The 56,038-nt window shown below is 63.8% G+C and carries 56 protein-coding genes and 1 tRNA gene (2 of these 57 running past the window's edge); 36 read left to right on the forward strand and 21 right to left on the reverse strand.

Annotated elements, in window-relative coordinates:
* The 6 genes from OVY29_RS18715 to OVY29_RS18740 all read right to left on the reverse strand — a co-directional run.
* Positions 1-1,238, reverse strand: the 5' portion of a protein-coding gene (locus tag OVY29_RS18715) for a serine hydrolase domain-containing protein (RefSeq protein WP_037553774.1). 43 nt of this gene lie to the left of the window's left edge; the window shows 1,238 of its 1,281 coding nt (coding positions 1-1,238); it begins with the start codon at positions 1,236-1,238; the stop codon falls past the left edge of the window.
* A 76-nt stretch (positions 1,239-1,314) separates the two neighbouring features.
* Complete coding sequence (locus OVY29_RS18720; RefSeq protein WP_037553773.1) at positions 1,315-1,764, reverse strand: hypothetical protein; 450 nt, start codon at positions 1,762-1,764, stop codon at positions 1,315-1,317.
* The gene (locus OVY29_RS18725) at positions 1,757-2,392 is read right to left on the reverse strand and encodes a CoA transferase subunit B (protein WP_037553772.1); all 636 of its coding nucleotides are present in this window, start codon (positions 2,390-2,392) and stop codon (positions 1,757-1,759) included. Before OVY29_RS18725 ends, OVY29_RS18720 begins: the two co-directional genes overlap by 8 nt.
* Complete coding sequence (locus tag OVY29_RS18730; protein WP_313911897.1) at positions 2,392-3,258, reverse strand: HAD family acid phosphatase; 867 nt, start codon at positions 3,256-3,258, stop codon at positions 2,392-2,394. Before OVY29_RS18730 ends, OVY29_RS18725 begins: the two co-directional genes overlap by 1 nt.
* Positions 3,258-3,587, reverse strand: coding sequence for a DUF5076 domain-containing protein (locus OVY29_RS18735; protein WP_235211432.1), 330 nt, complete (start codon positions 3,585-3,587; stop codon positions 3,258-3,260). Before OVY29_RS18735 ends, OVY29_RS18730 begins: the two co-directional genes overlap by 1 nt.
* On the reverse strand, positions 3,584-4,294 hold the full coding sequence (locus OVY29_RS18740; protein ID WP_037553770.1) for a CoA transferase subunit A: 711 nt from the start codon (positions 4,292-4,294) through the stop codon (positions 3,584-3,586). Before OVY29_RS18740 ends, OVY29_RS18735 begins: the two co-directional genes overlap by 4 nt.
* Before the next feature lie 91 nt (positions 4,295-4,385).
* Here OVY29_RS18740 and OVY29_RS18745 point away from each other — a divergent pair, with 91 nt between their 5' ends.
* Entirely contained in the window at positions 4,386-5,279 is an 894-nt protein-coding gene (locus OVY29_RS18745) for a LysR family transcriptional regulator (protein ID WP_037553769.1), read from the forward strand.
* On the opposite strand, the gene OVY29_RS18750 is transcribed toward OVY29_RS18745, so the two are convergent.
* Genes OVY29_RS18750 through OVY29_RS18760 form a run of 3 tightly spaced genes read right to left on the reverse strand, consistent with a single transcriptional unit; the run spans position 5,271 to position 7,514 of the window.
* A complete protein-coding gene (locus OVY29_RS18750) occupies positions 5,271-5,921 on the reverse strand; it encodes an HAD-IA family hydrolase (protein WP_037553768.1) in 651 nt (216 codons plus the stop codon). The two genes, OVY29_RS18745 and OVY29_RS18750, sit on opposite strands and share 9 nt — an antisense overlap.
* 48 nt (positions 5,922-5,969) lie before the next feature.
* Positions 5,970-6,359, reverse strand: coding sequence for a hypothetical protein (locus tag OVY29_RS18755; protein ID WP_037553767.1), 390 nt, complete (start codon positions 6,357-6,359; stop codon positions 5,970-5,972).
* 48 nt (positions 6,360-6,407) lie between these two features.
* Positions 6,408-7,514, reverse strand: coding sequence for a DUF2855 family protein (locus tag OVY29_RS18760; RefSeq protein WP_037553766.1), 1,107 nt, complete (start codon positions 7,512-7,514; stop codon positions 6,408-6,410).
* Positions 7,515-7,571: 57 nt separating this feature from the next.
* Between OVY29_RS18760 and OVY29_RS18765 the strand changes: the two genes are divergently transcribed.
* Positions 7,572-7,955 carry a DUF488 domain-containing protein gene (locus OVY29_RS18765; protein WP_037553764.1) on the forward strand — a complete coding sequence of 128 codons (384 nt, stop codon included), beginning with the start codon at positions 7,572-7,574 and terminating at the stop codon, positions 7,953-7,955.
* Here the strand turns inward: OVY29_RS18765 and OVY29_RS18770 are convergent.
* Together OVY29_RS18770 and OVY29_RS18775 are read right to left on the reverse strand one after the other, a co-directional pair.
* On the reverse strand, positions 7,952-8,641 hold the full coding sequence (locus tag OVY29_RS18770; protein ID WP_037553762.1) for a VIT family protein: 690 nt from the start codon (positions 8,639-8,641) through the stop codon (positions 7,952-7,954). The two genes, OVY29_RS18765 and OVY29_RS18770, sit on opposite strands and share 4 nt — an antisense overlap.
* Positions 8,642-8,650: 9 nt before the next feature.
* Positions 8,651-9,571 (reverse strand): SMP-30/gluconolactonase/LRE family protein, encoded by a 921-nt coding sequence (locus OVY29_RS18775; RefSeq protein ID WP_313911898.1) that lies wholly within the window; start codon positions 9,569-9,571, stop codon positions 8,651-8,653.
* A 123-nt stretch (positions 9,572-9,694) separates the two neighbouring features.
* Between OVY29_RS18775 and OVY29_RS18780 the strand changes: the two genes are divergently transcribed.
* A complete protein-coding gene (locus tag OVY29_RS18780) occupies positions 9,695-10,294 on the forward strand; it encodes a TIGR02466 family protein (RefSeq protein WP_037553757.1) in 600 nt (199 codons plus the stop codon).
* Between the two features lie 48 nt (positions 10,295-10,342).
* The gene (locus tag OVY29_RS18785) at positions 10,343-11,776 is read left to right on the forward strand and encodes an NAD-dependent succinate-semialdehyde dehydrogenase (protein WP_037553755.1); all 1,434 of its coding nucleotides are present in this window, start codon (positions 10,343-10,345) and stop codon (positions 11,774-11,776) included.
* 142 nt (positions 11,777-11,918) lie between these two features.
* On the opposite strand, the gene OVY29_RS18790 is transcribed toward OVY29_RS18785, so the two are convergent.
* Together OVY29_RS18790 and OVY29_RS18795 are read right to left on the reverse strand one after the other, a co-directional pair.
* Positions 11,919-12,680 (reverse strand): SDR family oxidoreductase, encoded by a 762-nt coding sequence (locus tag OVY29_RS18790; RefSeq protein WP_037553753.1) that lies wholly within the window; start codon positions 12,678-12,680, stop codon positions 11,919-11,921.
* The gene (locus tag OVY29_RS18795) at positions 12,677-13,048 is read right to left on the reverse strand and encodes a dihydroneopterin aldolase (protein ID WP_037553752.1); all 372 of its coding nucleotides are present in this window, start codon (positions 13,046-13,048) and stop codon (positions 12,677-12,679) included. The genes OVY29_RS18790 and OVY29_RS18795 overlap by 4 nt, the downstream gene beginning before the upstream one ends.
* A gap of 90 nt (positions 13,049-13,138) precedes the next feature.
* Between OVY29_RS18795 and OVY29_RS18800 the strand changes: the two genes are divergently transcribed.
* The 4 genes from OVY29_RS18800 (at position 13,139) to OVY29_RS18815 (ending at position 16,352) form a co-directional block, all read left to right on the forward strand.
* The gene (locus tag OVY29_RS18800; RefSeq protein WP_037553750.1) at positions 13,139-13,642 is read left to right on the forward strand and encodes a GNAT family N-acetyltransferase; all 504 of its coding nucleotides are present in this window, start codon (positions 13,139-13,141) and stop codon (positions 13,640-13,642) included.
* A 348-nt stretch (positions 13,643-13,990) separates the two neighbouring features.
* Positions 13,991-14,575: a DUF1285 domain-containing protein gene (locus OVY29_RS18805; protein WP_037553748.1), complete on the forward strand. Its 585-nt coding sequence runs from the start codon at positions 13,991-13,993 to the stop codon at positions 14,573-14,575.
* Positions 14,575-15,159 (forward strand): CoA pyrophosphatase, encoded by a 585-nt coding sequence (locus OVY29_RS18810; RefSeq protein WP_152567556.1) that lies wholly within the window; start codon positions 14,575-14,577, stop codon positions 15,157-15,159. The genes OVY29_RS18805 and OVY29_RS18810 overlap by 1 nt, the downstream gene beginning before the upstream one ends.
* Positions 15,147-16,352, forward strand: a complete 1,206-nt coding sequence (locus tag OVY29_RS18815; protein WP_409581470.1) for a CCA tRNA nucleotidyltransferase — start codon at positions 15,147-15,149, stop codon at positions 16,350-16,352. Before OVY29_RS18810 ends, OVY29_RS18815 begins: the two co-directional genes overlap by 13 nt.
* Here the strand turns inward: OVY29_RS18815 and OVY29_RS18820 are convergent.
* The 5 genes from OVY29_RS18820 to OVY29_RS18840 form a co-directional block, all read right to left on the reverse strand.
* Positions 16,325-18,004, reverse strand: a complete 1,680-nt coding sequence (locus OVY29_RS18820) for a putative bifunctional diguanylate cyclase/phosphodiesterase (protein ID WP_235211431.1) — start codon at positions 18,002-18,004, stop codon at positions 16,325-16,327. The two genes, OVY29_RS18815 and OVY29_RS18820, sit on opposite strands and share 28 nt — an antisense overlap.
* 89 nt (positions 18,005-18,093) lie before the next feature.
* Positions 18,094-20,394, reverse strand: a complete 2,301-nt coding sequence (gene parC, locus OVY29_RS18825; RefSeq protein ID WP_037553746.1) for a DNA topoisomerase IV subunit A — start codon at positions 20,392-20,394, stop codon at positions 18,094-18,096.
* Positions 20,395-20,567: 173 nt separating this feature from the next.
* Positions 20,568-20,969: a DUF2497 domain-containing protein gene (locus tag OVY29_RS18830; RefSeq protein ID WP_235211430.1), complete on the reverse strand. Its 402-nt coding sequence runs from the start codon at positions 20,967-20,969 to the stop codon at positions 20,568-20,570.
* A gap of 104 nt (positions 20,970-21,073) precedes the next feature.
* The gene (locus OVY29_RS18835; protein ID WP_313911899.1) at positions 21,074-22,570 is read right to left on the reverse strand and encodes a TolC family outer membrane protein; all 1,497 of its coding nucleotides are present in this window, start codon (positions 22,568-22,570) and stop codon (positions 21,074-21,076) included.
* Between the two features lie 40 nt (positions 22,571-22,610).
* A complete protein-coding gene (locus tag OVY29_RS18840) occupies positions 22,611-23,273 on the reverse strand; it encodes a protein-L-isoaspartate O-methyltransferase family protein (RefSeq protein ID WP_037553742.1) in 663 nt (220 codons plus the stop codon).
* A gap of 247 nt (positions 23,274-23,520) precedes the next feature.
* Here OVY29_RS18840 and OVY29_RS18845 point away from each other — a divergent pair.
* From OVY29_RS18845 to OVY29_RS18910, 14 genes are all read left to right on the forward strand, one after another.
* Positions 23,521-23,594 (forward strand) — tRNA-Cys (locus OVY29_RS18845).
* A 164-nt stretch (positions 23,595-23,758) separates the two neighbouring features.
* On the forward strand, positions 23,759-25,075 hold the full coding sequence (locus OVY29_RS18850) for a tyrosine-type recombinase/integrase (protein ID WP_313911900.1): 1,317 nt from the start codon (positions 23,759-23,761) through the stop codon (positions 25,073-25,075).
* A gap of 89 nt (positions 25,076-25,164) precedes the next feature.
* Entirely contained in the window at positions 25,165-26,064 is a 900-nt protein-coding gene (locus OVY29_RS18855) for a hypothetical protein (protein WP_313911901.1), read from the forward strand.
* A 175-nt stretch (positions 26,065-26,239) separates the two neighbouring features.
* The gene (locus OVY29_RS18860; protein WP_313911902.1) at positions 26,240-26,413 is read left to right on the forward strand and encodes a helix-turn-helix domain-containing protein; all 174 of its coding nucleotides are present in this window, start codon (positions 26,240-26,242) and stop codon (positions 26,411-26,413) included.
* A gap of 78 nt (positions 26,414-26,491) precedes the next feature.
* A complete protein-coding gene (locus OVY29_RS18865; RefSeq protein ID WP_313911903.1) occupies positions 26,492-27,136 on the forward strand; it encodes a hypothetical protein in 645 nt (214 codons plus the stop codon).
* A gap of 207 nt (positions 27,137-27,343) precedes the next feature.
* Positions 27,344-27,715, forward strand: a complete 372-nt coding sequence (locus OVY29_RS18870; RefSeq protein ID WP_313911904.1) for a hypothetical protein — start codon at positions 27,344-27,346, stop codon at positions 27,713-27,715.
* Positions 27,712-29,550 carry a type IV secretion system DNA-binding domain-containing protein gene (locus OVY29_RS18875; protein ID WP_313911905.1) on the forward strand — a complete coding sequence of 613 codons (1,839 nt, stop codon included), beginning with the start codon at positions 27,712-27,714 and terminating at the stop codon, positions 29,548-29,550. Before OVY29_RS18870 ends, OVY29_RS18875 begins: the two co-directional genes overlap by 4 nt.
* Entirely contained in the window at positions 29,550-32,336 is a 2,787-nt protein-coding gene (mobF, locus tag OVY29_RS18880; RefSeq protein ID WP_313911906.1) for a MobF family relaxase, read from the forward strand. Before OVY29_RS18875 ends, mobF begins: the two co-directional genes overlap by 1 nt.
* 87 nt (positions 32,337-32,423) lie before the next feature.
* Positions 32,424-33,077, forward strand: a complete 654-nt coding sequence (locus OVY29_RS18885; protein ID WP_313911907.1) for an N-6 DNA methylase — start codon at positions 32,424-32,426, stop codon at positions 33,075-33,077.
* Positions 33,074-34,654 (forward strand): Eco57I restriction-modification methylase domain-containing protein, encoded by a 1,581-nt coding sequence (locus OVY29_RS18890; protein ID WP_313911908.1) that lies wholly within the window; start codon positions 33,074-33,076, stop codon positions 34,652-34,654. Before OVY29_RS18885 ends, OVY29_RS18890 begins: the two co-directional genes overlap by 4 nt.
* Positions 34,644-37,193, forward strand: a complete 2,550-nt coding sequence (locus OVY29_RS18895) for a restriction endonuclease (protein ID WP_313911909.1) — start codon at positions 34,644-34,646, stop codon at positions 37,191-37,193. The genes OVY29_RS18890 and OVY29_RS18895 overlap by 11 nt, the downstream gene beginning before the upstream one ends.
* Positions 37,194-37,206: 13 nt before the next feature.
* Entirely contained in the window at positions 37,207-37,419 is a 213-nt protein-coding gene (locus OVY29_RS18900) for a hypothetical protein (RefSeq protein ID WP_313911910.1), read from the forward strand.
* Entirely contained in the window at positions 37,416-39,911 is a 2,496-nt protein-coding gene (locus OVY29_RS18905) for an AAA family ATPase (RefSeq protein ID WP_313911911.1), read from the forward strand. The genes OVY29_RS18900 and OVY29_RS18905 overlap by 4 nt, the downstream gene beginning before the upstream one ends.
* 292 nt (positions 39,912-40,203) lie before the next feature.
* Complete coding sequence (locus tag OVY29_RS18910; RefSeq protein ID WP_313911912.1) at positions 40,204-40,455, forward strand: hypothetical protein; 252 nt, start codon at positions 40,204-40,206, stop codon at positions 40,453-40,455.
* A gap of 21 nt (positions 40,456-40,476) precedes the next feature.
* Here OVY29_RS18910 and OVY29_RS18915 read toward each other — a convergent pair whose 3' ends face one another.
* From OVY29_RS18915 to OVY29_RS18925, 3 genes are read right to left on the reverse strand one after another with little or no spacing between them, the layout of a single operon-like run.
* Positions 40,477-40,911 carry a DUF6527 family protein gene (locus OVY29_RS18915; RefSeq protein ID WP_313911913.1) on the reverse strand — a complete coding sequence of 145 codons (435 nt, stop codon included), beginning with the start codon at positions 40,909-40,911 and terminating at the stop codon, positions 40,477-40,479.
* Positions 40,908-42,104, reverse strand: a complete 1,197-nt coding sequence (locus tag OVY29_RS18920) for a ThiF family adenylyltransferase (protein ID WP_313911914.1) — start codon at positions 42,102-42,104, stop codon at positions 40,908-40,910. The genes OVY29_RS18915 and OVY29_RS18920 overlap by 4 nt, the downstream gene beginning before the upstream one ends.
* The gene (locus tag OVY29_RS18925) at positions 42,079-42,405 is read right to left on the reverse strand and encodes a multiubiquitin domain-containing protein (protein WP_313911915.1); all 327 of its coding nucleotides are present in this window, start codon (positions 42,403-42,405) and stop codon (positions 42,079-42,081) included. Before OVY29_RS18925 ends, OVY29_RS18920 begins: the two co-directional genes overlap by 26 nt.
* A 125-nt stretch (positions 42,406-42,530) precedes the next feature.
* On the opposite strand from OVY29_RS18925, the gene OVY29_RS18930 reads away from it, so the two are divergent.
* The 14 genes from OVY29_RS18930 to OVY29_RS18995 form a co-directional block, all read left to right on the forward strand.
* Complete coding sequence (locus OVY29_RS18930) at positions 42,531-42,854, forward strand: helix-turn-helix transcriptional regulator (protein WP_313911916.1); 324 nt, start codon at positions 42,531-42,533, stop codon at positions 42,852-42,854.
* Complete coding sequence (locus tag OVY29_RS18935) at positions 42,851-43,762, forward strand: ImmA/IrrE family metallo-endopeptidase (RefSeq protein WP_313911917.1); 912 nt, start codon at positions 42,851-42,853, stop codon at positions 43,760-43,762. Before OVY29_RS18930 ends, OVY29_RS18935 begins: the two co-directional genes overlap by 4 nt.
* 162 nt (positions 43,763-43,924) lie before the next feature.
* The gene (locus tag OVY29_RS18940) at positions 43,925-44,713 is read left to right on the forward strand and encodes a type IV toxin-antitoxin system AbiEi family antitoxin domain-containing protein (RefSeq protein ID WP_313911918.1); all 789 of its coding nucleotides are present in this window, start codon (positions 43,925-43,927) and stop codon (positions 44,711-44,713) included.
* Between the two features lie 5 nt (positions 44,714-44,718).
* A complete protein-coding gene (locus OVY29_RS18945; RefSeq protein ID WP_313911919.1) occupies positions 44,719-45,651 on the forward strand; it encodes a nucleotidyl transferase AbiEii/AbiGii toxin family protein in 933 nt (310 codons plus the stop codon).
* Positions 45,648-46,151, forward strand: coding sequence for a hypothetical protein (locus tag OVY29_RS18950; protein WP_313911920.1), 504 nt, complete (start codon positions 45,648-45,650; stop codon positions 46,149-46,151). The genes OVY29_RS18945 and OVY29_RS18950 overlap by 4 nt, the downstream gene beginning before the upstream one ends.
* Before the next feature lie 363 nt (positions 46,152-46,514).
* Positions 46,515-47,417 carry a zincin-like metallopeptidase domain-containing protein gene (locus tag OVY29_RS18955; RefSeq protein WP_313911921.1) on the forward strand — a complete coding sequence of 301 codons (903 nt, stop codon included), beginning with the start codon at positions 46,515-46,517 and terminating at the stop codon, positions 47,415-47,417.
* A 266-nt stretch (positions 47,418-47,683) separates the two neighbouring features.
* Complete coding sequence (locus OVY29_RS18960; protein WP_313911922.1) at positions 47,684-48,607, forward strand: HEPN domain-containing protein; 924 nt, start codon at positions 47,684-47,686, stop codon at positions 48,605-48,607.
* Positions 48,608-48,815: 208 nt separating this feature from the next.
* Positions 48,816-49,310: a hypothetical protein gene (locus OVY29_RS18965; RefSeq protein WP_313911923.1), complete on the forward strand. Its 495-nt coding sequence runs from the start codon at positions 48,816-48,818 to the stop codon at positions 49,308-49,310.
* The gene (locus OVY29_RS18970) at positions 49,307-49,816 is read left to right on the forward strand and encodes a sigma-70 family RNA polymerase sigma factor (protein WP_313911924.1); all 510 of its coding nucleotides are present in this window, start codon (positions 49,307-49,309) and stop codon (positions 49,814-49,816) included. The genes OVY29_RS18965 and OVY29_RS18970 overlap by 4 nt, the downstream gene beginning before the upstream one ends.
* Entirely contained in the window at positions 49,810-50,385 is a 576-nt protein-coding gene (locus OVY29_RS18975; protein ID WP_313911925.1) for an RNA polymerase sigma factor, read from the forward strand. The genes OVY29_RS18970 and OVY29_RS18975 overlap by 7 nt, the downstream gene beginning before the upstream one ends.
* A 548-nt stretch (positions 50,386-50,933) precedes the next feature.
* Entirely contained in the window at positions 50,934-51,314 is a 381-nt protein-coding gene (locus OVY29_RS18980; protein WP_037553740.1) for an OsmC family protein, read from the forward strand.
* 64 nt (positions 51,315-51,378) lie between these two features.
* Positions 51,379-51,999, forward strand: a complete 621-nt coding sequence (locus tag OVY29_RS18985; RefSeq protein WP_052182017.1) for a TetR/AcrR family transcriptional regulator — start codon at positions 51,379-51,381, stop codon at positions 51,997-51,999.
* Positions 52,000-52,458: 459 nt separating this feature from the next.
* Positions 52,459-53,730, forward strand: a complete 1,272-nt coding sequence (locus OVY29_RS18990; RefSeq protein ID WP_037553738.1) for an efflux RND transporter periplasmic adaptor subunit — start codon at positions 52,459-52,461, stop codon at positions 53,728-53,730.
* Positions 53,731-53,882: 152 nt separating this feature from the next.
* Positions 53,883-56,038, forward strand: the 5' portion of a protein-coding gene (locus OVY29_RS18995) for a multidrug efflux RND transporter permease subunit (RefSeq protein ID WP_313911926.1). It continues 1,033 nt past the right edge of the window; only the first 2,156 of its 3,189 coding nucleotides appear in the window; the start codon lies at positions 53,883-53,885; the stop codon falls past the right edge of the window.

Raw genomic sequence — 56,038 nt, forward strand, 5'->3', positions numbered from 1 at the left:
GCGCTCGTCACCGGGGGCAGTTCTCCAAGGTCGAGCCAGCCCGCGTCTTCGCGCTGGTGATAGCTGTCGATCGCCGCGAAGGGGATGCGGAAGGGAAAACCCCAATCGCTGTTCCACAGCACGACGACGCCCGTGCGCGTCGCCGGTTCGAAAATCATCGTCGCGCGATAGCCCTCGACCGCTCCCGAATGGCCTTCGAGCCGGCTCCCGCCATAGGTGAAGCTCCGCCAGCCGAGGCCATAGGACGCCTCGCTTGTGGCCTGGCGCAGCGCGCCGCCATAGAGCCGGCCGGTGCCGACACGCGGCCGATGGGCAAGCTGCAACGCGGGCGCCGACAGCACGTCGGGACGGCTGCCCATCATCGCCTGCATCCATGTCGCGAAATCGACGATATCGCTTTCGACGCCCGCGGCGGCGGGGACGCGCCAATAGGCCTCCTTGATCGGATGGACATGCGCGCCGCGGTGCGGTTTCGCCCAATCCTTGGCGTCCGTCAGCCGCGCCATCCCGTATCCTGCGCTGACCATGCCGAGCGGACGGAAAAATCGCGCCTCGACGACGTCGGCGAAAGGCTCGTTCGCGGCCGCACCCAATATCTCGCTTGCGGCGTCGAACGCGACATTCTGATAGGTGTAGCAGGTGCCGGGGTCGCATTGCAGCGGTGCGGCGCCAAGGCTCGCGCGCAGCAGGGCGGGATCGCGCCCTTCCTCCAGCTTCTCGTCATAGGCATGTCGGGTCAGGCCGGTGCGCTGGGCCAGCAGGTCGTCCAGCGTAACGCGCGCTTCGGCGCCCCCCGGCAACCGCAGCGAGGTATTCCAGGCGGCAATCGGGCGGTCGAGATCGACGGTGCCGTCGGCGGCGAGCGCGCCCGCCAGCGCGCCCGCCGCGGTTTTGGAAACCGAGGCCCAGCGGAACAGCGTATGCGGTGTCACCGGCGCGCCGGTCGCGGCGTCGGCGACGCCATAGGTGCGCACGAAGCTGAGTTTGCCGTCTTCGACCACCGCCACCGCCAGTCCCGCCATTTCGGGACGCTGCGACAGGTCGGCGAGTTGCCGGTCGAGCGCGGGATAGTCGATCCGGCCGCGCCATTCGGCAGGCGTGTCGGGCAGATTTTCGGCGGCCTTGATAGGAATCGGGACGCTGGCAAGGGGGTCGCTGCCGCCCAGGGCATGGATACCGAACCAGCCGGCCGATCCCAGCGCGGCAACAGCGATCAAAATGGTAAAAACGCGCTTCATGGACTCGACTGGATTGCGACCTTTTATCTGGCCCTGTCATAGCCGCGACTTGCACCGCCGTCACCCCCGGCGCGGTTCAGGGGGCCAGATGGGGCCAAGCCTTGAATATCCCGACCGCATAAACCGCGCCATAGGCAAGGACGATCAGCGACGACCAGATCGCGAAACTGTCGCTATGCTGCGGCCGCCAGAAATGAAGCGGCACGAACAGGAACGCGCGCAGCAGATAGATCGCGGTGATGACGATCAGCCCTGTTCGCAGCAGCGGCAGGCGCGGAAGCGAACCGGCCCCCGAAAAGGCATAGGCGGCCCAGACCAGCAGGACCGCGCCGATCGCGAGCGTGATCAGCGTCGGCCACAACTCGCCGCGCGCCGCGGCGCGCGCCATGGCTTCGCCCGCTCCGAAGAATCTATACCAGTCGGGTCCTCCGAAGATGCAGGCGATATGAAGCAGCGCGGCCAGAACCGACAACCACCCGCCGACGATCAGCCAGGTGGAGCCGGGGTTGGCCGCGACATCAGGCAACGTAATGCGCCGTCGTCTTTTCGGCGACTTCTTCGGCCGTTACCCCCGGAGCGAGCTCGATCAGCCGGAACGGGCTGTTATGATCGTCGCGCTTGAATACGGCTAGGTCGGTGACGATCATGTCGACGACGTTCTTGCCGGTCAGCGGCAGCGTGCATGCGGGGATGAATTTGGGGCTGCCGTCCTTGGCCACATGCTCCATCACGACGATGATTTTCTTGACCCCGGCGACGAGGTCCATCGCGCCGCCCATGCCTTTGATCATCTTGCCCGGGATCATCCAGTTCGCGATGTCGCCATTCTCGGCGATCTCCATCGCGCCCAAGACGGTGAGGTCGATATGCCCGCCGCGAATCATCGCAAAGCTGTCAGCCGAGCTGAAATAGGCCGATTGCGGCAGCTCGCTGATCGTCTGCTTGCCCGCGTTGATCAGGTCGGGATCCTCTTCGCCCTCATAGGGAAAGGGCCCGATGCCGAGCATGCCGTTCTCGCTCTGGAGCGTCACCGTCATTCCCGCGGGGATATGGTTCGCGACGAGCGTCGGGATGCCGATGCCGAGATTGACGTAATAGCCGTCCTGCAGTTCCTTCGCGGCGCGCGCCGCCATGTCATCACGCGTCCATGCCATTACTTGGGCTCCCATTGCTTGTCGGAGGGGAAGGCATCGTCCCAGCCCAGCTTTTCCCACGGGCCATAGACGGGGTTGGGGAAAAGGAACCAGCCCTTGTCCCAGAGTGCGGTGGCGCCGGCGCTGGTGGCAAGCGCCATGCGCTGCGCGGCGGGCAAGTCCTTGACGTTGAACTGCTGGCTGAAATCGCCGAGCTGGTCGCCGGCGAGGATGATCACGCAGTAACGCGACACGATCGTCGCGCGGCGCCCGTCCTTGCTCGACCCGCCGCCATCGTCGCCCATCAGGAACAAAGTCTCGCCGTGCTTGAACGCGCCGAGCCCCGCGGCGCGCAACGTATCCTCGCTGCCCTTGGCATTGGCGGCGCTGCGGTTGGTGTTGGCGATCACGGTGATCCCCGCGGCGCGGAGCTTGTTCACCATCTCGACGCTGCCGGGCATCGCGACCGCCTTGCCCGCGCCGGTCTTTTCCCACTGGTCCCAGATTTTGGGATCGAACGCGGTGCCCTTCTCGGCGAAGTAACGCATCGGGCCGAGGTTCCAGATCAAGGTCTCGTCGGCGTCGAATACCGCAGCAAAGGGCTTGTCGCCGCACGGCTCGAAGGCCGGAGCGTCCATCGTGGCCCCCGCCGCTAGGACAACGCTGTCCTTTGGACGCTCCTTGATTCGCCACACGCCATAGTCGGCGATCCGCGTATTGGTCGCACGAACCGCTACGGCCGCTTCGGGCGAGCCATAAAGATATTGCAGCTGGGCCGGGGGCCTGGCGGTTTCGGCCGGCGCGGCGGGGAGGGCCACAACCTCAGCCGGCGCGCTGGCGCAGCCTGCCAAAAGCAGCGCGGACGCCGAGATCAGCATCTTTCTCATCAGTGCGTTCCTTCCGGGCCGAGCGGTCGCGGCGTGTCGGTGGGGTTGGCCAGCTCGGCGTTTACGCCTTCCATGATCCGCTCAAAGGCATGTTCCTCATCGACATTGACGGCCTGTGCGTAAGCCTTGGCGCCATGCCGGATGGCATCGACGATCGCGAGGCCGAAGAGCATCGGATCGGCACCCAACGCGGCGGGATCGATGACGCACAGGACATTGCCGTTCGATTGTTTCCACATACGCAGAAACTCTTCGCCGCCCGCCAGCGCCGGAATGCCGCTGACGTCGATCGAGCCTTTATGCCCGATGCCTTTACGACCGAAGCTCACGCCGCCTCGCGCGGGCGCACGGTGCGGAATTCGATCTTCTTGTCGTAAGGCGCGCCGAGGACGAGGCGTTTCACATAGATGCCGGGGAGGTGGATCGCGTCGGGGTCTAGGCTGCCCACCGGCACGATTTCCTCGACCTCGGCGACGCAGATCTTCGCCGCGGTAGCCATCGGCTGGTTGAAGTTGCGCGCGGTCTTGCGGAAGATGAGGTTGCCGCTCTCGTCGGCCTTCCACCCCTTGATGATCGCGAGATCGGCGAAGATGCCGCGTTCGAGGATATAATCCTGCCCGTCGAAATTCTTCACTTCCTTGCCCTCGGCGACGAGCGTGCCGACGCCGGTCTTGGTATAGAAGCCGGGGATGCCCGCGCCGCCGGCGCGGCAGCGTTCGGCGAGCGTGCCCTGCGGACAGAATTCGACCTCGAGCTCGCCCGCGAGATATTGCCGTTCGAACTCCTTGTTCTCGCCGACGTAGGACGAGATCATCTTCCTGACCTGCTTGGTGCGGAGCAGCTTGCCGAGCCCTTCACCGTCGATCCCGGCGTTGTTGCTCGCGATGATGAGGTCTTTCGTGCCCGCGTCGCGGATCGCGTCGATCAGCCGCTCGGGGATGCCGCACAGGCCGAAGCCGCCCGCGCAAATCTGCATGCCGTCGAAAAGGAGGCCGTCGAGCGCGGCTGCTGCATCGGAATATTGCTTGTTCGCCATGAAGGGGCCTCCTTGCCGGTATGTCGGGCGCGACCTTGGCGCATTTGATCCATCAATTCTAATTGTTCGATTTTTGGATTATAGATAGATAATGTCTATCAATCGCGTCGCGCTCTACCATCTCGAAACCCTGCTCTGGATCGACCGGCTCGGCACCTTTTCGGCCGCGGCGGAGCGGCTCAACACGACGCAACCGACGGTGTCGGCGCGAATGCGCGAGCTTGAGCAACGGCTGGGTACCACGCTCTTCCGCCGCGAAGGCCGCACGATGTCGCTCACCGCGGCGGGGCGCAAGCTGGTGCGCGACTGCGATCCCTTGCTCCGCGACATGCAATATGCGCTGCTCGGCAGCGGCGGCTATGGCGAGGCGAGCGGCGTCGTGCGCATCGGCGCGGGCGAGATCGCGGCGGCGAGCTGCCTTCCCGCCTTCGTCGCGGGATTGAAGGCCGACATGCCGAATGTCGGGCTCGAGATCGAAATCGACCTCACCGCGAACCTGATCCAGCAGCTGCTGACCGGGCGCACCGACATGGCCTTCGCCGCGGGGCCGATCGCGCATCCCGCCCTCAAGACCAGCTCGATCGGCGAAGTCGAGCTGGTGTGGCTCGCCAGCCCCGCGGTCGCGGCAGCTTTTGCGGACGGCGAGGCGATGCTTCCCGTCTGGTCGCTCGCCAGCCATTCGCCGATCCACGGCCGGATGCGCGAGGCGATCGCGGCGTCGCGCATCGCGCAGAAATCGCTCAACCTCTGCAACAATGCGCGCACGATGATCGACATCGCGAAAGCGGGCGGTGGCATCGGCATCTTTCCGCGGCCGATGGTGCGCGGCGAGGTGGCAAGCGGCGCGCTTGTGCTGATCGAGGCCATGCCCGCGCTCGCCCCGGTCGAGTTTCATGTCGCGATGCGCGTCGCCGACACCGAGCCGGTGCTGACGCAAATCTTCGAGCGCGCGGCAAGGCTCAACCTCGCCGAGGCGTCAGGGTAAATCCATCTCCAGCGCCGCCGACAGGTCGGCGAGCGCCTGTTCACCGCTCGTCACCTTGATCGCGTGCATGCCGAGCTGGCTCGCGGGTTTGCAGTTGATCCCGAGGTCGTCGAGGTAGATGCAGTTCGCGGGCCGGGCGCCGAGCTTTTCGCACATCATCTCGTAAATCCGCGGGTCGGGCTTACGCACGCCGACCTTGCTCGATTCGATCACATGGTCGAAGCGCGCCATGATCGCCGCGACCTCGGCGGCGAGCCCTTCGCTCCGCGCCATCCCCGCGCCTTTGCCGCTGGGGACATTATTGGTGATGCAAGCGATCCCGAAGCCCTCGGCCTTCAGCGTATCGAGCGCCGCGACCATCGCAGGGCGCACTGCCCCCGCCAGCACCGCGAGCACCGCTTCGCCCTCCAGATCATGGCCCAGCGCCTTCGCCTCGGCCGCGAACAGCGCATCGAACGCCGCGGCGTCGATTTCGGCGCGCTCGAACTTAGCCCAAGCGTTGGTGTCGGGATCGGCGGCGTTGACGCGGCGGACAAAGTCGCGCGGCAGCCCGCGCTCTTCCTCGAGCCGGTTGAACGCTTCGAATGGCGAGGCGGTGATGACGCCGCCGAAGTCGAAGATGATGTGGGTGTATTTGGGCATGGCGCGGCTAGAGCGCAGATTGACGTTAACGTCAACCGCGCCGCGGCGCTATTTCGCGCGCGTGCCCGACCAGCTCGCATCGTCGATCGTCAGGTCGAGCCGGTCGGGCGAACGCACCGTGTCGAGCAGGAACACCGACGGCCCGCTCGCGGCGAGAATCGCGTCCATCGCCTTTTCGAGCGGGATCGTCACCGTCGGTATGCGCGGATAGTCCGACTTGACCTCGACCTTGTTCGGGCCGGTGCGCGTCACGGTGATCGTGACATTGTCGCGCGACGATCCGCGCGCGTCGGACACGACCGCTCCCTTGTAAGTGCCCGCGACACGGTCGGCGAGGTCGGCCTTGCGCGCGGGCGCGGCCTTGGGTGTTTCGGCGAGCGCCGCGCCTGCCGGCAGCAGGAGCGCGAGCGAGGCGATGAAAGCAATCGTGCGAAGCATAAGCTTTCCTTTCGTGCGGCTAGGAAAGGAACTGCTCCCACGCGACCCTCATGGGACGACGACGATCCCCTTTCTGGGGTCGGCCTGTCCCGAGAGCATCTCCCGATAGGCGGCAAGCGCCGCGTCGCCGCCGCTGCGCTTATCGACCGAAGTCAGCCGCGGCGCAACGTCCATGAAGGCGAGCCAGGCCTCGGCGATCTTCTGCCCGAACGCCGCGCCGCCCCAGTCGGCGATGCGTTTCTGACTGCGGCCGGGCGCGAAAAAGCCTTGCCGTTCGGGACCGGGGAGTGCGGCCCCGCCGGCATCGGCGTCCCAGTGCGACTTGCCGACGATGATGGAGGCTTTCAGATTGTTTCCGAAATGGCTGTGCACGACGCGTGTGACCGCGCCATTGCCCGCCATATCGACGAACGCCGACGGCGTACCGGGATTGAGCGTCAATATGTCCTCATAGGCGATGACGCGGTCGTAGATGCGCTGCGCATCGAGGTCGGCGACATTGGCCTTGCTGGTCAGGCCGACCGTTTCGGGACGATGGTCGCCGCGCCGCGCGAGCGAAAAGCCAAGACCGATCGCGGTCTTGCTCGACGCGCTCGCGATCAGGATCTGGCTCGCGCCATAATCGCCCTCGTCCTCGAACTGGTCGGCGATCAGCCAGCCGGTGAGGAAAAGCGGGCGAAAGACCGGCCAATAATCATGGTCGGCCGCGCGATAGCCTTCGAGCGCCTCGACCCGCTGGTAATGGTTGTAGATCGGGGGCAGCGTGGTGCGGCGCAGGGTGACGTCGGTAAAGCCACCCGATCCAGCGTTTCCGACGGTCAATACCGCGCCCTCCGCCATCGGATAATAGCCGTAGAAGCGGTCGCCGGCCGCGACGCCGTCGGCGTTGCTTTCGGTCACCGTCGCAAAACCCCAGACGGGCAGGCGGCCGGGCGCATCACGCTCGGCGAAGAAATCCCAATAGCCCTGGTCGTTGCCGAACAGCCCCACGGGCTTGCCGAACACTGCGTAAGTGATGTTGTTCGCGGTCATCGCATAGCTGTCGAGATGAACGCGCACCTGTCCGGGCGCGAGCGGCGCGGCGGTTTCGGCGACCAATTTTGCTTGCGTGATATCATCGCGATCGATGTCGATCGCCCAGCCAGCTCTGCTCATGTTCGGACCCCTCCGATTGGCTTGCCCGCGAGTGCGGGATGGCCGATAGTCATACAGATGGCGCCGCCCCTGACAATCGCGGTCAAACGCATCCACGAACCGGCTGGTCCCGGGGACGGCACGCGCTTCCTCGTCGACCGGCTGTGGCCGCGCGGGGTGTCGAAGGAGAAGGCGGCGCTCGCGGCGTGGCTAAAGCCGCTGTCGCCGAGCGATGCCTTACGCAAGCGCTTCCATGGCGAGACCGCCACATCGGATGAAGCTTGGGACGCCTTCCGCCACGACTATTTCGCCGAACTCGACGCGGGCGGCGATGAAGTGCAGGCGGCGCTTTTCACGCTCGACGCGGCGGCGCAGACGGGGCCCGTGACCTTGCTCTACGCCGCGAAGGACGCGGACCGGAATAACGCCGTCGCGCTCCGCGAGTGGCTGGAGCGGCGCTAGCCCACCGTCGTCCCGAGCAGCGAGCCGATCGCGATCGTCGCCGCCATCGCCATCGCACCCCAGAAGGTCACGCGCACGACCGGGCGCAGCATCGGCGCATTGCCCGCCCACGCCCCGAGCGCGCCGAGGATCGCGAGGAAAACGAGCGATGCCGCCGACACGGTGAAGGGCAAGGTGTCGCCCCGATCGACGAGCACCGTCGCGAGCGGCAATGCAGCGCCGGTTGCGAAGCTCGCCGCCGAAGCCGCCGCCGCCTGCACCGGCCGCGCCGCCATGGCGTCGGTCATCCCGAGCTCGTCGCGCAGGTGCGTGTCGAGCGCATTGTGCGCGGTGAGCTGCGCTGCGACCTGTTCGGCGAGCGCGCGGTCGAGCCCGCGTTCCTGATAGATTTGCGTCAGCTCCTCGAGCTCGAACTCGGGATCGGCGGCGAGGTGGCGCTTCTCCAGCTCGACGTCGGCCTTTTCGGCATCGCCCTGCGAGCTCACCGACACATATTCGCCCGCCGCCATCGACATCGCGCCCGCGACGAGTCCCGCGCTGCCGGTGATCAGGATCGATGCCTCCGACGCGCCGGCGGCCGCGACTCCCGCGATCAGGCTCGCGGTCGATACGATCCCGTCGTTGGCGCCGAGGATCGCGGCGCGCAGCCAGCCGATCCGCGTGACGGCATGGGTTTCCTCGTGCATTTGTCGCCCCTAATATTGGAGTTGCAGTCCGGGTCTTGCCCAGCGCGTCTTCACCAGCCGGCCGGTTCCCGACAGCGTGATATAGGCATCCTGCCGGTCGGGCCCGCCGAAGGCGATGTTGGTGGTGAAGATGTCGTCGGTCGCGACGAATTCGACCAGCTCGCCCTGCGGCGAGACGACGCTGATCCCGCACTCGCCGATCGTCGCGACGCAGATATTGCCGTTCGCTTCCATCGCGAGGCTGTCGAAGAATTTATAGCCCGCAGGGCGGTAAAGCGGGATGCCGGGGCCGCCGGGGCCCGCGGCATCGTCGACCTTGCCCGGCGCGACGATGTTGAACTGCGTCAGGCGGCAGGTGTAGGTTTCGGCGGCATAGAGCTTGGTCCCGTCGGGTGAGAGGCCGACGCCGTTGGGATTATAGCTCGGGAAGATCACTTCCTCGATGAAGCTGCCGTCGGCCTTGGCATAGAAAATGCCGACGATATCGTGGCAGCGCGCCGCATAATCGACCTTGCCGTGATCGGTGAACCAGAAGCCGCCGTGCGCGTCGAACATCAGGTCGTTCGGGCCGCGCAGCGTCACGCCATGATCGCCCGACTTATAGAGGACCTCGACTGCGCCCGTCTCGATATCGATCCGCTCGATCCGCCCGCCCGAATAATCGTCGGCGATGCCGTGGGGGGCGAGGTAGCCGTTCGATTCGACATAGTTGAACCCGCCGTTGTTGCAGCAATACAGCTTGCCGTCAGGGCCGATCGCAAGGCCGTTGGGACCGCCGCCGGGGGTCGCGATGACCTCTTTCCTGCCGCCCGGCCAGCAGCGCGTGATCCGCCTCGCCTCGATCTCGGTGACGATGACGCTTGTGTCGTCCATCACGACCGGCGCCTCGGGAAAGCGCAATCCGTCGGCGATCAGTTCAAACTCGGCCATCCCCATCTCCCTCTTTGTGCATTTCTATCTTCGTCACCCTCGAACGAGCCACTTGTCTTGTTCGAGGGTGACGAAGGCGGTGTATTCCTTGCTCTTGCTCTTATCCTATGCTTTGCGGCCATCATGCCCGTTCGCACGCTCTTCGCCACCCATTTTTACGAGGCCGACATCGGCACCCCCGACCTGCTCAAAGAGCTGGAGGAGAGCTGCCGCCTGTTCGCCGCAGAGGATGGGGCGGGAAAGGCGTGGAGCCGCGAGCATGGCTATAAAGGCTATACGAGCTATGCGAGCCTCGGCGACCTGCCCGAGCGCGATCCGGCCTTCTACGACCTGAAAAAGTTGCTCGACAAGCAGGTGAAGGCCTTCGCCAAGGCCTGCCACTTCGACCTCGCCAAGCCGCTCAAGCTCGACAGCCTGTGGGTCAATATCCTGAAGCCCGGCGGTACCCACAGCGGCCATATCCACCCGCACAGCATTGTGTCGGGCACTTTCTACGTCGCCGTCCCGGCGGGATCGGGCGCGCTCAAGCTCGAAGATCCGCGCCTACCGATGCTGATGGCCGCGCCGGGGCGCACCGACGATGCACCCGAGCATCTGCACCCCTTCATCTACGCCGAACCCGCCGCTGGCCGAGTGTTCCTGTGGGAAAGCTGGCTGCGCCACGAGGTGATGCCGCATTCGGGCAAGGGCGAGCGGATCAGCATCAGCTTTAACTATCGCTGAGCTGCTCCTATATCGCCGTCATCCCCCTTTCCTGACCAAGGATTTTCCATGACCGCGACCTACGACGCCGACCTCCAGCTCTTCATCGACGGTGCCTGGCGGAGCGGCGAGGGGCGCGACGAGCGGCCGGTCTATAATCCCGCGACCGCCGGCACGATCGCCGACCTGCCGGTCGCGACCGCGGCCGACCTGGACGAGGCACTCGCTGCCGCCGACCGTGGCTGGCCCGCGTGGCGTGCGAAGACCCCCGACGAGCGCGCGGCGCTGATGCACAAGGCCGCGGGGATCATCCGCGAACGCGTCGACCATATCGCGACCTTGCTGACGCTCGAACAGGGCAAGCCGATCGGCGAAGCGCGCGGCGAAGTGCTCTCGGCGGCGGGGCTGTTTGACTATTTCGCCGAGCAGGGCAAGCGCATTGAGGGCCGCGTCCTCCAGCGCCCGCTCGGCCAGCGCGCGATGGTCACCAGGCACCCCGTCGGCCCCGTCGCGGGCTTCAGCCCGTGGAACTTCCCGGTCAACCTGATGGTCAAGAAGATCGCCCCCGCGCTCGCTGCGGGCTGCGTCGTCATAGCCAAGGCGCCGGAGGAAACGCCGGGCTGCACCAGCGCGGTGATGCGCTGCATCGCCGATGCGGGCATCCCCGGCGACGTGGCGCAACTCGTCTATGGCGACCCCGACATGATCAGCCGGCATTTGCTCGCGAGCCCGGTGATCCGCAAGGTCAGTTTCACCGGCTCTACCACGGTCGGCAAGCATCTCATGAAGCTCGCCGCCGACGGCGTGAAGCGCATCACGATGGAACTCGGCGGCCACGCCCCGGTGCTGATCTTCGACGATTGCGATCTCGAAACGACGCTCGACAGGGTCGTGTGGCAGAAGTTCCGCAACGCGGGGCAGGTCTGCATCTCGCCGACGCGCTTCTATGTCCAGCAGGGCATCTACGACGCCTTCGTCAAAGGCTTCGCCGAACGCACCCAAAAGGTGAAGATCGGCAGCGGCCTCGACGCCGACACGCAGATGGGCCCGCTCGCCAACGCGCGTCGCGTACCCGCGCTCGAAGCGCTGGTTGCCGACGCGAAAGCCAGGGGTGCGCGCGTCATCGCGGGCGGCGAGGCGACCGGCGACGGCTATTTCTTCCAGCCGACCGCGATCGCCGATGTCCCGGTCGAGGCCGACGCGATGAACAACGAACCCTTCGGTCCGATGGCGCTGATCCGCCCCTTCGGCACCGAGGAAGAGGCGCTCGAACAGGCGAACCGGCTGCCCTATGGCCTCGCGGCGTTCGCCTTCACCGAAAATGGCCGGCGCATCAACCGCATCGTCGACATCATCGAAAGCGGCATGGTCGGGGTGAACAGCTTCGTCATCTCGGCGCTCGACACGCCGTTCGGCGGGATCAAGGAATCGGGCTTCGGCAGCGAAAGCGGGCCCGAGGGGCTGGATGGGTATCTCGTCACCAAGGCGGTGCACATTTATTGATTTAGATCCTCCCTGTGGCGGAGCCATGGGGAGGGGGACCGCTCGCGAAGCGAGTGGTGGAGGGGCCGCGACGGTGACGTCAAAGCCCCTCCGTCAGCCCTTCGGGCTGCCACCTCCCCATCGCTTCGCGACAGGGAGGATTTTAATCCCGCTCCAGCGCCACGAAATCGCGCCCCATCGGCGCCAGATGCGCGCCGCCGTCGACGAAGATCGTCTGCCCCGTCACCGCGTCGGCGCGCGCCAGATAGATAACCGCGTCGGCGATGTGCGCCGGCGTCGGCAGCGCGCCCAGCGGCATACGCTTCGCCAGCCGCTCGACCTGCGTGCTCGAATAATCGTCGGTCGCCATCGTCAGCCCCGGCGCAACCGCATTGATTCGTGCGCGACTTCCGAAGGCCACCGCCAGCGTGGCTGTCGCCTGCCACAGCGCCGATTTCGAGAGGCTGTAGGCGATCTGATCGGGCACCGGATGGACGACGCGCTGGTCGACGATGTTGACGATCGCGGGACGCTGGCCCTCGCTCGCGGCGACGAGTGCCTTCGCCAGCATCACCGGCGCCGACAGGTTGATCTGCATCATTTCGGCGAGCGCGGCGGCCGACAGATCGCCCCATTCGCCCTCGGCGAACAGCGCGGCATTGTTGACGAGCAGGTTGGGCGCGCGGCCGAATTTTTCGATCACCGCGGGGATCAGTGCATCGACCGCGGCCGGCTCGGCAAGGTCCGCGGCAAAGCGGTGGCTGATCGCGCCCGTCTCGGCGAGTGCCTCCGCCAGCACCGGATCGGCGTCGCCCGGACTGCGCTTGTGCAGCGCGAGTTCATAGCCTTCGCGCGCGAGCCGCGCCGAAATCGCGGCGCCGACGCGGTGGAGCCCACCCGTGACGAGCGCCAGCTTCTGCGTCATTTGCGCGACCGCCGCATGGTGATGCCGATCTCTTCGCCCTCCTCGGCGATCGCGAGCTTGACGATCTTGACCTCGACCTCCTCGACCTTCTCGTCCTGCAGGAACAAGGTGTCGATGATATGGTCGGCGACGCTTTCGATCAGCACGAAATGGACGTCCTTCGGGATGCCCTCGGTCGCCGCGAATTTCAGGTGCATATAATTTTTCGAGCGGCTGAGCGGGGTGGTCGGCTCGTAATGATCGGCCATCGCCAGCTTCGCCCGCACCGATATGCGCAGCGGCTGCGGCAGGTGCGTCTCTTCGGAATAGATGCCGGTGAGCACTTCGACGGTCAGCCCGGTCACTTCCAGCCACAATATATCGGTCACAAGAAAATCCTGTCGAACGGGCGTGACATTCGGCTTTCCATCACCGGCGTCGGACCCTAAAGCGCCGCCGCATTAGCGAAAGGGTACGCGTTGGTCGAGTTACTTCCATTGTCCGACATCGAGCCGCAGGCGGTCGAGGCTCTCCTCGACGCCGCTTTCGGAACGGATCGCTTTGGACGAACCGCCTACCGCATCCGCGAAGGCGTGGATGCGGTGCCCGCGCTCAGCTTCGCGCTCGTCGAGGACGGCGCGCTGATCGGTACGATCCAGTGCTGGCCGGTCGCGCATCGCGGCGCTGATGGTACCGTGACGCCGCTCGTCATGGTCGGCCCGGTCGCGATCCATCCCGACGTCCAGCGCGGCGGTCACGGCCGCGCGCTGATGGCGCATATGCTGGACGCCGCCGAGACCTGCGCCGACAGCGCGCTGATGATGATCGGCGATCCCGAATATTATGGCCGCTTTTTCGGTTTTAAGGCCGACGCCACGGGCGAATGGGATCTGCCCGGCCCATTCGAGAAACGCCGCCTGCTCGCACGGGCGGTGAACGGGCATGAATTGCCGACGGCGGCAGGGATGATCGGGCCGCGCTAGGCAAGCCGGAAAAATCGCTGTCCTACATTATTCCGGCAGCATAGCCTTCGGGGATGCTGTCCGCCTGCCCCACCGAACTGCGATTTGCGAGTAAAGTTGCGCAGTTTTCTGGGATTTCCCTGAATTTGCCCGATTGTGCTCCCCGGCGAAAGCCGGAGTCCAGGACAGAGGGTCGCGTCTGCCGTAAAATGGGCCGCGGCTTTCGCGGGGGAGCACGTCAGCAAGTCGATACAAATTGCAATCGCGAATGAAGTTGCGCAGTTTTCTGATGGTCTTCCCCGCCGCGAATCCCGTGCGTGTCGGCATGGGGTGCCTTTACTTGCGCACCCACATTCCTATGTCGGATGGATGGTCACACCGCCACCATCGCTTCCCAAAGACTTCTCGCAGCTTTCGCTGACCGAGGCCGCCGAGCTGCTTGCCGAGCGCAAGCTGCCGCCGGTCGAAAGCTGGCATCCCGAACGCACCGGCGACAGCGCGATGGAAATCCGCGCCGACGGCAGCTGGTATCATGAAGGCGGACGGATCAACCGGCCCGCGATGGTCAGGCTCTTCTCGACGATCCTGCGCCGCGAGCCCGATGGCGGCCACGTCCTCGTCACTCCGACCGAAAAGCTCGCGATCGCGATCGAGGACACGCCTTTCCGCGCCGTCGAGATGAAGAGCGAAGGCGAGGAGGAAGATCGCAAGCTCGTCTTCCGTCTCGATACTGACGACCTTGTGATGGCGGGGGCCGACCACCCGCTGGGCTTCGGCCGCGACGCCGACAATCCCGACCCGCGGCTGCACGTCCGAGGCGCGATCGGCAACGGGCTCGAGGCGCGGATCGACCGCGCGCTCTATTACGAGATCGTCGAGCTGGCGCTGGCCGAGGGAGGAGAGCCGCCCGCGATCTGGTCGAACGGCACGTGCTTCCCGTTGGTGGACGCCTGATGCTGTCGAAGAAATTGCGCGACGCGCTCGACAATCTGCTGCCTGATCCGGGCGAGGACGAGGCCTATCTCGGGACACCGACGCTGCGCGACGCCGCGGTGCTCATCGCCTTCACCGACCGCGCCGATCCCGGCGTCATCCTCACCCAGCGCCCGCAGTGGCTGCGCAGCCACGCGGGACAGGTCGCCTTTCCGGGCGGCAAGATCGATCCGGGCGACCGCGACGCGATCGATGCGGCGCTGCGCGAAGCCGAAGAAGAGATTGGCCTCAATCGCCGCGACGTGATGATCGCGGGCGCGACCGAACCCTACCAGTCGGGCAGCGGCTATCGGATCACCCCGGTGCTCGGCGTGATCCCGCCCGACCTCGCCTTCGATCCCAATCCCGACGAGGTCGAGGACTGGTTCGAGGTGCCGCTCGACATCCTCTTCGACCCCGACAATTATGCGCGCCAGCACGCGAATTTTCAGGGGCACGACCGCCATTATTATGACATGGACTGGCAGGGGCGGCGGATCTGGGGCGTGACGGCGGGAATCATCATCAATCTGGCGCGGCGCTTGCCGGCAGGATGGCACCGGTGACGCGGCTCCCCCCCGCTGAATGGCGCGAGCGTCCGGGGCTGCGCCGGATCGTCGCCGCGCTGACCGCCGGCGGCGGCGCGGTCAAGGCCGTCGGCGGCGCGGTGCGCGACACTTTGCTCGGCCTGCCCGTCGCCGATATCGATCTCGCGACCCCGCTGTTGCCGGAAGAGGTCACGCGGCGGCTCGCGGCCGCCGATATCAAGGTCATCCCGACGGGTATCGCGCACGGCACGGTCACCGCGATCGCCAGCGGCGACCATCATGAGATCACGACGCTGCGCCGTGATGTCGAAACCGACGGTCGCCGTGCGACGATTGCCTTCGCCGACGACTGGCGCGACGACGCCGCGCGCCGCGACTTTACGATCAACGCGCTCTATGCCGATCCCGACACCGGCGCGATCGACGACTGGTTCGGGGGCTTGGCCGACCTCGACGCGGGGCGGGTCGCCTTTATCGGCGATGCCGCGACGCGCATCGCCGAGGACCATCTGCGTATCCTGCGCTTCTATCGCTTCGCGGCGCGTTTCGGGCGCGGCGACCTCGACCCGATCAGCCACGCCGCAGTGGTGACCGCGCGCCAGTCGCTGAAAAGCCTGTCGCGCGAGCGGATCGCCGACGAACTGCTCAAGATACTCTCGCTTCCCGACCCGCGCGCGATCGTGCGCCAGATGGCGGCTGACGGTATTTTCGAAGTGCTGCTCCCCGAACTCGATGCCGGTTTCGCGGCCGCGCTCGACCGTCTTATCGCCAACGAACGCGCGGCGGCGGCCACCATCGCGCCGCTCCGCCGCCTCGCGGCGCTGCTGCCGACCGACGCGGCGATTACCGAACAGGTCGCGAGCCGGCTCCGTCTCTCGACGCGGCAGCGCAAGCATCTAGCCGCGCTCGGCGGCCACCGTGCCGACATCGAGCGCCCGATCCGCCAGCTCGCGCACGCGATCGGCGTCGAAGCCGCGCGCGATGTCCACCTTCTCGCCGGCGACCCTGCGGCTATCGGAGCCCTGTCCGGATGGACGGTTCCTCCGCTGCCGCTGAAGGGGGGCGACATCGTGGCGCGCGGAATCGCCGCGGGCCCCGAGGTTGCGCGCATCCTGAAAGCGGTCGAGGCCGAATGGGTGGCGGAAGATTTTCCCGGCGCGTCGCGCGTCGTCGAGCTCGTCGATCAGAAGATCGGGCGCACCAGCGACTGACGCCAATAATCGAGCGCCGCCTTGCCATCCATCGGCCGCGCGAACAGGAAACCCTGCCCGAAATCGCAGCCGAGCGCCGATAGCAGCCGCGCCTGGTCGGTCGTCTCGACCCCCTCGGCGGTGGTGCGCATGCCCAGCACTTCGGCGAGGCTCTGGATCGTGCGGACGATCGCGACCTTGTCGCGGTCGTCGACCATATGTTCGACGAAGCTGCGGTCGATCTTGAGCACGTCGATCGGCAGGCGCTGGAGATAGGCGAGGTTCGAATAGCCGGTGCCGAAATCGTCCATCGCGACGCGCGCGTCGAGCGCCTTCAATTCGCTCAGCACCGACAACGCGAGATCGGGGTCGCCGATGATCGCGCTTTCGGTGAGCTCGATCATCAGCCGTTCGCCGCCGATCCTGTGCTTTTCGAGCGCCTGGCGGACGACCCCGGCGACATCGTCGCGCACCAGCTGAATCGCCGAAACATTGACCGAGAAATAGGCGTCGACGACCGCGCCATTCTGCTTGTCCCATTCGGCGAGCACCTCGGCCGCCTTGCCGATCGCCCATTGGCCGAGCGGGACGATCAGCCCCGAATCCTCGGCGATCGGGATGAATTCGGTCGGCGACACCGCATGGCCACTGCTGTTGTCCCAGCGCGCGAGCGCCTCGAATCCGGCGACGCGGCCGCTCGACAGCTCGATCAGCGGCTGAAAGGCGAGGTGGAGCCGGTCTTCTTCGATCGCGTTGCGCAGCTCGGTTTCGAGTCCGAAGCGATTGTCCGACAGCATCGCGGCTTCGGGTTCGTAGATTTCGATGCGGTCGGTCTGCTTGGCGCGCTTGAGCGCGATCTGCGCATGGCGGATCTGATCGGCGATATCGGTGTCAATCGCGGGCTGAATCGCGCAGCCGAGCGCGCAGTCGACGCTGACTTTCAATTCACCGATGCGGAACGGATGGTCGAAGCAGCCGCGGATGCGCCGCGCCATTTCGCGCACATCGGCGCGGCCGCCCGCGATGCGGGTCGAAATGGCGAATTCGTCGCCGCCGGTGCGCGCCAATATGTCGCCGCTGCGCAGACTCGATTTCAATCGCCGCGCGACGGTGATGATCAGCTCGTCGCCTGCCATCGGGCCGATATGTTCGTTGATGCGGCTGAACCGGGCGAGGTCGAGCAGCAGGATCGCATGGTCACCCCCCGGGCCGTCGGTGCGGCCGCGCTGTTCGACCAGCTCCTCGAATCCGGCGCGATTGGGTAGCCCGGTCAGGCTGTCGGAGACGAGTTCGCGGCGCAAATTGCGCTCGGTCATCATCTCCTGCGTCCGGTCGATCAGCGTCAGCAGGAAAAGCCCGTCGTCGCCCGATTCGGTGGGCAGCGGGCCGATCGATCCGCGCAGATCTCGTGCCGCGGGTCCTTCGCCGAGCTGGCACGAGAATTCCTGCGATTCGTCGGGATATTGCGACGCGCGCTCGATCGCGCGGAGCAGTTCGATCGGCGCGTCGACGCCGACGGGCGACAAGCTGAGCCGGTCAAAGGCGGCGTTGCTCGCATGAAGCCGGAAATTGCCGCGCGCCATCGGTCGGATCAGCGCGGCCGGGACGGGCAACGCGTCGATCCAGCCGACGAACAACAAGGGCCGGTCTTCGCCGGTTCGATCAATAGGCATAACAGAGGGTTTTGTGCGACCTTTCCCCATTGCCCAATGCCTAGGTCACGGGAAGTAAAGAAGGGATTTACGGCTACCTATAAATACGGTCAGCCGAAGCGATTGTTCCGCGGAAAACCGGTCGGCGGCATCCGGCCCGCCGCGCCGCGCGCGACGCGCCAGGGCGCGAGGTCGGTTTCGGTCCGCGTCCGGCCGGTGTCGCCGCCCATCGCCCAGCTCAAACCTTCGGCAAAGGTGAAGCTGACCGCGTCGGACAGGCCGCCGTCGCGATAGCGTTGCAGCATGACGCCCTGGCCGCGCGCCATCACCGGCACCTCGGCGAGCGGGAAGACGACGAGCTTGCGGTTCTCGCCGACCGCCGCGACGCTGTCGTCCTGCACGCCGATCGAGCGGACGACGGCGAGCGCCGCCTTCGGCTTCAGATTGACGACGTTGCGCCCCTTGCGCGTCTCGGCGACCACTTCGCTCATCTGCGCGACGAAACCGTGGCCGCTCGTCGAGGCGAGCAGCAAGCGCCCGTCGGCGCTCGCGGGGATCATCGCGACGATTCGCGCCTCGGGGTCGATATCGACCATCAGGCGCAGCGGCTCGCCGAATCCGCGGCCGCCGGGCAATTTGTCGGCGCCGACGGTGAAGAAACGCCCGTCGCTCGCGGCGATCAGCAGCTTGTCGGTCGTCTGCGCGTGCGCGGCGAAGAGCAGCTCGTCGCCTTCCTTGAACTTGAACTCGCCCCACTGGTCGAGCGCGACATGACCGCGCTGGGCACGAATCCAGCCGCGTTTCGACAGGATCACCGTCACCGGTTCCTTCTCGATCATCGCATCGAGCGGGATTTCGCGCGTCGGCGCGGCTTCGGCGATTGTCGTGCGCCGCGCGCCGAGCAGGGTCTCGAGCCCATAGACGTCGCGGAGCTTTTCGAGGTCCTTGCGCAGCCGCGTCTTCTGCCGCGCCGGGCTCTCGACCAGCTTGGCGAGTTCCTCACGCTCGGCGGTCAGATCGGTCTGCTCGCGCTTGAGCTCCATTTCCTCGAGCTTGCGCAAGCTGCGCAGGCGCATGTTGAGGATCGCTTCGGCCTGCCGGTCGGTCAGGATGAACTCTTCGATCATCACCGGCTTGGGCTCATCCTCGGTGCGGATGATCTCGATGATCCGGTCGAGGTTGAGGAAGGCGATAATATAGCCTGCAACGAGTTCGAGCCGGTCGTCGATCTTGTCGATCCGGTGCTGCGCGCGGCGAACGAGGACGATGATCTGGTGCTGCAGCCATTCGGCTAGCAGCTGTTTCAGCCCCATCACCTTGGGCGTGCGCGTCGCGTCGAGGACGTTGAGGTTGAGCGCGAAGCGGCTTTCGAGGTCGGTCAGCCGGAACAGGCTCTCCTTTAGCACCTCGGGGTCGACGTTGCGGCTTTTGGGTTCGAGGACGATGCGCAGATCCTCGGCGCTCTCGTCGCGAACATCCTCAAGGATCGGGAGTTTCTTGTCGGCGATCAGCTGCGCGATCTGTTCGATCAGCTTGCCCTTGGCGACGCCATAGGGGATTTCGCTGATGACGAGTTGCCAGGTGCCGCCCGATAATTTCTCGATGCCGCTCTCTTCCCAGTCGCCGCCGGCAGTCTTGCCGGTCGAGAAACGCGCGCGGACGCGAAAGCCGCCGCGTCCGGTTTCATAGGCGTGCGCGATCGTCTCCGCGCTGTCGACGACGATGCCGCCGGTCGGGAAGTCGGGGCCCTTCACATGTTCTAGCAGCTCTGAAAGCTCGGCATTCTGATTCTCGATCAGGAGCAGCGCGGCACCGATCACCTCGGCCGCATTGTGCGGCGGGATGTTCGTCGCCATGCCGACCGCAATCCCGCTCGCGCCATTGGCGAGCAGGTTCGGGAACAGCCCCGGCATGATCTCGGGCTCTTCATCCTCGCCATTATAGGTCGGACGGAAATCGACCGTGCCTTCGTCGAGTCCCTGCATCAGGTCGATCGCGACGCGCGTCAGCCGCGCCTCGGTATAGCGGTACGCTGCGGCGTTATCGCCGTCGATATTGCCGAAATTGCCCTGACCGTCGACGAGCGGATAGCGGAGCGAAAAATCCTGCGCGAGGCGCACCATCGCGTCATAGACCGCGGTGTCGCCGTGCGGGTGGAACTTGCCGATGACGTCGCCGACGACGCGGGCGGACTTCTTGTAGCCCTGGCTCGGGTCGAGCCGCATCGCGCGCATCGCCCACAGCAGGCGGCGGTGGACGGGCTTCAGCCCGTCGCGCAGATCGGGCAGCGAGCGCGCGGTGATCGTCGACAGCGCATAGACGAGATAGCGCTCGGACAGCGCGCTGTCGAACGGGGTATCAATGCTGTCACCGGGCTCTGAAGGGGGAAGATCGTCTGTCGTGCTGGCCATTGTCCGCAGCCGATAGCAAGGCTGGCGCGCCAAGGCAAAGCCTTGCGTCGACGCGGCGCGATATGGGGGCAGCTAGGTCGTTTTCCGCGCTTCTTCTCGGGGTTCCGCGCGAGGGAAAGGCAGCCGCAATCCGGCTATCGCATCCGAAGGCTGCACGCGTTGGGAATTGGCGTCTAGAATTTGCGGCCGGTGATCCGGCTGATTTCCTTGGCCACCATCGCCTCGACGAGCGGGGGCAGGTTGGCGTCGAGCCAGTCCTTGAGCATCGGGCGCAGCGCGTCGAGAACGACGTCTTCCATCGTGCGGCCGGGGGCGGTGGGCGGTGCGGCGACCGCCGCTGCGGTAGCCGCCGGAGCGACCGCGGCGGTCAACGCCTCGAGCGACTGGCGCGCGGCATCGGCGCTCGCTTCGGAGACCAGTTCCCGGGCCTCGGGCGCCTCCTTGGCTGCGGCGCGATCTTCCTGCTCCTGAAGGTCGAGAATATCGTCGGCTTCGGCGACACGCGCTTCGCGCACCGTACCCGGCGTTTCGTCGCGAGCGATCACGCGCCGAATCGACGACAAGATATCTTCCATCGACGGTTCCCGCGACATATCGCCCATAACAAGCCCCTTAAACCATCGCGATTACCGGATGGTTAACCCTTCTCTTATCGATTCAGGGCGCGTTTTGCCAAGCCTTATTGTGGCGAGAGCGAAGGCGGGCCTTCGGGAACACCGGCATTTGCCGCGGGGACCGCGCGCGTATCGTTCGCGACCTGTTGCGGCGCCGGATCGTCGGCCCAGTCCCACAGCTCGCCCTTCACGCGCTTGTAATTGACCTCGGGATCATAGAGCGCGCCGCCATCGAGCCCCAGGTCGCGCGCCTCGGCCTTGCCCATCGCTGCGAGCACCGAGAAAGCGGCGACGTAGCTGTTACGCTGCGCCGAGACGAGCTGCACCTGCGTGTTCAGATATTCCTGTTCGGCGTTCAAAATGTCGAGAATCGACCGCGTGCCGACGCTGTTTTCGGCGCGCACGCCTTCGAGCGACAGCGCGTTCGCGCTCACCGCCTGCCGCGTCGCGGCGATGATACGTTCGTTCGCCTGCCACGCGGCATAAGCGCCGCGCGTCTGCGCGATGACGCCGCGCTCGACCTCGATATATTGCTCGATCGCCTGGCTGCTGCGCGATTGCGCCTGGCGCACCTGCGCCGAACGGCGGCCACCAGTGAAGATCGGCAGCGTGACTTGCACCCCCGCCGCCGCGCTCGACGTCTCTTGCGTCACGCTGACCCCTGGCACGCCGCTGTTCAGCGATCCGAGGTAATTATTGTAGCCGCCATTGACGATCGCCGACACTTTGGGCGCCCGGCTCGACTTGGCGGTGCCGATGTCGGCCTTCGACGCGTTGACCAGTTCGTTCGCCGATTCGATGTCGGGATTGCTGGTGAGCGCGACCGTGACCGCATCCTCGGCGGTCGCGGGCAGGTTCGGAAGCGGCGGCGGCGGCTGCAGATCGACCGGCGCCTCCCCGACGAGGCGGATATAGCCCTCGCGGCTGGCGATCAGATTGGCTTCGGCGGTGCGCAAATCGCCCTCGGCCAGCGCGAGCCGCGCTTCGGACTGCGCGACGTCGGTGCGCGTCAAATCGCCGATCTCGAACCGGTCGCTCGTCGCCTGCAAATTGGTGCGCAGCACCGCGACATTCTTCTGATTGAGCTGGACGATCGCCTGGTCGCGGATGACGTCCATATAGGCGCCGACCACCTGCGAGAAGACGCTCGCCTCGGTCGCGCGCAGATCCGCCTGCCCCGCCTCGACGCGATATTTCGCGGCGCGCAGCGCATTGCGCACCGCGCCGCCCTGATAGAGCGGCACCGTCAGCTGCGCGCCCGCCGACAGCGAACGCGCGGGAGAATTGAAGCTGTTGCCCGGAAGGATCAGATTCTCGTCATAGCTCGCCTGCGTGCCGATGTCGGGAAGACCGTAGCTCTTCTGGATCGGGACATTTTCGTCGTTCGCGCGCTGGCCGGCCCGCGCAGCGGTCAGCGTCGGATTATTCTCATACGCCTTCGCAAGCGCTCCTTGCAATGTTTCCGCATGCGCACCCGTCGGCAGCAGCAGCAGCGCGCCCGCCGAAAGGCCGGCAAGCCAGCGGGCACGACGAAGGGACGGTTTTTTATCGGTATCGGTCATCGTGGTGTCAGCCTGTAGCAAGGAAGGGTGGGTCCGGTCGTCAGAACTGAAAGCCCGCGGGCGCGGCGAAGCCGGCCAGCGGCGCGACGTCCATGTCGGCGAAGCTGCGCAGCGCGACGGTGCCGCCGACCTTGACGCCTTCGACCAACCGCGTGACCGCGCCTTCGCGGCGCGCCGCCACGAGCCGGCCCCCCTCGGCGAGCTGCGCGACGAGCGCGGCGGGCAGCGTTTCGATCGCGCCTTCGACGATGATGCGATCGAACGGGCCGGCATCGGGTGCACCCGCGGCGAGCGGGCCCTGGACCCAATGGATATTGGCGTCTGCGGTTGCTGTCTGCGCCGTCGTCATCAGCTCGGCATCTTCTTCGACGGCGTGGACTTCGGCGCCGAGGCGCGCGAGCAGCGCCGCGGTATAGCCGGTCGCGCTGCCGACGAGCAGGACGCGCATCCCGGGGTGCACCGCCGCGGCGACGAGCATGCGGCCGGCGACGAGCGGGGCATTCAGCGCGCGGCCGTTCGCGAGCGCGATCGCGCGGTCCATATAGGCGACGCCGGCGAGCGCGGCGGGCACATGCGCCTCGCGCGGCACGACGGCCATCGCGCCGATCACCGCGGGATCGATGACGTCGTTCGTCCTGAGCTGGCTGTCGATCATGGCGGAGCGCATCTCCGCCGCCGTGATTTCGCTAAACTTTGTCGCCATCAGCCGTGTTCCGATTCCCTGAGGGTTAAGCCTTTGCGGGGCAGCTCTAGCCGAAGCGGCGCTGTATTGCAATAGTAATACAGCGGAGCGACCCGCTGCGGCGCGCATAGCCCGCCGGCGCCGGACCGCCAACCCCGCATCGGCCAAGGATCGCGCGCGATATGGATTCGAAATAGCGAAACAAGCGGATTGCCAGTGCCAAATGAAACCGCTAGGGGCGCTGTCTCCACGCATTTCAAGCGCCTGAGGCCCGATGGCGGAGTGGTGACGCAGCGGACTGCAAATCCGTATACGCCGGTTCGATTCCGGCTCGGGCCTCCATTACCCTGTCAGCAGACGGCTGCTGATGGTTGAAAAACTCCCAGTTTTCTGCTAGTTATTAAGCATTCACTGATTGCCGGTGATGGTCACTGATTGTCCGTAATTGCGGTCGTTGGGGGCCTTTTTCGGGGCAGAGGCTGCCCCAAAATGCGCGAGGCCCCCAAATGGCGCTGACCGATGCCGCGATCCGGAATGCCAAGCCCCGGGAGAAGCCTTACAAGGTTTCAGATGCGAAGGGGCTATATCTTCAGATCAATCCGCATGGCAGCAAACTTTGGCGACTAAAGTATCGCATAAATGGCGCAGAACGTAAGCTGGCGCTGGGTGCCTATCCGGAGGTTAGTTTGGCGGAGGCTCGCGAGGCGCGCGATGCAGCCCGCAAGCAATTGGCGCGATCGATTGATCCGAGCTCCGTTAAGCGCGAGGCTCGAATTGAGGCGAGCGTTCGCGCTCGCAACAGTTTTGCGCAGGTCGCCGACGATCTTATCCAGAAGAAGACCCGCGAAGGATTGGCCGCGCCGACGCTGAAAAAGATGCACTGGTTCGTGAAGCTGCTGGGTCCTGAATTTGGCAGGCGGCCGATCGCGGAGATTACGCCTCACGAGATTTTGCATGAACTTCGCAAGCATGAGCGTCGGGGTAGGCTCGAAACCGCCAATCTCCTGCGGTCTTTCGTGAGCCGTGTGTTCCGCTACGGCGTCGCGACCGCGCGCGCTGACCGTGACCCAGCGCATTTGTTGATCGGCGCGCTGACGATTCCTAAGGTAAAGCATTTTGCGGCGATTACCGATCCGGTGGCTTTTGGCGGGCTACTGCGCGCGATCGACGACTATCAGGGCGACCCGGCCGTCATGACGGCATTGAGACTCATTCCCCATCTGTTTCAGCGTCCCGGCGAAATGCGACAGATGGAATGGAGCGAGATCGATTTTGACAGGGCGGTCTGGACGATTCCGGAAGCTAAGATGAAGATGCGCCAGCCCCATGCGGTGCCCCTTTCGCGGCAGGCCTTGGCGATCCTTGCCGACATGCGGTTGCTGTCTGGCTCTGGCCAGTATGTCTTCCCGTCGGTCCGCACGCGGGCGCGGCCAATCAGCGACAACACGCTGAACGCCTCGCTACGGCGAATGGGGATTCCCAAGGACCAGATGACTGCGCATGGTTTTCGCACGTCGGCATCGTCGCTTCTCAATGAATCGGGATATTGGAATCCCGATGCGATCGAGCGTGCGCTGGCGCACGCGGTCGGGGGGACAGTCCGCCGCATTTACAACCAGTCGGCCTATTGGGCCGAACGCGTCGAAATGGCCCAATGGTGGAGTGATTATCTCGACGATCTGCGTGAAGGAGGAAACCGATGCCCGTCGCCGAGACCTCAGCACCGACCGGCATACGGCATAGGTCGAGGGGTGCCCATCGGAGCCTCGCGCGGATCGCCACTCGCCTCTTATTCGCCAAGGACAAGGAGGGGGTGGGGTTAAGTGTGATCGACCGGGTAGTGGATTGAGCCTGTTGAAATGGCGCAATAATGGAGCGACTATCTCGATGAATTGCGCGCAGGAGGAAACAGATGACAGGTCGCCCCGGAGAAGGTTGGAAAATCTTCGCAGACGGGGACGAAGCGGACAATGTGCCCCTCTGGAAGGTGTTGGCCCAATTCAGATCGGACGATCTGGATGAAGGTTTGAACACGAACGCGGCCATCATCGATCAGGCCAAGCCGTCGCCGCTGCGATTTTATAATCTGGCTTTCATCATCAGCTTCGGGTTTGGGTTCCTGTCTATAATCTTCCTGATCGGCATCCTTGTCTCGGACCATTCGACAGCGACCGACATCTTCTACTACCTCACACTCGCTTCGCTGGCAGCCACGATGGCGCCGCACCTTGGGCGGCAGGCATATCAATACGGCCTGAAAATCCCCGATGCCCCATTGAAGCTGCCCCACGCGCCGGACAGGCTCTTTGACGAGGTGCTGGGTTATTTGCAGAAGGTGGACGGCCCGCAAGCCTATTATCTTTCCCGCTTCCGCAAGCAGCGGGTTCCTCTCAAACGCAGGCAGTTTTTCGGCAGACTGCGCTATTTTCTGTTCTCCGAACACAGCAAGGATCGGGGGATGGTCATGCGTTACCCGACCGCGATGTCGCTGCCCGCCGACCTTTATCTTCATCGCGATGATGTCGAGACGATGCTCGCGATGAGCAGACCGAAGCGCAGAGGCGGACCCGGCCGGAACACCAAATACCGCTATGACGATGCGATTGTCTCGTTGATCGGTGACCCCCGGCTAGGCACACTGGATATAGCCGATCGAACGGCGGCCATCAGCACCGTCAAAGATTGGCTGTATAAATGGCTCGAAAAGAATGCCGATGAGTCCGGTGACGTGCCGCGCCGCGATCAGTTGACGCGTTATGCGGAAAAAATCTGCACGCATTTGGAGATGAACGCGTCCGCCGAAGACCGCTGACCAGCATTATCGTTTTTCGATCGCCGCCAGTGGATTTTCGGACCCCAGCCCTGCATTTCTGTAATGCGCGTCAACGGCAGACTTCTAGGGCTTTCCCATTGCTGGACGACACACCGGCAACCATGTGCAACTTGGCATGTCTCTCGCCGCGAATCGGCAGCAAGGAGACACTCGCATGGAACCCATTGCCATATCGATTAATGACACCGCCAAGGCGCTCGGCGTCGGGCGCTCGTCGGTTTACGCCCTGATAAAATCCGGTGGTCTCGACGCCATCAAAATCGGCAGGCGAACGCTGCTGACCACCGAATCCATCCGGCGATTGGCGCAGTTCCGCACAGCCATCTGACCCGCAGGCGCTCCACGGGCCCAGCCTTTTGAACTGGCGGGGCCACTCCGCGCCTGCTCCCCGAAGCACCCGAGAGCTTTGCATCGTGATTTCACGAAAGGATTCCTCATGTCCATTTTTCAACGCGCCATGGATCGGCTGGCCCATCACTTATGGGTTGGCCGCGAGGTCACGCTCCACTTCACCGCCGACTATCGCATCGCCCGATTCACCCTGCCGCTCATCGAGCGGCTGCTCGCAGACGACGAGGACGGCGAAACCTATCGCAGTTCCATCGCGCATTGGACGCTCAATGAGCGCCCGTCGCTCCATATCCACCGGGGCGAGGTTTCAAGTTTGCGGATCGACGGGCCGTTGCAAAAGGCGGGCGTGAGCTATCTTCCGCTGGGCGGGTTGATCGAGTCTCCCGGCGTGACCACGCATCTCGATCCGATTGAAGCCCATCGGCTCGACGGGCGAGTGCAGGAAGCGGTCGAGCGAGCAATACGCGACTGGATCGTCGAACATGGTCTTTACGATCAGCCGCGCCAGCGCCGCGAGATCGACCGCCCCAAGACCGACCGAGAAGCCCGTGCGGCAATCGCCCGATGGGTGGACGAGCATTCCGCCAAACGGGCAACCGGCGCCATGCCGAACGCGAGCGATCGACCCGGCGATTGCTGCTCCGGCGAACCCGACGGCTCCTTGTGCGATGCTTGCCGGAAAAGTTCGGCGCATGCCTGATCCGGCCGCCCTTATGGCGAGGTCGCAGGGCCACGATGCTACGCATCGGACCCGTAAATTGGATACACACCTCACGCACGGGTGCATCCAGCTTTTCCGCCACTTTTTGAGGCGGCGATCCGGCGGCGCCTTTTCCTGTGTTCTTGGAAAGTGCGGATTTCCGCCTTTGGTTGAGACAGCGGATCGCTGTCTCATGGGAGGCGGCCGATGAAACTCGTTCGCCACACCGTCCGCCTGCCCGTGTCGCTCGACAAGGCGCTTCGCGCGCTCGCCGAGCGCCGAGGCATCAGCGTCTACGCGATGCTCCAGCGCAGCGTGAACACGGGCGTCGCGACGCTCGCCGACCCTGCCGCGCGCGACACCATATCGGGTGAACTGGTCTCCGAACTGGCGTCGGTCAGCAACCGCATTGCCGATATCGAACATATGCTGGACCGGGCGCTGTTCACCGCCTGCGCCGCCTATTGCTACGCCCGTAGCGCGGGGTTGGGCGAGCGCACCACCGATGAGATCGCTGTCGCCGAGATCAACGAGGCCTACGATCGCCAGCGGCGGCTTTCGCAGGGGAAGCGGCCATGATCCAATCTCACGATCGCCGCATCCATGCGGATGCTCTGCGCCGGCACCATCGGCTTAGCCAGTGGCAGCGGTTCAAACGACAGGCTGGTGTCATGCTCGCATCGGTCGCCCTGGGCGCGATCGGTGCGCCCTACGCGATGCTCGACAAGAACGAGCAATGGGCGATCGGCGTATTCGCCCATGCGCAGGGAGCGCTTTGGATCGCCTTCAGTCCCGATCCGGCGATCACCGTCACATACGAGGGCGCACAATATCGCGTCCCGGCCCGCGCGGTGGTTGCTGACCGCTATTATCGCGGATCGGCATCACGCCTCTTGTCGCTATCGAGCAAAGGCGGCCTGCTCGGTTTCGTGGGCTGGCTGTCCGGCCTGCTTCTCTTGCGCGGCGTCAGGGCGCGCCGTCGCGAGCGCGCCTTGCGCGATCGTGTCATCGCCGGAACCCTCGTCACCACTGAGAAGCAGCTTGCGGCCCTGACCGCCGCCGATGCCGAATCCAATGCGCTCGCCATCGGCTCGGTGCCGATCCCGGCGCGGCTCGAGACGCGGCATACAGCAATGATTGGCACGACCGGCAGTGGCAAGACCACGGCGCTGCGCCAGATGCTCGATGAGGTCGAGGCGCGTGGCGAAGCGGCGCTGGTCTATGATACCAGCGGCGAGTTCATCGCCCATTATTACGACCCCGAGCGCGGCGACATCATCTTGAATCCGTTCGATGCCCGCTGCGCTTTCTGGTCGCCGTTCGCCGAGATCGCGCACCCCGCCGACGCCGACCGTATCGCGCAGCAGCTTATCACCGAGACCGGCCAGCATGATCGCGATGTGTGGCTCGAAACCAGCCGCATTCTTGTTGCCAACATGATCCGGGCACTATGGCGCGAGGGCAAGTGCAGCTTGCCCGATTTGCTCGACGCCTTGCAGGATCGCACCAAGGACGACCTCAAAGTCTGGCTGGCGGGCAGTTCGTCCGCGCGGACCTTCGCCGAGGACGCCGACCGCGCAACGGGCAGCGTCTTGTTCATGCTCGCCAAGGCCGCGAACCTGATCCAGTTCCTGCGCACCCAAGCAAAGGATGAAACGCCCTTCGCCTTCCGGGATTTCATCGCCGGGCTCGACAGGCGCACCGGCGCGCGCCCTTGGATATTCGTCCCGCGCAAGGAGGATTATTTCGAGGCATCGAAGCCCCTGCTCGCCTGTTGGTTAGAATGCGCGGCGAGCGCCGTGCTGGGGCTTCCCCCGTCGCTCGATCGGCGAATCTGGTTCGTGCTCGACGAGCTGGCCGACCTGCCGCGCGTCGATAATCTTGCGCGGCTCCTGCCCGAAGGGCGCAAGTTCGGCGCGGCGGTGGTGCTGACCTTTCAGGCGCTTGGCCAGATGCGGCATCGTTACGGCCCGCAGATCGCGGAATCGATGCTTGGTTGCTGCAATACCAAGCTGTTCCTCCAGACCATCGACAGCGAGACCCGCGTTTGGGCCAGTCAAACGATCGGCGAATGCGAAGTCGAAATCCAGACCATGACCGACGCGCTCGCCGAGGGCGACGATGCGGCGCGCACGACCTTGGGCCGGATGCGGAAGATGCGGCCCGCCATTCTCGAAAGCGAACTCCGCCTGCCGAAGTATGAGGGCTATTTGCTGTTCCCCGACGGGTTGCCGGTCGCGCGGATCAAGCTCACCGCCGATCATCTCGCGCGGCGCGGGAAAGCACGCCAGCCGGGGTTCGTCGCGGGCGATCCGAAGACTACGCATTGGCGGCAGGCAGCGCACGCGGCACCGCCTTCGCCGCCATCGCCGCGGCCATCACCGCCGCCGCCTAAGAGCCGGGGGCCGGTCTGATGGTGGCGTCGGTATCGGCGCTGACCAGTTCGGCGCAGGCCAGAAGCTATTATGAGGCCGATGACTATTATGCCGAGGGCGGCTTATCCCCATCTGAATGGCAGGGCCAAGGCGCGGAGGTGCTCGGCCTTTCCGGCGAGGTGGATCGCGATCAATTTCGTGATTTGCTCGACGGCCGGATCAACGAGCAGCGACTAGGCACCTATCGCAATGGGCAGTTGGAGCATCGTCCCGGCTGGGACGTGACCTTGAGCGCGCCCAAGTCGGTGTCGATCATGGCCGAGGTCGCGGGCGACCGGCGCTTGATCGCGGCACATAGCGAGGCGGTCAAAACCGCGATGGCGCATGTCGAGAAGCATATGGCCGCGACCCGCATCCGCGATGGTGGCACCGTGACCCGCGAAGCGACCGGCAATCTCGTCGTTGCCAGCTTTCAACACGGCACCAGCCGCGCTCAAGACCCGCAGCTTCACACTCACAACGTCATCATGAACGCGACGCGGGGTGAGGACGGCGCATGGCGCAGCCTTGAGCCGCGCGCCATCTACCAGCTTCAAAAACAGATCGGCGCGATCTACCGGCAGGAACTGGCGCTGAAGGTTCGCGAACTCGGTTATGAGGTCGAGGTGGGCAAGGACTCGCTGTTCGAGATCAAGGGCGTGTCGAGCGAGGTCATCGGCGCGTTCAGCACCCGCAGCGCCGAGATCGAGGCGGCGCTTTCCACACGCGGCACAACGCGCGATGCCGCCAGCGCCGCCGAAAAGCAGATGGCCGCGCTCAACACCCGGCAAGCGAAGGTCGCGACCGATCACGCCGCCCTTGTTGCCGACTGGCGGGAGACCGCGAGCGCAGTCGGGTTCGGAACGGAGGCGCGGCTGGCGATGGTCAGGCACGCTGAAACCAATGCCGCCAGCCCCGCGCACCGCGCCGACATGACCGAGCAGGCGACAATGGCGGATCGCGCTGTCGCCCATGCCGCCGACCAGCTCGGCGAGCGACAGTCGGTCTTTTCGGCCTCCGCCTTGCAGGAGGAGGCCGGACGGATTGGGCTGGGCAAGGTCGCTTATTCCGAGATCGGGGCCGCTATCGACGCCGCCGCGAAACAGGGCGAATTGATCGACCGGACCTATCTCGACCGGCATGGCGCGGAGTTCGCCGGGTTCACCACGAGCCAGAATGTCGAAACCGAAGCCAAAATGCTGCGGATCGAGGCCGAGGGGCGCAGCGCGGTTGCGCCCATTGCGTCGCCGCTCGCCGCCGCCAAGGCCGTTGCCAGCGCGGCGACGCAGGCCGAGCGGGCGGGCTTTGGCTGGAACGCCGACCAGCGCACGGCCACCGAGCAGCTATTAACTAGTCGTAATCGCATCACTGCTGTTCAGGGCTATGCGGGCACCGCCAAGACCACGACCGTTCTTGCGACCTTCGCCCGCGAGGCCGAGGCGCGGGGCCTGTCCGTCGTCGCGCTTGCTCCCACGGCGTCGGCCGCGATGGTGCTGGGTGACGCGCTGGGTGCGTGCAGCGATACGGTCGCGCGGCATTTGTTGTCGCCCGAGCGCCCGCATCCCGGCCAACCCGCCGCGTGGATCGTGGACGAGGCATCCCTTTTATCGGCCCGCGACACCGCCCGGCTGCTCGACCTGGCCGACAAGCACCATGCCCGCATTATCCTTGTTGGCGACGTGAAACAGCTTGGATCGGTCGAGGCGGGCGCGGCGTTCGCGCAGTTGCAGGGCGCGGGCATGGAGACGGCGAAGCTCGGCGAGATCGTTCGACAAACCAACGCGGCCACCAAGGAAGCCGTGCTGGCGTCGATCGAGGGTGATGCTAAGAAGGCGCTGGCCGCGCTGGATCGTGGCGGCGGCCAGATTATCGAGAATGCCGATCGTGCCGAACGCTTCGCCACCATCGCCGAACGATATGCCGGACTGGAAAGGGCGGCGCGCGCCCGCACCCTCATTATCGAGCCATCGCGTGAGGGTCGCGATACGCTGACGGCGGATATTCGCGCAGCGCTCACCAGATCGGGCGTGCTCACCGGCCCCAGCGTCGCCATGGAGAGCCTTGCCAATAAGGGGCTGACCCGCGCCGAGGCGCGCGACCCGGTGAGCTATGACAAGGGTGATGTGGTCAGGTTCACGCGCGACTATGCCGACAAGGGTGTGGTGCGGGGCGAAGCCTATCGCGTCGAGAGCATCGACCCGGCCAAGGCAGCCATCGCGCTCAAATCAGAGGACGGGCGCCGGGTGGATTGGCGGCTTAGGCAATGGGGCGCTGGGAAGGTTCAGGCTTTCGCGCCGCAGCCCTTGGACCTGAGAATCGGCGACAACATCCGGTTCACCCGCAACGACCGAGAAGCGGGCCGCATCAACGGCGGGCGCGGCGAGGTGATCGCCGTGGATGACCAGACCCGCACCGCCATTATCCAGACCGCACGAGGGACGACCGAGACGCTCAATCTAGATGCCGCCCGTGACCGGCATATCGCCCATGCCTATGTTGAAACAGCCTTCGCAGCCCAAGGGCGCTCCGCCGAGCATGTCATTATCCATGCCGACAGCAAGGCGACCAATCTAGTTGATCAGAAGAGCTTCTACGTGGGGATTTCCCGTGCCAAAGAATCGGTCACCATCTTGACCAATGATCGCGGCAATCTGATGTCCGCTATCAGTGAACGCGCCGGGAGGGTGCAAACGGCCCTTGATAAGCTCCATGGGGCGGGGGCTACATTGGGCCTGCCAGCAGCGGCAGCTACGATGGCGCCGGGCAGGTTGATGGGGATGGGCTAACCAATCGGTTGAGAACGCTCTTTGAACGGTCTATCGAGCCGTTCAAAGGCGTAGCTGTTACGCAATGATCACGGCGTTCTTTTCTTTATGAGCCTAATAAAATCAAAGAAGCGCGTCGCAGACCACGGGGAAGTGTTCACGCCGCCTTGGCTCGTCGAACAAATGCTGGATCTCGTGAAGGGCGAAACGGAGCGGATCGACGCGCGGTTTCTTGAACCGGCTTGCGGTAGCGGCAATTTCCTCGTGCCGATCCTGCAACGCAAGCTAGCCGCCGTGGAGCTGAAATTCGGCAAGTCCGATTTTGAGAAGCGGCATTATGCCCTGCTGGCGGTGATGTGCGCTTATGGGATCGAGTTGCTGCCCGACAACATCGCCGAATGTCGGGCGAATATGCTTGAGGTCTTTGCCGCTTATCTTGGCCTAGCCGAGACGGATGAACTGTATCGCGCCGCCTTCTATGTCCTGTCACTGAATCTCGTGCATGGCGATGCGATGACGATGCGCGACACGGCAGGCGCACCGATCAGCGTGGTGGAGTGGGGCTATCTTGGCAAGGGCAAGTTCCAGCGCCGGGACTTCAGGCTGGACGTGCTTACCGGCATGGCAAGTTTTAGCGCAGAAGGCTCGCTGTTCGCCGGACTCGGGAAGCACGAAATCTTTACGCCCACTTCATCATATCCGCCGATGACGGCGAGCGATTTGGCGAGGTTTGCCAGCGGCGAAACGGGGGGAGCCGTATGAACGAGCAGGTGGGGTTTACTCTCCGGGGGCGCAATCCCGATGTTCTGACCTGCATCGCCAATCTTTCCAACGACGAGGTATTTACGCCTCCCGAGTTTGCCAACCGGATGCTGGATACGCTTGCGGAGGCTTGGGCTGCGGGCAACGGCGGTGCGAACATCTGGGCCGATAGCACGGTCACGTTCCTTGACCCGTTCACGAAATCCGGCGTGTTTCTGCGCGAAATCACCACGCGGCTGATCGCCGGACTGGCTTCGGAAATCCCCGACCTGCAAACACGGGTCGATCATATCCTGACGCGGCAGGTATTCGGTATCGGCATAACGAGGCTGACCAGTCTGTTGGCGCGACGCAGCCTTTATTGCTCGAAACACGCCAACGGCGAACATTCCGTGGCGAAGGGCTTTGCCACCGAAGGCGGCAATATTTGGTTCGAGCGCACCGAACATGCGTGGCAGGATGCCAAATGTAGTTTTTGCGGCGCTCCGCGCGCGCTCTTTGACCGAGAACCAGAGCTTGAAAATCATGCCTACGCCTTCATCCATGCCAATGACATTAAAGCTCGCATCGGCGAGTTGTTCGGAGCCGACATGCAGTTCGATGTGATTATCGGAAACCCGCCCTATCAGATGACTGGCGGTGCGGGCGGCACAAGCGACTCGTCCATCTACCACCTGTTTGTGCAACAGGCGTTCAATCTTGAACCCCGCTTCGTGAGCATGGTCGTGCCGTCGCGGTGGATGGCTGGTGGACGCGGGTTGGACGAGTTTCGCGCCGAAATGTTGACCAGTGGCCACATTCGTAGCCTGACCGACTTCTCCGATTCCGGCGCCGCGTTCCCGGGCGTCCAGATCAAAGGCGGCATTTGTTATTTCTTGTGGGACCGCGACAACACCGGTCCTTGTGACGTAACGCGCATTTCCGATGGTGTCGAACACCTTCAAAAAAGCCGTTCGCTCGGCGAGTTCGATGTATTCATACGTGATGAACGCGCTCTCGGAATCCTGCGGAAAGTTATAGATACGAATGAACCGTCCATTCTTGAGCTGATTTCTGGCGATACGCCCTTTGGTATCGCTACGAATTTCGAGGATTGGAGCGAGAGCCAAGGGCAGGGACAAATCCCGTTGCATCTCATTAGTCGAGGAAAGCGAACCGTCGGCTACATGAATCGCAACGTAGTCAGAAAGAACGTAGCCGCGCTCGACGTTTGGAAGGTCTTGGTGCCCAAAGCCTACGGTGCCGGAGAGTCATTCCCACACCAGATTTTGGGAAAAGAGATCGTTGCTTCGCCACCCTCAGCCTGCACCCAAACCTACCTTACGGTATCGCCTTTCCAATCAGGGGAAGCTGCGCGCAGCTTCGCCAGTTACTATCGGACCAGGTTGTTCCGCTTCCTCGTCTCCGTTCGGAAAATCACCCAAGACGCTCTGCGATCGACATATTCATGGGTGCCGCAGCAGACATGGGACCGGACGTGGACCGACGATCTTCTATATCAAAAATACGGCATCGGGCCGGATGAGGTTGCCTACATCGAGAGCATGATCCGCCCGATGGAGGCCAATGGTGAGTAAGCCCACCGTTGACGAAATCCTCACCCCGAAGCCGAATGCGCGTCCGCGAATCTACGCCTATGCCATTGCTGCCGATACGCATGACGGCTTGCTGAAAGTGGGCCAGACTACCCGCGACGTGAAGCAGCGGGTGTCAGAACAGCTCAAAACCGCAGCCATCACGAATTACACCATCGAGCTGGACGAAAGCGCCGAACGCGATGACGGCGGGATAATCACCGATCACGCCGTGCGCGATGCTTTGAAGCGCAAAGGCTTCGCCAACCCGCAGCTCGAATGGATGCAATGCGCGGTCGCGGACGTGAAAACCGTGCTGGTCGAGCTTCGGACCGGCCAGCAATTCACCGGCACGCACCACGAGGATTTTCCGCCGCGTGACGAACAGGCGCGGGCCGTCGAACAGACCTTTGCCTACTATCAATCCCGCTGGCAGGAGGACGCCGCCGCTGTTCCCCGCTTCCTCTGGAACGCGAAAATGCGGTTCGGCAAGACTTTCACCAGCTACCAGCTTGCCAAGAAGCTGGACGCCAAGCGCGTTCTGGTCCTGACCTTCAAGCCCGCTGTCGAGGACGCATGGCAGACCGATCTTGAATCCCATGCCGATTTCGACGGCTGGCGATACCTTTCGCGCAATGCAGGTGGCGATCCGCGCGAAGTCCCGGCGGAAACGCCGCTGGTCTATTTCGGCTCGTTCCAAGACCTGCTGGGGCGAGACAAGGCGGGTAATATCAAACCGCGCAACGAGTGGATTCACACGATCAACTGGGATTTGGTCGTGTTCGACGAATACCATTTCGGCGCATGGCGCGATACGGCGAAGGAGCTTTTCGAGGGCGAGGATGCCGCCGTTGCCAAGACGGAAGCCAGCATCGAGTATGCCGCCGACCTTGAGGACGTGAACGAAGATTTGGGCGTCCTGTCCGAAAGCGAGGCCGAGTTTCTGCCGATCACCACGCGGGCCTATCTCTATCTGTCCGGCACCCCGTTCAAGGCGCTCGCCACCGGCGAGTTCATCGAGGAGCAGATATTCAACTGGACCTATACCGACGAACAGCGGGCAAAGGCCGAGTTCGCGGCGAAGAATCCGGGCAAGCGCAATCCCTACGGTGCGCTGCCGCAAATGCGGCTTCTCACCTATCAGATGCCCGACGAGTTGCTGGCGATCGCCAGCGCCGGGGAGTTTGACGAGTTCGATTTGAACGCCTTCTTCACCGCGACCGGCACCGGCGACGCAGCCACGTTCCAATACAAGACCGATGTTCAGAAATGGCTGGACATTATCCGGGGTGGCTATGCGCCGCAGGCGGTCGAGAGCCTGAAAACCGGCACGCGCCCCCCTTTCCCCTATTCCGATGTTCGGCTGTTGCCTTACCTGCAACACTCGTTCTGGTTCCTGCCTAACGTCTCCGCCTGTCACGCAATGGCGAATTTGTTGGCCGAGAAGCACAACGTATTCTGGCATGATTACACAGTGATCGTGTCGGCAGGGGCGACGGCAGGCATCGGCCTGGACGCTTTGCCACCCGTCCGGCAGGCGGTCGGCAGCGGCTTCGACACCAAGACCATCACCCTGTCATGCGGTAAGCTGACCACCGGCGTCACCGTGGCGCAATGGTCGTCCATCCTCATGCTGCGTAACCTGAAATCCCCGGAAACCTATTTTCAGGCGGCGTTCCGGGTGCAGTCGCCTTGGTCAATCAAGAACCCCAACGGCGATAACCCGAACGAGGAAGAAATCCTCAAACCCGTTTGTTTCGTGTTCGACTTCGCGCCGACGCGGGCTTTGCGGCAGTTGTCCGAATATGGCATGGGCCTATCACCCGGGGAGGCGAACCCCGAAAACGCCGTGCGTGAGCTTGTCTCGTTCCTGCCAGTCCTCGCCTATGACGGCGCGAACATGACCCAGATCGACGCGGGCGGCATCCTCGACATTGCGATGGCCGGAACGTCGGCCACGCTGCTAGCCCGCAAATGGGAATCGGCGCTGCTGGTCAATGTCGATAACGACACTTTGCGCCGAGTGCTGGACAACCCCGAGGCGATGGCGGCGGTGGAGCGCATCGAGGGCTGGCGCTCCCTTGGCGACAACATCATCGAAACGATCATCAACAAGTCAGAGACCGTCAAAGAGCTGAAGGCCAAGGCCAAGGCCAATGGCGGCGAATTGTCGGCGAAGGATAAGAAGGAGCTTACGGAGGAAGAAAAGGAATACAAATCCAAGCGCAAGCTCGTTCAGGAAAAGCTGATTAAGTTCGCCACGCGGATCCCGGCCTTCATGTATCTGACGGACTTCCGCGAAAACACGCTACAGGACGTTATCACCAAGCTGGAACCCGACCTGTTCCATGCCGTCACCGGCTTGACCGTTGCGGACTTCCACCTGTTGGTGCGCCTCAAGGTGTTTAACACCGAGCGGATGAATGAAGCCGTCTTTGCGTTCCGTCGCTACGAGGACGCCTCACTACGTTATACCGGCATCGAAAGCCACGAAGGGCTGACCCACTACGGCCTCTACGACACCGTAGTTGCGAAGGAATGAGGGGGAGTGACGTTTGAATTTCGATCCGGCAGCCTCGTTTGAGGATAACCTTGCGCTGTTTAGGGCCGAGGCTGAACGGCTCGATCCCGAGTGCGCGCGCATCCTGTTCGACAATTTGGCGACGCTGACGCGCCAAGGGGACGGCGCGCGCGACCGGCAGGCGATTCAGGATTTCAATCGTGCTGTCCTTGCGGCGCTCAACGCTCTCCCGGACCCCGCATCATGAGCCGGTATTTCCTGAAACAAGCCACCATCGAGGGGTTTCGCGGAATCAACAACGACGGCGATCCCCTTGTCCTTCGCTTCCGGGCTGATTGCGTCAATTCCGTTCACGCGCCCAACGGCGTCGGCAAAAGCTCGATTTTCGAGGCCCTGCATTTTGCCATCCACGGCACCGTGCCACGGCTCGAAGCCTTGCAGGATGCCGAGCAAGGGCCAAGCTACATCGTCAACAAGTTCCATCCCGGCCAGCAGGCGACCATCGATCTTGTGTTCGCCAGCGACAACGCCACGCCGGACATATCCGTCACCGTAACGCGCACCGCCGGAGGCGGCCGCACCGTTACATCGCCGACCGGCCATGCCGACCCCGAAGCCTTCCTTGTCAGCCTTCGGGAAGATTTCGTGCTAGTCGATTATCCGCGCTTTGCGTCCTTCGTGGATGCCACCCCCTTGGATCGGGGCCGGTCCTTCGCATCCCTTGTCGGCCTCAGCCGCTATTCCGGCTTGCGCCAAGCGTTGGACGGCGCGCGCAACACGCGCAACGTCAACAGTGACCTTGGCCTGTCTACGCTCGAAACCGAGGTGACAACGGGGCAGCGCGCCCTTGCCGGCATCGCTTCACGCATCACCGCATCCCATCAGGAAGTGACCGGCACGGCACCGGCCAGCATTGACGATTTGGCCCCGCTTAAAACCAATGTGACGACAGCCCTTGCCGGCATCGCGTTGTTCGCGCCGCTGCTTGCGGGCGTGACCGTCATGGGGTTGGACTTCGAAGCCGCCGAACAGGCCGTTGACCGCGAGGAAGGCGGCGCATCACGCAAGGCGCTCGACACCCTCAATACCACCGTCACGACCCTGACCGCCCTTGCCGTGCCGCAGGCCGAGATCGACGACATCGACTCGTTGCTGGCCTTGGCGCGCTCGCGTGACGACGCGATCAACAAGGTGGGGGCGGCCGCCATCCACGCTTTGCTGAAAGACGCGCTTTCCGTCGTCACCGGCGCGGACTGGCACGATCCCCGTCAGTGTCCGGTTTGCCAAAACATCGCCGCCGCTCCCTTGAAGGACCAGCTTGAGGTCAAGATTGCCCTCTATGATGAGGCCGAACGGCTCGATACCGATTTGCGCACCAAGGCGGCGGCATCGGCAGCCCTCGCCAAACTCCGCCAGTTGGAAGAGTGCGCCGTGTTGAACGTAGCCGTGGCGGATCGCGTCACGCCGAGCCTTGCCATCCGCCAAGCCTCGATTGCGACGGCGGATTTGCAGCGCGGCAAAGACCGGCTTCTCGCGCTCGAAACCAGCCGCACCGATGCCATCACCACCGCCAACGCAGAGATCGCCACGCTGCAAACCAGCTTGCCGCCGTCACTTGTTCAGGTCACGCGCACGCTTGGGCAGGCAAAGCAGTTCCGCGACGCCGTGCGCGAATACGAGCGCGACACGCCGATGCTGGCGACCAAGCGCGCGAAGCTCGCCAAGCTCAACCGCTGGAAAGCCTTTATTGGCAATGCCTATCAGGCGTTTGCCACGGCGGAGGCCGCGCTTGCCAATGCCCGCATCACCGACATTCAAACGAGTTGTCAGGACTTGTTCGGCCATCTTGTGCGCGGTGGGCCGGACGTGCAGCCCACCTTGAGCCGGGCGCAGGACAGCGAGAAGGTCGATCTCAAGCTCGCGGATTTTTTCGGGCTGCGTGACCAGAGCGCGCGGGCCTTGCTGTCTGAAAGCTACCGTAACGCCGTCGCCGCGTCGATTTTCCTTGCAGCCGCCACGCGCCACAGCGGCGTGCCACGCTTCATGGTGCTGGACGACGTGACTTCTAGCTTTGATGCGGGCCACCAGTTCAGTTTGATGGAGGCCATTCGCACACGGCTTCGCCACGGTGCCGCAGGCGGCGTGCCCGATGGACTTCAATTCATCATCTTGAGCCACGACACCAGCCTTGAAAAATACTTCGACCGGCTCGGTAACACGACCGATTGGCACCACCAGAAACTGCAAGGGATGCCACCGCGAGGCCGCTTGATGGTGTCGGCACAGGAGGCTGACCGCCTCAAAGCGCAGGCCCAGCAGTATCTCAAAGCCGGACAGATTGACCAGGGCGAACCCTTCCTGCGTCAGTATCTCGAATACAAGCTTGGCCAGATTATCGCGCGCCTCACCGTGCCGGTGCCCCCGGACTACGCCACGCGCGGTGACCGCCGCACGCTGTCCACCTACCTTGAGGCGATCACCAACGCGGTGGCGCTCTATCAGGCGGCTGGACGCTGTGTGCTGACGCAACAGCAGATCACCGACCTTAGCACGCATCACGCCCCGTCGATCATCGCCAACTACGTCAGCCACTATGAATCCGGCGCTGGCACACCGTTCAACGCCTATGCCTTGTTGGGGGTGTTGCAGAGCGTCGATGACTTCGCCGACTGCTTCTCATGGACGGACCCCGCGAATAATCAGAAGAAATACTACCGCGCGCTCGACCGGCAACGCTAATCCGATTGCCAGCTCTATCGGCCTGCCATCGTCGCGATTGGCGAGGGGCGGGGCTGTTGGCACGGTGGACATTGTTCCCTTGTTGGCAGCCGTGAACGTCGCTGGCCTCATGCGTGGATTCACTGGCTTGGCCAGATCGGGCGTCAATCGCGTGCGCTTCCGCGACTATCGTCTTGTGCAGCTTCCCCTGTCGGGCAGCCTCCGGCTGACATGACCCCGCGACCTCTTGGCCGCGCCTTTCTCTCCACATCGGCCGCAACGGTTGCGGCGCAGAGCCACAAGGAGAACTGACATGACCACCGACACCACCAACAGCCCCGCCTTCATGCTCTATCGGGTCGATGGCAACGGCCCCGAAGCCCGCTGGACCAAGATCGGCGCGGCATGGCCGAACCGTGACGGGAAGGGCTTCAACATCCTCTGCGACGCCGTTCCCCTGCAAGGCCGGATCGTCATGCGGGAATACACACCGAAGCCCAAGGACGCCGCACCGGAAGCGGCACCCGCCGCCAAACCGGCAGCGCGGAAAGCTGGGGGGCGATAAGCCTCCCGGCCCATCCGGCTTCTATTTTCCGGCAAGCCAGCGCGCGAAGCGGGCAAGCAGCCCAGGGCGCGCCGGCTCCGCCTTTGGCTGCGTCGGGATCGAAGCAGGCGGCTCGCCCTTATAGTGCAGATCCTTGCGCTCGCGGTCGAGCAGTCGGCCAAGCTCGATACGCTCGCGCGACCAGCGATCCGCCCAATGCACCCGCCCGCCATCAAGGATGTAATGCGACTGGCACGCGAAGCTCCAGTTGCCAATGGACGGGCTGATCGAGACGGTTTCCCCGTTGAACTTCATCGACCAATCGCGCGGCGAAAACCGCGTATAGACCTCGCTTCCGCAGCCGCAGAAGCAGCGGTGCGCCGCCGTGCCGAACTCCACCGAGACATAGAGAATGCCGTCATCGAGCTTGTCGGGAAAGGCTTTGACGAACTTGTGGCTATAGGCCGCACGGCTCATGTCTTGTCCTCATTGGTGATGACGTTGCCGCTGACGGCGAAATTCGCGTGATGCTCTACCTTTGGGTCCATCCTGTAGAAGCCAAAAAGCTTCTTCCAACGGATGACGGCAAGCGCGGCATTGAGCGCGTTCAGATCGGCGATCTGAATGTTCTTCGCGTAAATATTGTCCTTGCCGCCGTCCTTGAAGGAAATGCGGCGGTTGTCGCGCACATGGTCGCGCTGATCCGGTGTGCTGGTGGTGACGCGCACCAGCCCCGTCAGGCCATCGTCGATCAGCTCGATCCCCATGCCGACATCGACGAAGGGCACACCCTGCTGTTCGAGATATTCCACGAGCAGCCGCTTGGGCGTGCCGGGGTCCATGCAGATGAACGCGAAGTCGAGCGCGCCTATCTTATCGATCGTATCCGCCACAATGGCGAAAGCGTGTGGAACGATGCCACGGTGCATCTTGGAATAGATGCCCGCGAGGTAATCCACCTTCTTGGGCAGCTCCCTGAGCTGTTCGGCGGACGGCGCACCCGGCGCACGGAAAGCATTGTGCTGGAGAAAGGTGTCGCCATCGAAAATGGCAATCTCGCGCACCGGCGTCTTGGCCACGAGGTCGAGAACATAGGAGCCGGTGCCGCCGACCCCGAAAATCCCGATCCGCGCGAGTTCGAGCTTGCGCATCACATTGGTAATGCCGACGCGCCCCGATGCCGTATCGGGATAGTGAAACGGCGATTGCGGATCGTCGCTCTCCACGAAGCGATGCGTCCGCGCCGTGACGTTCGGATCAAGCTCGCGCGCATGACGCTCGATCATGTCCACATAGGTCGTCATCTTGTGGTGATAATCACGATAGCCCGCGCTCGGCTTCTTCGAGAACGAATGGTTCACGGTGAGGCCAGGGCCGAGCACCTTATCACCGCTGGCGTGGCGCATGTGCTCCAGCGGCTTGCCGCCGCTGTCGCAGGGATGTTCGCCAGCCCACATGGCAACGTGTTTCCCGTTCGTGATCGGGGAAACAGTGATGTCGCCGGAAATATTACTCATGTCCGACACCAGCGTGCCGAGACGAACCTCACCCTTGCTGTTCACATAGGGCACGCCGGAAATGACGATATGGCCGTGCAGGATGGCCAGTTCATAGCCATCCTGCACGAGACGGGCGAGGTCGGGATTACGACTTGTCAGTGGCGGTGACATCGAAAATCATGTCCTTCTTGATGCGCGTCGAACCGCCCGGCTGGAGCGTGCCTTCCTTGTCGGGACCGGGGCCGTCGCGATAGGCGACGGTGATCTCGATATTCGCGCCGGTCGGCGGGTTCTCGAACGCGAGAGCGACAATCTGGTCGTAGGTCACGACCTTGCCCTCGACTTCCTTTTCGCGGGTGTTGACGATGATCGTCGTCTTGCTGTGCCCGCCCTGACCATGATCGTCGTCATGGCCGTTACCATTGCCCTGCCCGTTGCCCTGGCCAGGGTTATCATTTTTGTTGCTATTCATGCTCAACTCCGATTCTTGATATAGGTATAAAAAATACCTCTACTCCGAACAAAGTCTCACATTGCCATTTGGGTGTCAAGGACATAAAATGCGCCTACACCGAACAACCGGACAGGAGCCCCCGCTTGCCGAACATCCTTGGAGAGAAGATCCGCAAACTGCGGAAAGAAAAGGGCTATACCCTCGACAAGCTCGCCGAGCTGAGCGAGTCCAGCAAAAGCTATATCTGGGAGCTGGAGAACAAGAACCCGCCCCGGCCCTCGGCCGAAAAGCTCGCCAAGATCGCCGAGAAGCTCGATACCACCATCGAGTTCCTGCTCGATGAAGGCGAGGAGGTGAGCAAGGAAGAAGCCGCCGACGCGCAGTTTTATCGTCAGTATCGCAAGATGGATTCCGCCACCAAAGATAAGATCAGGCAGATGGTGAAACTGTGGGGCGATGACGCATGACGGAAAACTTCTCGCCGCAGCGCTGGGCGAACACGCTGACGCTGTTGCTCAACAGCGTCCACGGCGCGGCGGACGAGAGATTCCCGGTATCCGTGCCGGAACTGGCGAAGGAATATTCGCGCAACCGCTTCCCCGACGATCCCGTCTCGCTCGTCATGGGCGACAACCTGCCGACTTTCGACGGGGCGCTCTACAAAGCGCCGCCCGGCAAGAAAGGCTGGGGCATCATCTATAACAGCGCGATCGCGTCACCTGGCCGCATCAACTTCACGATCGCGCATGAGTTCGGCCATTACCTCTTGCACCGGCTCCGGTTCCCCGACGGCCTTGAGTGCGGCCAGCAGGACATGATGCGCTGGGACAGCGAGTATCGGCAGATCGAGGCGCAGGCCAATGACTTCGCGGCCAGCCTGCTCATGCCGCTCGATGATTTTCGCCGCCAGATCGACGGACGCGCCAAACCGACCCTTGATGATATTGGCGGCTGTGCGGAACGCTACGGCGTCTCGCTGGTCGCGGCTTCGCTGCGCTGGCTGCAATATACCGAACGCCGCTCGGTCTTGGTGGTGTCGCGCGACGGCTTCATCCTGTGGGCGCGCTCCAGCCCTGCGGCTTTGCGCACCGGAGCTTATTTCAAGACCGTGGGACGCTCGCCGATCCCCTTGCCCGCCACATCGCTCGCCGCACAGCCGGACTTGCTGGAGCGGAGCCGGGGACAGGTGGCGCATGATGGTGATGTCTGGTTCGCCGAACCCTGCGAGGAAATCGCCCTCGCCTCGGATCAATATGACTTCACCATTTCCCTGCTGCATCTTGAACCCGTCATTCGCCTGAGCTGCTTTGACGAGGCCGAGGAGGACGAGGACGCCTTCGACGTGATGAGCCGCCGCCTGACCGGCAGACGCTAGGTTTCCCGCGCCTTTGCGGTGAATAGCCGCCCTATTCGCCGCAGGATATGCGGTGATTAGAGATGGAGGGTTTATGGATGGCGCGAAACGCTAAGTGAGACTTAGCGTTTTGGTGGAATTATAAACTCGACAGTGGTTTGCGGATCTGCCAAAATGCTAAGCATGGCTAAGCGTTTTGACAGCAAGTTAAACCGACTCCAGCAGGAACTCCCCGAGGGTTTGCTTGCCGATGCCGCGTGGATGCAAGCTCACGGCTATTCATCGGCCCTGCGCAGCCAATATGTCCGCGCCGGTTGGCTCGATAGCCCCACGCGGCGTGTCTATCGCCGCTCGCGTAGCCCCCTAACATGGCAGCAAGTCGTTATCTCGCTTCAAAGCGTGCTCGACCTGTCGCTCGCCGTTGGCGGGCGCACCGCGCTCGAACAGCAGGGCTATGCTCATTATTTGTCGGCGGCGGTGCGGGAAGTGCACCTTTACGGGACGAAGCATCCGCCGACCTGGCTGGCCAGCCTGCCGCTCGACGTGGCCTTTCGCTGGCACAACAGCCTGCGCCTGTTTCCCGGCGATGCCGATGCACCGCCCGAACCCGCGCCAGTCATGGTCAGCGCCGCCGGTCTGACCCTGCCCATCCGCTATTCCAGCAAGGAACGCGCCGTCCTCGAATTGCTCGACGAACTGCCCGAGCATGAGAGCTTCCATCAGGTCGATGCCCTGATGGAAGGCTTGAGCGATTTGAGCCCGCGCCGCCTGCAAACGCTCCTTGAGGCTTGCGCCAGCGTGAAGGTGAAGCGGCTCTTTCTGTTCTTCGCCGACCGTCACCGCCATGCGTGGCTATCCCGCCTCGACACGTCCCGCGTCGATCTCGGCGCGGGCAAGCGCGTCCTCGTCAAAGGCGGTAAGCTCGACCCCCGCTACAATATCACCGTTCCCGCCGATCTTGAGGCGCATTGATCGTCATGGCTTTTCTCGACACCTACCGACAGCAGGTCGCACTTCTTATCCGCACGCTTCCCTTCGTGGCGGAGGAGAAGATATTTGCCCTCAAAGGCGGCACCGCCATCAACCTGTTCGTGCGCGACCTGCCGCGTCTCTCGGTGGACATCGACCTGACCTATCTGCCGGTCGAGGATCGCGCCGCTTCGCTTGCCGCGATCGACGCCGCCATGCTGCGCATCAAGGAGCGGATCGAAAAGGGAATAAAGGGAAGCCGGGTCAATGTCTCGCGCTCGGCTGACGAGAAGATCATCACCAAGCTGATCGTCCGCGCTGACGATGTGCAAATCAAGATTGAGGTGACGCCGGTGCTGCGCGGCACCGTTTACGATCCCGTTGTGACGGGGGTGACGCCCGCCGTCGAAGATGCCTTCGGCTTTGCCGAAATACAAGTCGTGTCCTTCGCCGACCTCTACGCAGGCAAGATCGTGGCGGCGCTTGACCGCCAGCATCCCCGCGACCTCTTTGACGTGCGCGACCTGCTGGCAAACGAGGCCGTGACGGACGAATTGCGCCGCGCCTTCCTCGTCTATCTTGCCAGTCATAACCGCCCGATGGCCGAAGTCCTGGCCCCGACCCGCAAGCCGCTCGGCGACGAGTTCGAGCGCGGTTTCGCCGGAATGACGCAGGAGCCGGTCGCGCTTGCCGAGCTTGAAGCCGCGCGCGAGACGATCATCGCCGCGATGGTCGATGATATGCCCGACGATCACCGTCATTTTCTGCTCGGCTTCAAGCGGGGAGAGCCGGACTGGAATCTTCTTGGCATCGCCGACGCGCAGAACCTGCCCGCCGTCCTGTGGAAGCAGCGCAATCTTGGCAAGCTGCCCGACGACAAGCGGCGCGAGCTGACCCACGCGCTTGCGAAAGTGCTGTTCCCCACGCGAGGCGGAAAATGACGGATAGGCTAGGCCCGGACAACGCTATTTGGGATGATGGTGAGTGGGTGAGCTGGGACGAGATCAACCAGCAAATCCAGTATAAGGAATGGCGCGCCCGCTATCCCAACGCCGACCTGTCATTGGTCCCGGTGTTTGAATCGCTGATCGGCACCGCCGAGGAATACTACCATCTCACCGGCAGGCACCTGCAAGTCTATGGCGACATAGGCGAGCTGTATGGCGCGATCACGCACGGCATCAAGCTGCATCGCAATTATGCCAAGGGGTCCGACGGTCGCCTTGGCAACGATTTTGTCGAGATCAAAACCATCACGCCGTTCAAGAACTGCGATACGGTCGAGATCAACCTCGACCGTCATTTCAGCAAAGTCCTGATCGTGAAGATCAACGCCGATTTTGAGGTGCGGGGCAAGCTGCTTGACCGCAAAGCCCTTCCCCAAGGCAAGGTGCGGGGCAATCGCCTGTGTATCGACTGGTCGCTTGTCGAAGCGAAATAACCGGCACGATTCCAATAGCGACAGATTGCGGGCGTCCCCTTCGGGCCGAGCTTTATGGCTTCGCCACTGAACCCGCTTCGCGGTTTCCGCCCATGCGGGTGACAATCCCTGACGCGGAATAGGGCGGCTTCGCTCGCCCAATATTGAGCGCCGCTGGGGGCGCGCCTTCAACATTTGATCGAGGAAGAAAGAGGCGCTGCCTCTCTCTCCCTGCAAGGTGCCGCCTTGGGGCCGTGGCTCGCTGCGCTGCGCCCGCACCACCCCCGGCACCGGACCTTGCCCCCACTCTCTCCGCCCCTCGCCGGGTCGGCAGGGCTCATGCGCGGCATGACCCGCTGCGCGGATTGGAAGGGAGTGAACATCATGACCAAGCAAGACCCTCACAGCCGCATCACGGACCGCATCTTGGCCGAGCTTGAGCAGGGCACTCGCCCCTGGCTCAAACCATGGAGCGGCGGCGACATGGCCGCATCGGGCCAGTCCCGCCCCTTGCGCGCCACCGGCCAGCCCTATCGCGGGATCAATGTGCTGCTATTGTGGATCGAGGCGCAGGCGTCCGGTTTCGTCAGCCCTTCATGGATGACCTATAAGCAGGCGCAAGCCTTGGGCGCGCAGGTGCGCAAGGGCGAGCATGGCGCAACCGTGGTTTACTATGGCGACAGCAGCAAGACCGTGCGGGACGAGGACAGCGGCGAGGACCGGGAACAGGCGTTCCGATTTCTGAAAACCTATACCGTGTTCAACGTGGCGCAGATCGACGGATTGCCCGAGCGGTTCCATATCGTGCCGGCACCCGCGCCGGAGGTGGAGCGCATTGAAGCGGCGGAGGTGTTCTTTGCCAGCATTCCCGCGACCGTGAGCCACGGCGGTGACAAGGCATATTATATCCCGTCAGCCAACCGCATCCAGCTTCCGCCCTTCGCGGCCTTCCACGACGTGCACGGATATTACACCACGAGAGGCCATGAAACCGTGCATTGGACTCGCCACGCGAGCCGCCTTGATCGCAACTTTGGCCGCGAGAAATGGGGGGATGAAGGCTATGCGCGCGAGGAGCTTGTTGCCGAGCTGGGCTCCGCTTTCCTTGCCGCCGACCTTGGGCTTTGCATCGAGCCGCGCCCCGATCATGCCAGCTACATCGCGAGCTGGATCAAGGTGCTGCAAAACGACACGCGGGCCATCGTGCAGGCCGCCGCCCATGCCGAGCGCGCCGTAGCCTATCTTCATCAACTGGCGAACCACGAGGAGGTGAAAGAGGCGGCATAGCCGCCGATCGGCGAGGCCGCCCCGGACAGGGGGCGGCCACTTCGTTTGCCCACCCACCCGACCCCGTGCGCAGGCCGCTCCCGTCGGTCGCGGCCTGAAGTCCTTTTCCTTGCCTGCTAAACTTTCGCCACTGCGTCCGGTCTGGCTCAAAGCAGGGTATTGTGGCCGCTGCGTCAATTTCCGACTTCTAGGGGACGCCGTGTCGCAGGAACGGGTCGCGATAGCTCTTGCTAATGGTCGGCGATTGCTCGAAGATTCGCAGGTCTATGCGCACCGACATTGATCATCTTCCTGCCGCGAAGCAGCGCGAGCTTGAGCGCATCGTCGCGATCATCTTCGACGAATTTGGTACGGCGACGGAAAATGCGACCGGCGCGCGCAAGGGCGCGCGCATACTCAAGATTATCCTGTTCGGCAGCTATGCGCGCGGCGACTGGGTTGATGCGCCGACGTCGGCGAACCAGTATAAATCCGATTATGATATTCTCGTCATCGTCAGCCAGAAGGAGTTGACCGACCGCGCCGCCTATTGGATGAAGGCCGAAGAAAGGCTGATCCGCGCCTACACGATCGAGAAGACCCTGCGCACGCCGGTCAACTTCATCGTCCATTCGCTGCACGAAGTGAACGACGGGCTTGCCCATGGCCGCGTCTTCTTCATGGAGGTCATCAAGGACGGGATCGCGCTCTACGAGGCGGACGGTCGGGAATTGGCGACGCCCAAACCGAAGGCGCCGGAACAGGCCTTGGCGGCAGCTCGGGAGTATTTCGAGGACGGGTTTCCTTCCGCGATGAAACGGTACGAATTTGCCAAGTTTGGCATTGGCAAGGGGTTTCTGAAAGATTCGGCGTTCGACATGCACCAAACTGTCGAGAGACTATATTCCTGCCTATTGCTCACGCTGACCTTCTACACGCCGTACAACCACAATATCGCGTTCCTGCGCTCGCTCGCAGAAGGGTTGGACCGCCGCCTCTACGGCATCTGGCCCGAGACCAATCGCCGCGAGCGGGCGATGTTCCAGAAATTGAAGGAAGCGTACACGAAGGCCAGGTATTCAAAACATTACCGGATAAGCGAAGATGAGCTGACTTGGCTCAGCGAGCGCGTCGAGGAACTCGGCCGCGTCGTTCATCAGGTCTGCACCGACCGGATCGCTGAACTCGAAGAGGCGGCGGCGTCCGAATAGCTGCCCCGGCTTGCCGGGACTCACCGATTCTGACATAATCCCGCCCACGGGATGGAGTGACTGGCGGCCATCCCGAGGATCATCCTGCCAGCATCATGCAGGTCCGGCCGAGGTCGGGCAGTTGCTGTAGACCGCATTGGCGGCGCGCAGCGGACACCGCTTGCACATCCGCGCACGATTGTGCGGACCGCCGCTGTGCGAGCTGCAAATGACACTCCCAAAACCGAAGGACTTCTACGCGCGCGAAGTCGTGATGACGCGCGTCGACCATCTCATCCGCCGCAAGCAGGGCGAGATCGAGCGCATCACGCGTATCCTGCGCGCCTTCTTCGATCCCGATGCCGTGCAGGCTCCCGAGCCGGGGCAGATACGGCGGATCATCCTGATCGGCCCCTATGCCCGGAGAAGCTGGTATGAAGACGAGAAGACGATCCACTTCTCCGATTACCAATTGTGGATTGTCGTCGACCATCCGCTGTTCAAGGAAGAGGAGTGCTGGACCCGCGCCCGCGCGGTCATCGACAGCGAGCTTGGCGACCGCTGCGCCGTCAGTCTCGAACTCTATTCCCGAGCGGACATCCGGATCGCCAAGGCCGAGCGCGATACCTTCATCCTCGATCGGATCGAGGCGGGCATCACCCTCTACCGGGCTTCGCGTGATGCCCCGCTAAACGAGCGCGAACGCAAGGGAGCGCGGTCATGACCGCGCCCGCTTCGCCCGCTGCCTTCGAGCACTTCTATCGCACCGAGTATCGGCACCTGCTGCGCAAGCTCCGGCGCCGGGTCGGCGCCAACGAGGCATCCGACCTGGTGCAGGAGGTGTTTGCGCGCTTTCTGCGCAGCGAGGCGCTGGGCCGCGTGGAAAACCCGACCGCCTATCTGTCGCGGATTACCCGCAACCTGCTGATCGATCGCGCGCGCCGGAAACGGCACGGCATGCCGATCTTCTTTCCCTTCGACGACGAGCGCGACGCGTCGTCGCGTGCCGACCAGACATGGCGGATCGAAGCGATCGACCTGTTCCGCCTCTATCGGCAGACCGTTCGCGCCATGCCGCCGAAGACGCGGCGGGTCTTTGTCATGCGCCGGGTGAAGCGCATGACCTACAAGGAGATCGCGGCGAGGCTCGATATCAGCATCGCGACCGTCGATTACCATATGGTGCAGGCCCTCGCGCGCTGCCGCGCTGCGGTTGCAGCACAATGGTGATCGGCGCATATGTCGGGTGCGAGCGCGCCGCCGACGTTCGAGAACAGGCGGAAACTTGTGCCTTGCCCGGTTCGGGGACTGATTTCGCGGCCTTCTATCGCGCTGAGCGAGGGTGGTTGTTCCATTATTTCCGGAGGAGGATCGGGCGTGATGCCGCGCCCGATCTTGTGCAGGAAGCTTTCACGCGGTTGCTTCGCAGTGGCGCGTTCGATCGGGTCGAATATCCGCGCCCCTATCTGGCGCGAATAGCGCACAATCTTCTGATCGAGCGAGCGCGCAAGATTATGCGCGAGGGAGGCACCGCCTGTCAGTTCGACGAAACCTGCGATGCACCCGTGGCGCCCGAGCAGGAACGGCATGTCGAAGCAATGGAATTGCGGAGGACCTACCGGCGCGCGCTTCGCCCCCTGTCGCGAAAGACCCGGCGCATCTTCCTGATGCACCGCCTGCGCGGCATGACATATCGGAATATCGCCGACGAACTTGGGATCAGCAACAAGGCCGTTGAGAAGCATATCGGACGCGCACTCGCACGGTGTCGCAGAGTCGCGCTCGCGCATCGGGAATAGCATCGCGCATCCACTACTGCGTAATGCTCTTGGGAGTCGGTTCGATTACTTCTGAAGGAAAAAATTCTCGGGGCCTAAGTGGGGGCACCCGAAGGCCGCGCTTAGATACATCTATTTGTAATTAAACTCAAAATCTTGATCTATTCGATTCCGGCTCGGCCTCCAACAACATTTCCCCAAAATATCATGGCACCCTCGTACAGGGGATAGCGTCTTTCCCGACGGCAAGCTGACGGCGGGGGCCTTCATCGCAGTTTCGGAACGGTGGCCGCAACGACAAAGGGCCGCCCCTTGCGGGACAGCCCTTCCATTGTCGTGCCTGTCGCGGACAGCTTAGCCGAGCTTGACCCCCGCGAGGACGGTCATGCTCAAATCTGCCGCATGCGGCGTGGGACAATGAGACATTCGACCACCTCCTTTCGCTTGTTGACGATGATTGCAATCTAGGGTTTTCCGCGATCGATTCAAGAGACGGCGAAAGGCGGGCCTTGCCCTCGGTACCTCACGGCGGGAAAGAAGCTTCCCGGAACTCGACGGAAGGACAAGTCATGGCCCACGGAACCGCCCGCATCGGCAAGGATCATTATCGCACCGAGATCGAGGTCAGCGGCCACGCGCTGGTCGGCGACGAGGGACCGGGGCTCGGCGGGCAGAATCTGGGTCCGGCACCCTATGATTTTCTGCTTGCCGGACTCGGCGCCTGCACCGCGATTACACTGCGCATGTACGCCGACCGCAAGGAGTGGCCGCTCGAATCGGTCGAGGTCGGGCTGAAGCTCGTCAGCAAGGACGGGCTGCGGATCGACCGCGTGCTGACGATCGCCGGACTCGACGAAGCGCAAAAGGCGCGGCTCGCCGACATTGCCGAGCGGACGCCGGTGACGCTGACGCTGAAGGGCGGGCTGCCGATCGATACGCGCCTCGGCTAGGATCCTGACTCTCACCGGCGCAGCACTGGACATTTTTTCCCACCTCACTTATATACCAGCCGTTATGGAAATCGAAACCGCCCCTGCCGCCGCCCCGCACAAGGGTCGCCCGCGCGAATTTTGCGTCGATGCGGCGCTGGCGGCGGCGCTGCGCGTCTTCTGGTCGAAGGGCTATGAAGGCGCCTCGATGGCCGATTTGACCGAGGCGATGGGGATTACCAAGCCCAGCCTCTATGCCGCCTTCGGCAACAAGGAGGCTCTCTTCAACAAGGCGCTTGACCTTTATGAGCGCGAAAAGGCCGACTATATGCGCGCCGCGCTCGACGCGCCGACCGCGCGCGGGGTCGCGGAGCGGCTGATGTACGGCGCGCTCGACATGTACACCTGCCCCGAGAATCCGAACGGGTGTCTCGGCGTGATCACTTCGGTCGCGTGCGGCGCGGAGGCGGAGTGCATCCGCGAGGCGGTGCTCGAACGCGGCGCGGCGGCGAAGCGCGCGATGCTCGAACGCTTTGCGCGTGCCAAGGAAGAGGGCGACTTTCCGCCCGACACCGACGCCGAAGGGCTGGCGGCCTTTCTGACCGCGGTCAATCAGGGCATGTCGGTGCAGGCGGGCGCGGGCGCGACGCGCGCCGAGCTCGAACGGCTGGTCGAAACCAGCCTGAAGCTGTGGCCGGGGCGTTGATCTGAGAATTGCGCCGCCGAAAAACCGACACCCACTTCTTCGGTAAAGGCTTCGAAAGAAAAATTTTACTGCCCGGTACAGAATGCGCTTGACGCAGCGCAACATAACTTATATACCACTCAGTATACAAAAGGGGCTCTCCCCCGGGACCGGCCGCCGCCTGGCAAAAACCATGTGGCGGCCGGAAGTTTCACCATCGAATATTTTCCCGGGAGCGAGTCCTGTTCCGGCCGGACGCCCGGTGGCGTTTGCCCGCAAGATATAAACAGGGACCCCGCGCGCGCAGGGGATGCGTGTGACGGGACGGAGCGGTCCTCCTCTTCGAAGAGGCGCTCCGGCAACAAGGACCATGTGTGACACCAGCCGGGGGCATGCGCTTCCGGCATCGGCCGCCTGCGCCTCCTCTCCCCTCCCCCGGGGCGCAGGCAGCCGAAACCAACGAAAAGAAGAGGGCTATCCATGACCGTCCACACACCGATCGAAAAGCTCGACCCCGCCGATGCGAAGGTCCGCCGCGAACTCAAGACCCTCCTCCATCCCGCGCGCGGCCGGCGTGCCGCGTGGATCGGCGCGTTCCTCGTGCTGGTCGTCGGCGCCTGGTGGCTGCTTCGCGACGGCGCGCCGCCGGCGGCCGCCGCGCCCGCGCCGGTGCTCACCGTCGCCGCACCGATCGCGCGCGACGTGACCCTTTGGGATGAATATATCGGCCGCTTCGAAGCGTCGAAGGCGGTCGAGGTGCGTCCGCGCGTCTCGGGCGCAATCACCGCGATCCACTTCACCGACGGCCAGATCGTGCGCAAGGGCCAGCCGCTCTTCACCATCGACCCGCGTCCCTATCGCGCCGCGCTCGCCGAAGCGCGCGCGTCGGCGGCGAGCGCGCGGAGCGACCTGGCGCTCGCAAGGCTCGAGCTCGACCGCGCCAGCCGCCTCGTCGATATCGAGGCGGTGTCGCAGAGCGAGATCGACCGGCTCCGGGCAACGGTCAATGCGGCGACCGCGGCGCTCGCGGGGGCCGACGCCCGCATCGCGGCGCGCTCGCTCGATGTCGAATTCACCACCGTGCGCGCGCCCTTGAGCGGCCGCATCGCGGATCGCCGGATCGACGCGGGTAACCTCGTATCGGCGGGCGATGCCGGCGGTACCCTGCTCACGACGATCAACGCGCTCGATCCGATCTATTTCACCTTCCAGGGGTCGGAGGCGCTGTTCCTCAAGACCAAGCGCGAAGGGGGCCAGAAGGGCGCCGACGTCGAAGTCCGGCTGCAGGACGAAAATGACTATCGCTGGAAGGGCCGGATCGACTTCACCGACAATGGCCTCGATCCACGCTCGGGCACGATTCGTGCGCGCGGCCGCTTCGACAATCCCGAGATGTTCCTGACCCCGGGCATGTTCGGCAACATGCGCCTGTCGACGGGCCAGACGGCGCGCGCGCTGCTCGTCCCCGCCGCCGCGGTGCAGACCGATCAGGCGCGCAAGATCGTCTATGTCGTCGGTAAGGACGGCATGGTCGCGGCGAAGCCGGTCGAGATCGGCCCCGAAGTCGACGGGCTGCGCGTCATCCGTTCGGGCCTGACGCCCGCCGACCAGGTCGTCATCAACGGCTATCAGTTCGCACGGCCCGGTACCAAGGCGGTGACCAAGGCGGGCAAGATCGCCGCCGACGCGCCTGACAAGACGCCCGCGGGTCCGAACGAACCGGTGTCGGCGCAGGCGACGTTCGCGAAGTGACTCAACTCCCCTCCCGCTTGCGGGAGGGGTTGGGGGAGGGCCTGTGGTCGCGCCCTCCCCGCTGCGACTAAGCGAGCAAGCTCGCAAGTCTCGCTACCCCTCCCGCACGCGGGAGGGGTGACCAGAACAGTTTTCCAGACAGGGGCTCTCCCATGCGCCTATCACGCTTCTTCATCGACCGGCCGATCTTCGCGGCCGTGCTCGCTGTCATCATCACCATCATCGGTGCGGTCGCCTATATCGGGCTGCCCGTGTCGCAATATCCCGACATCGTTCCACCGACGGTGACCGTGACCGCCAACTATCCGGGCGCGTCGGCCGAAACCGTCGCCGACACGGTGGCGGCACCGATCGAGCAGGAAATCAACGGCGTCGACAATATGCTCTATATGAGCAGCCAGTCGACCGGCGACGGTGTCGTCACGATCACCGTCACCTTCAAGATCGGCACCGACCTCGATGCCGCACAGGTGCTGGTGCAGAACCGCGTCGCGATCGCAACCCCGCGCCTGCCCGAAACGGTGCAGCGCCTCGGCGTCGTGACGCGCAAGACGTCGCCCGACTTCCTGATGGTCGTGAACCTCGTCTCTCCCGACAAGTCGCTCGATCGCGCCTATATCTCCAACTACGCGCTGACCCAGCTCCGCGACCGTTTGAGCCGTATCGACGGCGTCGGCGACGTGCGGCTGTTCGGCAGCCGCGACTATGCGATGCGCGTGTGGATCGATCCCGGCCGCGCCGCCGCGCTCGACCTGACCGCGGGCGAGATCGTCGCGGCGCTGCGGCGCGAGAATGTGCAGGTTGCCGCGGGTACGCTCGGCCAGCCCCCCTATGCCAATGGCAGCGACTTCCAGCTCAACGTCGAAACGCAGGGCCGCCTCTCCGATCCCAAGGATTTCGCCAATATCGTCATCCGCAGCGATGCCGACGGACGGCAGGTTCGCGTGTCGGACGTCGCACGCGTCGAGCTCGGCGCGTCGGATTATAACAGCAACACCTATCTCTCGGGCGACCCGACCGTGATCATGGCGGTGTTCCAGCGCCCGGGGTCGAACGCGCTCGCCGCCGCCGAAGCGGTCGAGGCCGAAATGGCGGCTTCGGCAAAGAATTTCCCCAAGGGCCTCGAATATCGCGTCATCTACAACCCCACCGAATTCATCGCCCAGTCGATCGACGCGGTGATGGACACGCTGCTCGAAGCCGTCGTGCTCGTCGTGATCGTGATCCTTGTCTTCCTGCAGAAATGGCGCGCGGCGATCATTCCGGTGCTCGCGATCCCGGTGTCGCTGATCGGCACCTTCGCGGTGCTCGCGGCGGTCGGCTACAGCCTCAACAATTTGTCGCTCTTCGGGCTCGTGCTCGCGATCGGCATCGTCGTCGATGACGCGATCGTCGTCGTTGAGAATGTCGAGCGCAATCTGGAAAAGGGCATGTCGGCGCTCGAAGCCGCGCGCACCTCAATGGACGAGGTGTCGGCGGCATTGGTCGCGATCGTGCTCGTACTCTGCGCGGTGTTCGTCCCGACCCTGTTCCTCACCGGCCTGTCAGGCGCCTTCTATCAGCAGTTCGCGGTGACGATCTCGACCGCGACGATCATCTCGCTGATCCTCTCGCTGACCCTGTCGCCGGCACTCGCGGCGATCCTGCTGCGCGGCCATTCGGCGCCGGCGAACGAGGGCAGGGGCATGCAGATGCTCCGCCGCGCGGGAGACGCGTTCAACCGCGCGTTCGAGCGGATGAGCGACGGCTATGCGCGGCTCACCGCACGGCTGGTGCGCGCGCCCAAAAAGATGATGGTCACCTATGCGGGCCTCATCGCCGCAACCGCCGGGCTGTTCTGGGCGACGCCGACAGGGTTCATTCCGGCGCAGGACCAGGGCTATTTCCTCGTCGTCGCCAAGCTGCCTTCGGGCGCTTCGGTCGAACGCACCGACGAAGTGCTGCAAAAGGTCGCGCGGCGCGTGCTGCCCGTCGACGGTGTGCTCGGGTCGGTGATGCTCGCGGGCTTCGACGGCCCGTCACAGACGCTCGCGCCGAACTCGGCCGCCGCTTACTTCCCGCTCAAATCCTTCGAGGAGCGCAAGAAGCTGGGCGTCAAGTTCGACGACATCATCAACGAGGCGCGCAAGCGCACCGCCGACATCACCGAGGCGCAGATCGTGATCATCCCGCCGCCGCTGATCCAAGGCATCGGCTCGGCGGGCGGCTACCGGATGGTCGTGCAGGATCGCGGCGGCCACGGCTATGCGGCGCTTGCGAACGAGGTGAACAATCTGATCGGCAAGGCGAACCAGACCCCCGGCCTTGC

Source organism: Sphingopyxis sp. SE2, from assembly GCF_032227185.1.
GTDB lineage: Bacteria > Pseudomonadota > Alphaproteobacteria > Sphingomonadales > Sphingomonadaceae > Sphingopyxis.

Coding starts and splice junctions, on each gene's coding strand:
- OVY29_RS18725 (WP_037553772.1), bottom strand. CDS start 2,392: ATGGCATGGACGCGTGATGACATGGCGGCGCGCGCCGCGAAGGAACTG.
- OVY29_RS18730 (WP_313911897.1), bottom strand. CDS start 3,258: ATGAGAAAGATGCTGATCTCGGCGTCCGCGCTGCTTTTGGCAGGCTGC.
- OVY29_RS18740 (WP_037553770.1), bottom strand. CDS start 4,294: ATGGCGAACAAGCAATATTCCGATGCAGCAGCCGCGCTCGACGGCCTC.
- OVY29_RS18745 (WP_037553769.1), top strand. CDS start 4,386: ATGTCTATCAATCGCGTCGCGCTCTACCATCTCGAAACCCTGCTCTGG.
- OVY29_RS18750 (WP_037553768.1), bottom strand. CDS start 5,921: ATGCCCAAATACACCCACATCATCTTCGACTTCGGCGGCGTCATCACC.
- OVY29_RS18755 (WP_037553767.1), bottom strand. CDS start 6,359: ATGCTTCGCACGATTGCTTTCATCGCCTCGCTCGCGCTCCTGCTGCCG.
- OVY29_RS18760 (WP_037553766.1), bottom strand. CDS start 7,514: ATGAGCAGAGCTGGCTGGGCGATCGACATCGATCGCGATGATATCACG.
- OVY29_RS18765 (WP_037553764.1), top strand. CDS start 7,572: ATGGCGCCGCCCCTGACAATCGCGGTCAAACGCATCCACGAACCGGCT.
- OVY29_RS18770 (WP_037553762.1), bottom strand. CDS start 8,641: ATGCACGAGGAAACCCATGCCGTCACGCGGATCGGCTGGCTGCGCGCC.
- OVY29_RS18775 (WP_313911898.1), bottom strand. CDS start 9,571: ATGGCCGAGTTTGAACTGATCGCCGACGGATTGCGCTTTCCCGAGGCG.
- OVY29_RS18780 (WP_037553757.1), top strand. CDS start 9,695: ATGCCCGTTCGCACGCTCTTCGCCACCCATTTTTACGAGGCCGACATC.
- OVY29_RS18785 (WP_037553755.1), top strand. CDS start 10,343: ATGACCGCGACCTACGACGCCGACCTCCAGCTCTTCATCGACGGTGCC.
- OVY29_RS18790 (WP_037553753.1), bottom strand. CDS start 12,680: ATGACGCAGAAGCTGGCGCTCGTCACGGGTGGGCTCCACCGCGTCGGC.
- OVY29_RS18805 (WP_037553748.1), top strand. CDS start 13,991: ATGGTCACACCGCCACCATCGCTTCCCAAAGACTTCTCGCAGCTTTCG.
- OVY29_RS18810 (WP_152567556.1), top strand. CDS start 14,575: ATGCTGTCGAAGAAATTGCGCGACGCGCTCGACAATCTGCTGCCTGAT.
- OVY29_RS18815 (WP_409581470.1), top strand. CDS start 15,147: ATGGCACCGGTGACGCGGCTCCCCCCCGCTGAATGGCGCGAGCGTCCG.
- OVY29_RS18820 (WP_235211431.1), bottom strand. CDS start 18,004: ATGCCTATTGATCGAACCGGCGAAGACCGGCCCTTGTTGTTCGTCGGC.
- parC (WP_037553746.1), bottom strand. CDS start 20,394: ATGGCCAGCACGACAGACGATCTTCCCCCTTCAGAGCCCGGTGACAGC.
- OVY29_RS18830 (WP_235211430.1), bottom strand. CDS start 20,969: ATGGAAGATATCTTGTCGTCGATTCGGCGCGTGATCGCTCGCGACGAA.
- OVY29_RS18835 (WP_313911899.1), bottom strand. CDS start 22,570: ATGACCGATACCGATAAAAAACCGTCCCTTCGTCGTGCCCGCTGGCTT.
- OVY29_RS18840 (WP_037553742.1), bottom strand. CDS start 23,273: ATGGCGACAAAGTTTAGCGAAATCACGGCGGCGGAGATGCGCTCCGCC.
- OVY29_RS18850 (WP_313911900.1), top strand. CDS start 23,759: ATGGCGCTGACCGATGCCGCGATCCGGAATGCCAAGCCCCGGGAGAAG.
- OVY29_RS18855 (WP_313911901.1), top strand. CDS start 25,165: ATGACAGGTCGCCCCGGAGAAGGTTGGAAAATCTTCGCAGACGGGGAC.
- OVY29_RS18860 (WP_313911902.1), top strand. CDS start 26,240: ATGGAACCCATTGCCATATCGATTAATGACACCGCCAAGGCGCTCGGC.
- OVY29_RS18870 (WP_313911904.1), top strand. CDS start 27,344: ATGAAACTCGTTCGCCACACCGTCCGCCTGCCCGTGTCGCTCGACAAG.
- OVY29_RS18875 (WP_313911905.1), top strand. CDS start 27,712: ATGATCCAATCTCACGATCGCCGCATCCATGCGGATGCTCTGCGCCGG.
- mobF (WP_313911906.1), top strand. CDS start 29,550: ATGGTGGCGTCGGTATCGGCGCTGACCAGTTCGGCGCAGGCCAGAAGC.
- OVY29_RS18885 (WP_313911907.1), top strand. CDS start 32,424: ATGAGCCTAATAAAATCAAAGAAGCGCGTCGCAGACCACGGGGAAGTG.
- OVY29_RS18890 (WP_313911908.1), top strand. CDS start 33,074: ATGAACGAGCAGGTGGGGTTTACTCTCCGGGGGCGCAATCCCGATGTT.
- OVY29_RS18895 (WP_313911909.1), top strand. CDS start 34,644: ATGGTGAGTAAGCCCACCGTTGACGAAATCCTCACCCCGAAGCCGAAT.
- OVY29_RS18905 (WP_313911911.1), top strand. CDS start 37,416: ATGAGCCGGTATTTCCTGAAACAAGCCACCATCGAGGGGTTTCGCGGA.
- OVY29_RS18910 (WP_313911912.1), top strand. CDS start 40,204: ATGACCACCGACACCACCAACAGCCCCGCCTTCATGCTCTATCGGGTC.
- OVY29_RS18915 (WP_313911913.1), bottom strand. CDS start 40,911: ATGAGCCGTGCGGCCTATAGCCACAAGTTCGTCAAAGCCTTTCCCGAC.
- OVY29_RS18920 (WP_313911914.1), bottom strand. CDS start 42,104: ATGTCACCGCCACTGACAAGTCGTAATCCCGACCTCGCCCGTCTCGTG.
- OVY29_RS18925 (WP_313911915.1), bottom strand. CDS start 42,405: ATGAATAGCAACAAAAATGATAACCCTGGCCAGGGCAACGGGCAGGGC.
- OVY29_RS18935 (WP_313911917.1), top strand. CDS start 42,851: ATGACGGAAAACTTCTCGCCGCAGCGCTGGGCGAACACGCTGACGCTG.
- OVY29_RS18940 (WP_313911918.1), top strand. CDS start 43,925: ATGGCTAAGCGTTTTGACAGCAAGTTAAACCGACTCCAGCAGGAACTC.
- OVY29_RS18945 (WP_313911919.1), top strand. CDS start 44,719: ATGGCTTTTCTCGACACCTACCGACAGCAGGTCGCACTTCTTATCCGC.
- OVY29_RS18950 (WP_313911920.1), top strand. CDS start 45,648: ATGACGGATAGGCTAGGCCCGGACAACGCTATTTGGGATGATGGTGAG.
- OVY29_RS18955 (WP_313911921.1), top strand. CDS start 46,515: ATGACCAAGCAAGACCCTCACAGCCGCATCACGGACCGCATCTTGGCC.
- OVY29_RS18960 (WP_313911922.1), top strand. CDS start 47,684: ATGCGCACCGACATTGATCATCTTCCTGCCGCGAAGCAGCGCGAGCTT.
- OVY29_RS18965 (WP_313911923.1), top strand. CDS start 48,816: ATGACACTCCCAAAACCGAAGGACTTCTACGCGCGCGAAGTCGTGATG.
- OVY29_RS18970 (WP_313911924.1), top strand. CDS start 49,307: ATGACCGCGCCCGCTTCGCCCGCTGCCTTCGAGCACTTCTATCGCACC.
- OVY29_RS18975 (WP_313911925.1), top strand. CDS start 49,810: ATGGTGATCGGCGCATATGTCGGGTGCGAGCGCGCCGCCGACGTTCGA.
- OVY29_RS18980 (WP_037553740.1), top strand. CDS start 50,934: ATGGCCCACGGAACCGCCCGCATCGGCAAGGATCATTATCGCACCGAG.
- OVY29_RS18985 (WP_052182017.1), top strand. CDS start 51,379: ATGGAAATCGAAACCGCCCCTGCCGCCGCCCCGCACAAGGGTCGCCCG.
- OVY29_RS18990 (WP_037553738.1), top strand. CDS start 52,459: ATGACCGTCCACACACCGATCGAAAAGCTCGACCCCGCCGATGCGAAG.